This window comes from Nonomuraea composti, assembly GCF_012034275.1.
Classification (GTDB): Bacteria; Actinomycetota; Actinomycetes; order Streptosporangiales; family Streptosporangiaceae; genus Nonomuraea; species Nonomuraea composti.
In genome coordinates this window covers 1-55,889 of sequence record NZ_JAATEP010000013.1, presented here as the reverse complement: position 1 = coordinate 55,889, position 55,889 = coordinate 1, and the positions used below count along the sequence as shown (strand labels likewise).

The window sequence follows — 55,889 nt, the reverse complement described above, 5'->3', positions numbered from 1 at the left end:
GGGCCACGAGACCACCTCCAACATGCTCGGCCTCGGCACGCTGGCCCTGCTGCGCCATCCCGACCAGCTCGCGCTGCTGCGCAAGGAGCCCGAGCGCATCGGCGCGGCGGTGGAGGAGCTGCTGCGCTGGCTGAGCATCGTGCACTCCGGCGTCTTCAAGGTCACCACGGCCGAGGTAGAGGTGTCGGGGGTGCGCATCCCGGAGGGCGCGGTGGTGGCGTGCGCCCTGCCGGCCGCCAACCGGGACCCCGCGCTGGTGCCCGACCCCGACCGGCTCGACCTGTCCCGCGGCGACCTGGGGCACGTGGCCTTCGGCCACGGCGTGCACCACTGCCTGGGCGCGCCGCTGGCCAGGATGGAGATGCAGATCGCCTTCCCCGCCCTGTTCGAGCGCTTCCCCGGGCTGCGCGAGGCGGGGCCGCGGCCCGGGTTCCGGTCCATGAACGTCGTGTACGGGCTGACGTCCTTCCAGGTCACCTGGTGAAGGCATCGGGAGATGACATGAGCGATTCCGCGACCTTACCCCTCTACATGCGCCGCTCCCTGTTCGACCCGGCCCCCGAGCTCGTCGCGGTGCGCGAGCGGGAGGGCGTGCGCCGGGTCGCCACCCCGTTCGGCCTGGACGTGTGGGTGGTGACCCGCTTCGCCGACGTCCGTGAGGTGCTGGGCGACCCCGAACGCTTCAGCTACGGGCGGCAGCCGCGCCCGCCGGGCGCGCCCGACATGCCGCCGGAGCAGGTGGAGGCGCAGCGGGCGGGCCACCTGCTGCTGTTCGATTCGCCGGAGCACACGCGGTTGCGCCGGATGCTGACGGCCGAGTTCACGATGCGCCGCATGCGGCGCATGGAGCCGCGCGTCCACGAGATCGTCCGGCAGCGCCTGGACGCGATGGAGGCGGCGGGCACGCCGGCGGACCTGGTGGCGTCGTTCGCGCTGCCGATCCCGTCGCTGGTGATCTGCGAGCTGCTCGGCGTGCCGTACGCGGACCGGGAGGAGTTCCAGCGGCGCACGTCGAGGCTGCTCGACCTGTCGCTGTCGCTGGAGGAGCGGGCGCCGATCCGCGAGGCCGCGCGCGCGTACATGGGCGAGCTGGTCGCCCGCTCGCGCGTGGAGCCGGGCGACGACCTGCTCGGCATGCTGGTGCGGGAGCACGGCGACGACCTGTCCACCGGCGAGCTGATCGGCATCGGCAGCCTGCTGCTGGTGGCCGGCCACGAGACGACGTCCAACATGCTCGGCCTCGGCACGCTGGCCCTGCTGCGCCATCCCGACCAGCTCGCGCTGCTGCGCAAGGAGCCCGAGCGCATCGGCGCGGCGGTGGAGGAGCTGCTGCGCTGGCTGAGCATCGTGCACTCGGGCATGTTCAAGGTCACCACGGCCGAGGTCGAGCTGTCCGGGGTGCGCATCCCCGAGGGCGCGGTGGTGGCGGTCTCGCTGGCCGCGGCCAACCGGGACCCGGCGCTGGTGCCCGACCCCGACCGGCTCGACCTGTCCCGGGGCGACCTGGGGCATGTCGCCTTCGGTCACGGCGTGCACCACTGTCTCGGGGCGCCGCTGGCCAGGATGGAGATGCAGATCGCCTTCCCCGCCCTGTTCGAGCGCTTCCCGGGGCTGCGGGAGGCGGGGCCGCAGCCGGAGTTCCGGTCCATGAACGTCGTGTACGGGCTGACCTCTCTGCCGGTCGTCTGGTGAGGACCGGTCGCCTGGTGAGGCTCACCCCTTCAGGCCGCTGAACGTCATCGTGGCCACGAACTGCCGCTGCGCCAGCACGAAGGCGATGATCAGCGGCAGCGTGGCCACCACGTTCCCGGCCATGAGCAGCGACCACTGCGTGTGCCGGGTGCCCTGGAAGTTGGCCAGCCCGAGCTGGATCGTGTAGAGGCTCTCGTCGCTGATCGCGACCAGCGGCCAGATCAGGTCGTTCCACGAGCCGAGCAGCGTGAACACGGTCAGCGTCGCCAGCGCCGGCCTGGCCAGCGGCAGCACCACCCGCCAGAACACGCCGAACGTGGAGCAGCCGTCGATGCGGGCCGCGTCCTCCAGCTCGGCCGGCAGCGACAGGAAGAACTGCCGCATCAGGAAGATCCCGAACGCCGACGCCAGCCACGGCACGAACGCCGCCGCCAAGGTGTCGATCAGGCCGAGCCGGCTGAACATCACGTACGTCGGGATCATCAGGAGCTGCGTCGGGATCATGATGGTGGCCAGGATCATCAGGAAGCCGGCGGTCCTGCCGAAGAACTTCAGGCGGGCGAAGCCGTAGCCGGCCATCGAGCAGAGCACGAGCTGCGCGAGCACCGCGATCGCGGCCACGATGACGGTGTTGGCGAGCCAGCGCAGCGCCTGCGACTGGGTGAACAGGCCGATGAAGCCGTCGAGCTGCAGCCGGGTCGGGATGAAGCGGGGCGGGAAGCGGTTGATGTCGCCGTCGGGCATGAACGCGGTCAGCACCATCTGCACCAGCGGCAGCGCGAACAGCAGGGCCAGCGGCATCAGCAGCAGGTGCCAGGGGCTGAACGGCAGGCGTCTCATCAGAAGGCCTCGATCCTGCTGCGCCGGGAGTAGATGATCATCCCGACGGTGATGAGCATGGTCGCGGCGAACAGCCCGTAGGCGACGGCCGAGCCGTAGCCGAACTTCGTGAGCTTGAACGCCTGGGTGTAGACGTAGTAGACGATCGTCTGCGTCGCCCCCAGCGGGCCGCCCCGCGTCGTGGTGAAGACCAGGTCGAACAGCTGCAACGCGGTGATCGTCTGCCAGATGGAGGTGAAGACCGTGACCGGCCCGAGCGCGGGCAGCGTGACGTGCCGGAAGACCTGCCAGCGGTTGGCGCCGTCCATCCTGGCCGCCTCGACCACGTCCTTCGGGATGTCCTGGAGCGCGGCCAGGTACACGACCACGGTGAAGCCGACCTGGCCCCACAGCGCGATCAGGCAGATCACCGGCAGCGCCTGCCACTGGCTCTCCAGGAACTGCTGCTGCGGCAGGCCGAGGGTGCGCAGCACGCTGTTGGCGGCGCCGTACTGGGGGTTGAAGACGAAGCTGGCCAGGATGCCGGTGGCCGCCGCCGACGCCACGAACGGGATGAAGATGCACGTACGGTAGAAGCCGACCAGCTTGATCGGCCGGTTCAGGGCGACGGCGACGAGCATCCCGAGGAAGATCGAGGCGGGCACGAACAGCACCGTGAACACCAGCGTGTGCCGCACCGCCGCGAGCAGGTCCGGGTCCTCGGCCATGAGCTGGTAGTTCAGCCAGCCGATCGGCTTGGCGGGGGCGATGCCGTTCCACTTCTGCAGTGAGATGAGGAACGCCCACACCGCGGGGAAGATCGACAGGCCCACGACGAGCGCGGTGGCGGGCCCCGCGAATCCCCAGCCGACCAGGCTGCGGCGCAGCCACCGCAGCCGGCCGGACGGGATGGCCGCGTGGGCGGGGGCGGCCTGGCGCCGCCCGGCGAACAGCACCGACATGCTCAGCCCCCGGCCAGCGCTTGGCGCGACTTGGCGGCCGCCTCGTCCAGCGCCGCCTTCGGCGTGGCCGCGCCCTGCAACGCCTTGGCGATGGCCTCGCCGACGTGGCGCGACATCTCGACGTACCCGCTGACGGTGGGGCGGGCCTGCTTGGCGTTGGCCAGGTTGGCCACCAGCTTCTCCGCGCCCGGGTACTCCTTGACGTAGGTCCGGTACTCCGGCAGCGACGTCTCCGAGGCGCGCAGCGGCAGGTTGCCCTGCGCCAGGTTCCACTGGGCGTCGCCCTCGGCCGAGGTGAGCCACTTCATCAGCTCGAACGACCAGTACGCCCGGTTGGCGTCGCCGTTGTCGAACAGCGTCCACAGGTCCGGCCCGGAGACCGTCTGGTGGTCGCCGTTGGTGCCGGGCAGGAAGGCCACGCCGTAGTCGGTCTTCTTCGTCTTCAGTTCGAGCAGCGACCACGGCCCGTTGATGATCATGGCGATCCGGCCGTCCCCGAACAGCGGCGCGTAGCGCTCGTCGGTCTGGTCGAGGTAGACGCTCTTGTCGTCCACCGCCATCGCCCGCAGGAACTCCAGCGCGTCCACCCCCGCCTGCGAGTTGAACGCGGCCTGCTTGCCGTCGGGCGACAGGATGCTGCCGCCGCGCTGCCACAGCAGCGGCCAGAAGTGCCAGGTGGTGTCCTCCGACGCGCTCACCGAGTACGCGGTGCCGTAGATCTTCTCCGCGGGGTCGGTGAGCTTCTTCGCCGCCGCCCTGAAGTCGTCCCAGGTCCACTCGTCGGTCGGGTACGGCACCTTCTTGGCGTCGAACAGCGTCTTGTTGTAGAGCAGGGCGAGGTTGTCCACGAGCGCGGGGAAGCCGATGACCTGGCCGTTGGGGGTCGCGGTGGTGCGGGCCGCCTCGGGGAACTCCGCCCACTTGACCGCCGGGTCCCGTACCTTCTCGGTCAGGTCGAGGGTCTTGCCCGACTCCTGCAGCTGGGAGGCCCAGCTGCCGAAGGCGTAGGAGATGTCCGGATAGACGCCGCTGGCGAAGCCGGCGGACAGCTTCTGCAGCAGCTCATCGGTGGTGGAGGCGCCCGAGGTGACCTCGATGGTGACGTTCGGGTGCTGCTGGGTGAACTTGGCGGCCAGCCCTTCGAGGATCTTCTGCGCGTCGGAGGTCTGCCCCGACCACCACGTGAGCTTCACCTTCGCCTGCGGATCCACGGTCTTGGCGCCCTCCTGGGACGGCCCTCCGCAGCCTGCGGCGGCCAGGACGACCGCCGCGACCAGGGCCGCCACGGATCTTCTTCGCACTGTGGATGCTCCCTCCGGAATGTTGGAGCCCATCATGGCTACTTTCGAAGTCTTGTCAATACCTTCGAAAATCCGCAAGGGTTGACAAGCTTTCACAACTCCTGCGACTGTGCCGTGGTGTCCAGAACGACCTTCGACCTTCTTGTCGTCGGCGACGCCAACCCGGACGTGATCGTGTCCGGTTCGCCTCGCCATCCCGCGTTCGGCCAGCGCGAGCAGCTCGTCCCCGCCGCCGGCCTCGTGCTCGGCGGCTCCGGCGCCATCACCGCGTACGGCGCCGCCCGGCTCGGCCTGCGCACCGCGTTCGCCGGGCGGGTGGGGGACGACCCCGCGGGCGCCTTCGTCCTGGACGCGCTGCGCGGCGGCGGCGTGGACGTCTCGGCCTGCGTCGTCGACCCCGCCGTGCCCACCGCCATGACCGTCGTCCTCGTGGACGGCGACGACCGGGCCATCCTCACCGCGCCCGGCTGCCTCGACCGGCTCGCCGCCACCGACGTGCCGCCCGCCCTCCTGGAACGCGCCGCGCACGTGCACGTCTCCTCGTACTTCCTGCAGCCGCTGCTGGCCGCGGGGCTGGCCGGGCTGTTCGCGCTGGCCAGGGCGGCGGGCGCGTCCACCTCCCTCGACACCAACGACGACCCGGCCGGGCGGTGGGCGGGCCTGGCCGACGTCCTGCCGGTCACCGACGTGCTGCTCCCCAACGAGAACGAGGCCGTGGCGATCGCCGGCGCCGTCGCCGGCCCCGTCAGTGACGTCGAGCACGCGGTCAAGGAGCTGGCCGCCCGCGGCACCCTGCCCGTCGTCAAACGCGGCGAGCGCGGCGCCCTCGCCCTCACCGACGGCGAGCTGATCGAGGTCCCGGCCCGTCCCGCCACCGTCGTGGACGCCGTCGGCGCCGGCGACAGCTTCAACGCGGGCCTGCTGGCCGCCCTCCTGCGCGGCCTGCCCCTCAGCCAGAGCATGTCGGTCGCCGTGACCTGCGGCACCCTGTCCACCCGCGCCGCCGGGGGCACCGCGGCGCAGCCCACCTGGGAGGAAGCAACCCAATGAAGAAGATCGTGTTCGTCGGGGCGGGAAGCGTCGTCTTCACCCAGGGGCTGCTCGCCGACCTCGTCGCCTTCCCCGAGCTGGCCGGCATGCGCATCGCGCTGCACGACATCGACCCCGAACGGCTCCAGGTGGCCGAGGCCGTCGCCCACCGCATCACCGGCGAGAGCGCCACCGTCACCGCCCACCTCGACCGCCGGGAGGCGCTGGACGGCGCCGACTTCGTGATCAACATGGTGCAGGTCGGCGGCTACGACGCCACCGTCACCGACTTCGAGATCCCCGCCAGGTACGGCCTGCGCCAGACGATCGCCGACACCATCGGCGCCGGCGGCGTGTTCCGCGCGCTGCGCACCTTCCCGCTGCTCGACGCCCTCGCCGCGGACATGAACGCGGTCTGCCCCGACGCCCTGCTGCTCAACTACACCAACCCGATGGCCATGAACGTCTGGTACCTGTCGGGCAAGGTCAGGAACGTCATCGGCCTGTGCCACTCCGTCTACTGGACGATGCGCGGCCTCGCGGAGCTGGTGTCGGTGCCGTACGAGGAGATCTCCTACGTCGCGGCCGGCGTCAACCACCAGGCGTGGGTGCTGCGCTTCGAACGCGACGGCGAGGACCTGTACCCCCGCCTGGACGTGGCGGACCCGCAGCTGCGGCGGCGCGTGCGCATCGACATGTACCGGCGGCTCGGCTACTACCCGACCGAGACCAGCGAGCACTCCGCCGAGTACGTGCCGTGGCTGATGCACCACGACTCCGAGCTCGACCGCCTGCGCATCCCCGTGGGGGAGTACCTGCGGGTCAGCGAGGAGAACCTGGCCGAGTACAAGCGCACCCGCGACCTCGTCCGGCACGGCGGCGAGCTCGACATCGCCGGCACCGACGAGTACGCCCCCCAGATCATCCACAGCGTCGTCACCGGCACGCCCCGCGTCGTCTACGGCAACGTCGTCAACGACGGCCTCATCTCCAACCTGCCGCAGGGCTGCGTGGTGGAGGTGCCGTGCGTCGCCGACGCCACCGGCGTGCGGCCCACCGCGATCGGCGCGCTGCCCCCGCAGTGCGCGGCCCTGAACCGGACGTACGTCAGCGTCAACGAGCTGACGGTACGGGCCGCGCTGGAAGGCGACCCCCGCCACGTGCGGCACGCCCTGATGATCGACCCGAACACGGCGGCCACGCTCACGCCGGACGCCATCTGGAGCCTGGCCGACGACCTCACCCGCGCCCACGGCGACCTCCTCCCGGAGCCCCTGCGCGCCCGCTGAGAGCAGGCGGCCCGCGGGCGTGTCAGCGGGCGATCTCGACCTCCAGCCCCTTGTCGCGCAGCGCCGCCACGCACTCGGGGTCGGCCGACTCGCCCGTGATCAGCAGGTCGATCTCGCCGACCGCGCAGATCGGCGCCATCTCCACCACGCCCAGCTTCGACGCGTCGGCGACCAGGATCTTCCTGGTCGCCGCGCGCAACATGCGCTGCTTCATCTCCGCGTCGGGCAGGCTCACGTTCGTCACCCCGCCGGCCGCGTCGACCCCGCCGCAGCCCAGGATGACGGTGTGGGCGCGGATGCCCTCCAGCAGCTTGCCGCCCAGCGGATCGACCAGCGAGTGCTGCTGCCGCCGCAGGCTGCCGCCGGTCACCACGACCGAGATGCGGGGCAGCGCGGGCTCCAGCTCCAGCGCCGTGCGCAGCCCGTTGGTGAACACCGTCACCTCGGTCAGGTCGGGCCGCGCCACGAGCTCCCTGGCGACGTACGTGGTGGTGGTGCCCGCCCCCATCAGCACGCTCTCGCCCGAGGCGACCAGCCGCGCGGCCACCTTCGCGATCGACGACTTCTCCACCGCCGCCGTGCCCAGCGACAGCTCGAACGACGGCTCGACGTGCGGCGCCGGCCCGGCCGACACGGCGCCGCCGCGCACCCGGCGCACCTTGCCCTGCTCCTCCAGCGCGTCGAGGTCGGCGCGGACGGTCACGCTGGAGACCCCGAACGCCTCGGCCAGCTCCGCGACCCGCGCGAACTCCTGCTCGGTCAGCATCGCCAGCATGCGCTCGCGCCGCACCTCGGTCGGCATCGACTCGCTCATGTGCGCGTCTCCATCGGCAGGGGCCCGCTCATCCGCGCACCGCCGCCGGCAGCAGGTCGCCGTGCGCCTCGATCAGGTCGTCGCACAGCGCCTGGATGGCGGGCAGCGGCAGCGTGGCCGCCGTGTTGGGGTCGAGCATGGCCGCCCGGTAGACGTGGGCGCGCTCCCCGTCGAGCACGGCCCGCACGGTCAGCTCGACGACGTTGAGGAACGTGCGGTTGAGCGCGGCGAGCTGCACGGGCAGGTCGCCGACGGCCCGCGGCCGCACCCCGGCCGCGCCCACCAGGGCCGGCACCTCGACGCACGCCTGCGCGGGCAGGTTGCCGATCAGGCCGCGGTTGGCCACGTTGACGTAGATCTCCTTCTCCTCGCCGGTCAGCAGGGCCAGGATCATCGCGGCGGCGGGCTCTTGGTGCTGCCACCGGATGAGCAGCTTGTGGCCGGCCGACAGGGCGCGCCGGGTCTCCTCGTACAGGTGCAGGCTCTGGCCGACGCGGCGCAGGTACTCCTCGATCGGCACGCCGAGCCGCGCGGTCTCGTCGGGGTGGCGCATGATCCACGGCACGTACTCGGCGGCGTGCTCGCTCGACTGGGTGGGGTAGTAGCCGAAGGTGCGGTAGAGCTCGGCGCGCACGTGCCGGCGCAACTGCGGGTCGGCGGCCAGGACGGCGTCGAGCTCGGGGTAGAGCGAGCGGCCGCCGGCCTCGAAGCGCAGCACGAACGACTGGTGGTTGAGCCCGGCGCTGAGGAAGGTGATCTCGTCCTCGTCGCGGCCGACCAGGTCGGCGAGGTAGGCGTGCGTGTCGCACACCGCGTGGCACAGCCCCGCGAACCGCTCGAACCCGGTGGCCTCGTGCACCGCCCACCCGGTCATCGCCATCGGGTCGGTGCAGCTCAGCAGCCACGCCCGCGGGCACACCTCGGCCATCTGCCGGGCCAGCTCCACCAGCACCGGGATCGTGCGCAGGCCGCGGAAGACGCCGCCGATGCCGATGGTGTCGCCGATGGTCTGGCGCAGGCCGTAGCGGTGGGGGATCTCGAAGTCGCGCAGCGTGGCCTCGAACCCGCCGACGTCGAGGTCGGCGAGCACGAAGTCGGCCCCTTCGAGCGCCTGGCGCCGGTCGAACACGCTGCGGATCTTCGCGTCGGCGCCCGCCTCGGCGTCGAGCGCCCGCACCAGCGTCTCGGCCGTGGCCAGCCGGCCGGGGTCGTCGTCGTGCAGCACGACCTCCAGCTCGCCGCGCAGCGTGGGGGCGAGCATCAGGGCGGACAGGACGCGGCGTGTCAGCTCCACGTCACCGGCCCCGATGAAGACGATCCGCGCCATCCCCGAAGTATCCCACGCCCCGGCGCCCCGCCCCGCCGCCCGCGCCAGGGGCGGGCTCACCGGCGCACCAGCGCGAAGGGCGGGCTCACCGGCTCGCCCGCGCGAAGGACGCGCTCACCGGCTCGCCGGCGCCTCCACGGGCGGGGCCGCGCTCGCGCCGGACGGGACGGCCGCGGCGCCGGCCGAGACCCGCAGCAGCGACGCCCACGTGAGGGGCCCCACGAGCCCGTCGTCGTCGAGGCCCTGGGCCCGCTGGAAGCCGCGCACCAGCTCCACCAGCCCGTCGTCGCACCGGCTGGCGTTCAGCCACCCCGCCAGCCCGTCCGGCGCGCCGGCGTAGGCGGCGGCGGGCACGTGCCCCCGCGCGAACAGGCAGCCTCTGACGGTCTTGACGTCGTGGTTGTCGTCTCCGAGCCGGATCAGCGGCAGTTCCCGCACGATCTTCTCCGTCCAGGTCGGGCCGGGCGTCCCGGCGATGAGGGCGGCGACGGCCGCCCGGAACCCGTTCATGTCGATGGAGTGGGGGTCGGGCTTGGCGGTGTTGACCTCCCGGTGCGCCTTGACGCGCGAGGCGGGCAGCCCGAACTCGCGGCACAGCTCCGCGCACAGCCGCCGGTAGGCGTCGAGCTGGGCTGCGGGCCACGGCTGGGTGCCGTTGTTCTCGGCCTCGATGCCGATCGAGCTGGAGTTGTCGTGCCGCGGCGAGGTGGAGGGGGCGTTGTGCCAGCAGCGTCCGGCGGCGATGACGTAGATGCGGCCCGAGCGGCCGAGCCCGAACTGCGACAGCGGCCCCGACAGGCCGGGCCGGCCGTCGCGGACCACGGCGAGCGAGGGGTAGTCGCCGCCGCCGGCGGGGCCGGCGGTGTGGTGGCAGACGATGCCCTGCACCTCCGGTTGCGGCCCGTGGCCGCGGCTGCGCCAGCCGGCCACCTCGGTCACCGGGTATCCGGTGCGGCGGGCGACATCGGCGAGCTGGGTCAGGTACGGCATCGAGCACCTCCGTCTTGCGTCTGGATGAGTCTCACACCCTTCGGTCGACGACGGGTGGCCGTCGCGTCGCTGTGCGTGGTCACCGCCGGGCGGGCGGATGAGCGCGGCCCCTGCCCCGGTCGGCAGGCGCTTACAGATCACTACCATGCCGTACCCGTACGCCACCGGGAGATTCGGAGAATCCGGGTGATCCGGGTCGTAACGGGGGAGGGTCCCTGAGGTCTATCCCCGCAGGGCATCGCCGGGACGCCCGAACGGCAGCAAGGTTCTTGTACTCGGGGGCCCACCATCTTTGACGACGCCAGGAGGCGGACACGATGAGCTACCTCGACTTCCCGCGGCTGACGTTCGCGGGCAGGTTCCTCAGCGACGTCCCGACGGGGAACAACGATCCGGGCTCCTTCGGCAGCCCCGATCCGCCGCAGCCGAGCTGGAACGCCTACGGCTGCGGCACGTTCGACCTGCTCGGCTGCAAGGTCACCGGCGGCGAGTCGGGGCCGGGGCAGCCGCTGGCGGCGGGCCACCCGGCTCTCGGCCTCGACGTGCTGACCAGCCCCGACCAGGCCAGCGCCAAGCTCGTCGACCTCGACCCCGACTGGCAGGTCTCCACCGAGATCTGGGGGCTGACGGTCCGGCTGACGGGGCCGCGCGGGGAGAGCCTGCTGTCGGGCCGCTTCCGGCCCGCCGCCTTCCGCGACCTGTGGGGGCGCGGCGGCGACGACGGCGGCTTCGACATGATGAGCGCCACGTTCGTCTCCGTCCTGGAGGAGGTCGCATACGGCCCCGCCGCCGCGGCCGTCCCCCTGCTGGCCGAGCTGCGCGACTGCTCGCCGGAGCGGCTCTCGATCCGGTTCACCATGTACGGGATCACCGCGCAGCGCTGCACGGCCGCGTTCGCCACCGGCAGGCTGACCGGCTGCATCGGCCCGTGGTCGCCGGGCGAGCCGCTGTCGTTCGTGGCCGGGCGGCGCCTGGACATGGGCAGCCTGACCTCCGAGACGTCGTTCGGCCGCTCGGTCGCCGTCGTCCGCGGCGACCGCCTGGTGCTGGACCTCGGCAACGCCTACCCGTTCGCCGCGAGCCCCGGCCCCGCCCACCCGCGGGCCGCCAGGATCGACGTGGCCGTCCTGCCGGGCGAGCAGGTGCAGGCCGGCGACGTGCTGCCGCCCGGCGCGGACGTGATCGACATCGGCACCGCCGTGCTGCTGCCGTCCCCGCCGCCGTCGGGGGTGGTCTCCCTCCCGCTCCCGCCGCAGGCCGCGCAAGCCCTGGAGAGCCGCCCGCTGGCGCTGCTCGTCGCCGACGCCGGCGGCGGCCGGCGCGTCCTGTCCAGGGAGACCAGGGACGGCCTGTACGTGCGGGCCGACGGCTTCGTGCACCGCGTCGAGGCCGGCGCCCGCGCCACCGTCACCCTGCACGCCCGCGAGCGCGGCGCGCCCGCCGCCGGCGTCACCGTCCACCTCGCCCGCGTCCTCGGCGACGCGTCCGTGCTGACCGTGCCGGACTCGGTCGTCACCGGCCCCGACGGCACCGCCACCGTGACGCTGGAGGCAGGAGATCCGCACGGGCCGCGCCCCGGCCTCGACGGCGTCGTCGAGCAGGTCGCCTACAGCCCGCGCCGGAACGCCGACGGCACCCTCGACCTCGACGGCTCCGGCATCGACCCGTCCATGGACGTCATCGCCGCCCACGTGCGCGACGCCCACGAGCCCCCGGCGGAGAAGCACCTCGAGGACGCGGTGCGGCGCATCCTGGCCCCCTACGCCACGCACTACCCGATCATGGGCGAGCACCTGGTCAACCTCGGCGACCTCGACGCCGTCCGGCCGTGGCGGGCCGCGATGCTGCTGGCCCTGTCCCGCGACATCACCGACCCCAACCACATGCCCGTCACCCGCGACCTGTCCGAGCCGAAACGCGCCACGATCCTGCGCTGGCTGAACGGCCTGCCCGCCGCCCCGCGCGCCATGGCCCGCTCCGCGCCGCCGCCGGCCACCGGCGTCCTGCCGCCGGAGCCGAAGCTGGTGGCCGCCCGCGACCTGGTGGCACGCGGTCTGAGCGCCGCCCGGCACCTGTCCGGCGACCGAGGGAGTGAATGAGCGATGCTGAGAATCGACCGCGCGGCCGTCGACGAGGTGGCCAGGGCCGGCAAGCCCGACGAGCTCGTCCCGAGGGTCCAGGACGCCGTCCGCCTGGAGTTCGCCACCATCCCGCCGTACCTGACCGCGATGCTGTCGCTGAAGCCGGGCCGCAACCGCGACATCTGGTGGGCCGTCCACGACGTCGTCGTGGACGAGATGCTGCACCTGCTCATCGGCTGCAACCTGCTCAACGCGCTCGGCGCCCGCCCCGCCCTCGACGCGCCCGGCTTCCTGCCGCGCTATCCGGGGCCGCTGCCGCTCGGCATCGGCGACGACCTCGTGGTGGGGCTGGAGCCGTTCTCGCGCGGCCTCATGGAGCGGGTGTTCATGCGGATCGAGGAGCCGGAGGAGCCCCTGGTGTTCAGGAAGGAGGGCGCGGTGGGGGCGCCGCCCGAGTTCGCCACGATCGGCGAGTTCTACCGCACGCTCGTGGACGCGCTGCTCGCGCTGCCCGACCCGGTGCTGCCCGGCGACGTCACCCGCCAGGTGGTGGCGCCCTCCTGGTTCGGCGCCGACCGGCTCTTCCCCATCAGGACCACCAAGGACGCCGCCCGCGCCGTCAACCTCATCATCGAGGAGGGCGAGGGCACCTCCACCTCGCCGGTCGACCCCGACGGCGACATCGCGCACTACTACCGCTTCGCCGCCATCGCCAAGGGCCGCCGCCTGGTGCGCGACCCGTCCGCGCCCGCCGGCTTCTCCTACACCGGCGCGCCCTACCCGTTCGACCCTGACGGGGTGTGGCCGCTGACCCCGAACCAGCAGGTGGACGACCTCGACAGGAACTCCGAGGGGTGGCGGCGGGTGCACCAGTTCCGGGTCACGTTCACCCGGCTGCTGACCGCGTTGCAGCGGTGCGTGGACGGCCGGCCGGGGCGCCTCGACGCGGCGATGGGCATCATGTTCGAGCTCAAGCTCGCCGGGCAGATGCTGGCCGCCACGCCGGCGATCTCGGGCGGCACGCCGACGGGCCGCCACGCGGGGCCGGTCTTCACCCGCGCGGAGATCAACCAGTGACGGCGATCAACCCGCGAGGGTGATCGGCCGGTGACGGTGATCGGCCAGTGCTTTCAGGGCCGGATGGCGCCGGCGAGGCGGCCCCGCCAGTAGTCGTCGAGATCGACCACCTTGACGACGTCGCCGGTCTGCGGGGCGTGCACCATCCGGCCGCCGCCCGCGTACATGCCCATGTGCCCCAGCCCCTTGCTGAACAGCAGGTCGCCCGGCTGGAGCTGGTCCAGGGGCACGCGCCGGGCGGCCCCCCAGGCCCACTGGGTGTAGGTGGTGCGGGGCAGCCGCACCCCGGCGGCCCGCCAGGCCGCCTGGGTCAGCCCGGAGCAGTCGAAGCTGTCCGGCCCGGTCCCGCCGTACCGGTAGGGCTTGCCGACCTGCGCGAAGGCGAACTGGAGGGCTTCGCGGGCGTTGCCGGTGGCGGGGCCGGTGTAGGCGATGCCGGTGCTGCGCGGGTTCCCATTGCGGTAGGCGCCGAGCCGGCGCAGCAGCCTGGTCTGCTCCTTGACGAGGCGCTCGACCTCCTCCTGCTTGCCGCGCACGTCGTCACGGGCCCGCGCGGCCGCTTCCAGGGCGGTCCTGGCCTGGTCGCGCCGCTCGCGCAGCCCCTTGGTGGCCTCCTCGAACGCCTGGATCTTCGCCGCCCGGTCCCGGGCCATCTGGTCGAGGGCGGCCATGCCGTTGAGCATCGCCTCGGGCCGCCCGCCGACGGCGATGTGCTGCCAGCCCATCGACGGGCCGAACTGGTAGTCGTGCACCGCGATCGCGGCCAGCTCCTCGCGCAGCCCCGCCACCTGCCGCTCCTTGCCGGCCAGCTCGCCGTCCAGCGCCTGGTGCTTCTTCCTGGCCGCGCGGTAGGTCTCCGTGGCCTGGTTGTAGCGCTCGACGAGCTGGTCGGCCCGCTCGTTCAGCTTCACCAGCCGGGCCCTGGCCCGGGCGGGCGACGGGTCGGCCCAGGCGGGGCCGGGGACGGCGGCCGCCATGGTCATGGTCAGGGCCGTCACCAGCACGAGCCTCGCCGACATCGAGACCGATACCGTCACCCGTCCGCCTCCTTCGTGCCGTTCCACAAGGGGGTACGCGGCGGGCGCGAAGGGTGTTCACCTCATTCACGAGCGGCATCAGTGGGGCGTGAACGTGCAGGGCAGCCGCTTGTAACCGTTGACGAAGCTGGACAGCAGCCGGTCCGGCTCGCCCGCCCTGATGTCCGGCAGCCGCGTGAACAGCTCGCGCAGCATCACGGTGATCTCGCGGCGGGCCAGGTTCGCCCCCAGGCAGAAGTGCGGGCCGGGCCCGCCGAAGCCGACGTGCGGGTTGGGGGAGCGGGTGATGTCGAACGTGTCGGGGTCGGGAAAGACGCTCTCGTCCCGGTTGGCGGAGGCATACCAGAGCGTCACCCGGTCGCCCGCCTTGAAGCGGTGGCCGTTCAGCTCGTGGTCGCGGGTGACGTTGCGGCGCATGAAGATCACCGGCGTGCTGTGCCGGACGATCTCCTCCACGGCCCCGCCGACGCGGGCGTCGAAGTCGGCCAGCAGCAGCTCGCGCTGCCCTGGATGGTCGGTGAGCAGCTTGAGCCCGTGGGCCAGAGCCGTGCGGGTGGTCTCGTTCCCGGCCGCGACCAGCAGCAGGAAGAACGCGCCGAACTCGCGCGGGCTCAGCCGTTCGCCGTCGATGTTGGCGTTGACCAGGGCGGAGGTCAGGTCGCCCGTCGGGGCGGCGCGGCGCTGCCGGCCCAGCTCGGCGGCCAGGCGGTGCAGCCGCCGGCCGGCCAGCGACACCGTGCCGAGCAGGCGGGCGGCGCGCAGGCGGCCGACCCGCGCGGTGCCGGCGGCGTAGTCGACGGTGCGGCCGACGTACTCGGGGTCGGTGTAGCCGACGACGATGTTGGTCAGGCGGACGACCCGCTCGTGCTCGCGCGGCGGGATGCCGAGCATGTCGCAGATCACCTCGACCGGCAGCCGCGTCGCCACCCGCGCGACGAAGTCGCCGGGCCCGCCGGCGATCAGGTCGTCCACGATGCGCCGGGCGCGGCTCGCGATGTCGTGCTCGGCCTTGGCGAGGGTCTTGGGGGTGAACGCGCGGGAGACGATGCGGCGGATCTTGGCGTGCCGCGGGTCGTCCATGTCGATCATCGAGGTGAACCAGCCGTCCATCCAGCGCGGCAGGTCGGTCGGGCTGGTGGCGCTGGGCTCGCTGCTGAACACCTCGGGCAGGCGGCTGGCCGCCACCACGTCGGCGTGCCGTACCAGCGCCCAGGCGCCCGGGTCCTGCCGCAGGAACGGCACCTTCGGCAGGGCGAACCGGCGCGGGCCCGGCTCGGCCCGCAGCATGGCGAACGCCTGGGCCCGCTCGTGCTCGGGCCGTTCCCAGAAGCGCAGGTCGCTCAGATCGATGTCGGCCGGGGTGAGGGCCGCGGGGTTGTCCATGACCACGGGGGCACCGCCTTCCCTAATCTGGTGTTCACCATCACCAGATTCGCCGCGCCCGTCAAGGGCTGCGGCAGAATCGGGGGCATGACGCCCCACCGCACCTCCCTGCGTCCCTACGGCGGCGTGCCCGCCGAGCAGCGCCGCGCCGCCCGGCGGGCCGCGCTGATGGAGGCGGGCCTCGACGTGCTGGGCACGCGCGGGTGGGCCGCCGCCACCGTACGGAGCGTGTGCGCCCGGGCCAGGCTCAACGACCGCTACTTCTACGAGAGCTTCCCCGACCTCGACGCGCTGCTGCTGGCCGTGGTCGACGACCAGGCCGCGCAGGCCACCGCCCTGATCACGGCCGTCGCCCGCCGGGCGCCGCGCCGCCCGCGGCCCCGCGCCACGGCCGTGGTCAGCGCCATCGTCGACTTCCTGACCGCCGACCCGCGCCGCGCCCGCGTGCTGGCCGGCGAGTTCCCCGCCAGCCCGCTGCTCCAGGAACGCCGCAGGAAGATCATCGAGGTGCTGGCCGGCATCTACGCCGACCAGGCCCGCGAGCTGCTCGACGAGGTGCCCCTGGGCGAGACCGACCTCGCGATGACCGCGCTGACCGTGGTCAGCGGCCTGTGGGAGCTGCTGTCGGCCTGGCTGCGCGGCGACGTGGACACCGATCGCGACCACCTCGTGGAGTACGTCGTCGCGCTGCTCCTGACCACCACGGAGCTGGCCCCGGCCCTCGACCGCCGCCTGCGCTGAAACGCCTTATCACCGGCGGGCCGGCGCTGCCGCTACCCGCCTGACCAGCCGATCTCCTGCCGCCCGGCCAGGAACTCCGCGGCCGCCTCCCACTCCAGCGGCAGCGGCATCGGGTACGTCGTCCTGATCCTGGCCAGCTCCCGGTGCCCGCGGATCAGCGCGGCGAAGTCGCGCGGGTAGGCGCGGGTGTCCACGCCGGTGAACACGCCGACCTTGCGCGCCCGCGCCAGCAGCCGCCGCCAGTCGCCGATCCCGGCCAGCCCCACCGACTCCACCCCGTGCGAGAACAGCATCAGCCGGATCTCGTCGAACGGATCCGCCCCGTCCAGGTAGGCCATGGCGCGGGCGTGCGACTGCTCGGCGTTGAACACCATCCAGTACGGCACCGACCCGCTGCGCAGCGCCCACCACGGCTCCAGCAGCAGGAAGCACTCGACGAGCAGCCGGTCGGCGGGCAGCCCCCGCCGCCGGTACCAGTCGCGGTACAGCTCGGCCACGACCGGGCTGAGGTCCTCCGGCTCGGCGTGGCGCAGCCGGGCCAGCCGCCACCCGTTGCGCGCCGCCAGCTCCTCCAGGTCGCCCAGCAGCTCCGGCTCGAACCCCCACTCCGCCTCCGGGGCGTCGCCGTCGGCGGGCGGGTAGTCCCAGCGGTCCCGGCCGGCGCCGTAGCGGGCCAGGTAGGCGGCCACCCGCGGCCCGCCGCTCTCGTACTCCCGCGGGGTGGCGCCGCCCAGCGCGCCGTGCTGGAACACGTACCGGGGCCCCACCCGCGTGACCGGCCGGCGCAGCCCGCACTCGGAGACGACCAGCGTCGCCCCGGCCGGCAGCGACTCCTCCAGGAAGCGCCGGTACGCCTCGGGCAGCCGCCGCCACTTGACCCGGAAGTACGTCATGCCGGCGATCATCAGCCGGTCCTGGTTGGCGTCGTGCATGTGGTGCAGCACCAGGTCGGGGTTGGCGGCCAGCAGCGCCTGCCCGGCCGCGCGGGCCGCCCGCAGGTCGCCGCGCGGGTCGTCGGGGCCGACGCCGTGCCGCCGGACCGGCAGCAGCAGCGTCTGCGGCAGCCACGGCGCCCGCAGCGCCGCCGCCAGGTGCACCAGCGCGCCGTTGGAGGAGCCGACGAACGCCACCGGGTACGGGCCGCGCGGGTAGTGGCCGCTCACCCAGCGGGCCAGCTCCTCGGAGCGGATGCCGGGGACGCGGCGCGGCGGCACCGCCTCGGCCCACCCGCCGGCCGCGTACAGCTTCTCCTTGGCCGGGCGCGGCAGCCGCGCCGCCGCTCCGGCCACGGCGGCGGCCACCGGCTCCAGCACGCGCGGGCCCTGCCCGAGCATGGGCACGTCCCGGTCGCGCAGGAACCGCGACAGCGCCCGCAGCATCCCGGTGGCCGAGTCGAACGACGCCACCGCCTTCTGCGGCCTCACCACGTCTCCAGGAACGCGGCGACCTCGCGCGCCAGCCCCGCGGGATCCTTGTACGGCACCATGTGCGGCAGCCCGTCCATGACCACGAGCCTTCCCCGGGGCAGCAGCCGGGTCACCTCCTCGGCCCACGCCTGGCTCACCATCCGGTCCGCGCCGCCCCGCACCACCAGGGCGGGCACGCCGACGTGCGGCAGCTTGTCCTCGATCCGGTCGCGCATCGAGGTGCCGAAGGCGGCCAGCACCTGGCGCGGCCCGGCGTCGGCGTAGTCGGCGACGTTCAGCGGCAGCATGCGCGGGCTCTCCCGCACGGAGTTGCGCAGCCACTGGCCGACCAGGCGGGCCGGCGTCCGCGAGCGCGCGTCCACGGTCGGCCCGACCAGCACCAGCGCGCCGGCCATGCCCGGGTGCCGGGCGGCCAGGTCCACGGCCACCTGGCAGCCGAACGACCCGCCGAGCAGGCACGGCCGCTCTAGCCCGCTGCCGCGCAGCCACCCGGCGACGGTGTCGGCGAGCGCGGTCAGCGTGAGCGGCGCCGGCGGCTTCTCGCTGCGCCCGAACCCGGGCAGGTCGAGGCTCCAGGCGTCGTGCGTGACGCCCATGGCGCGGACGAACGGCAGCAGCTCCCGGCTCGACACCCCGGCCCCGTGCACGCACACCACGGCGGGCCCCGGCCCCCGGCTGCGCCACGCCGCCACCCGCATGCCCAGGGCGGTGCTCATCAGCGCTTCGAGCGGCACGCCTGTCCTCCCCTCAGGAACCAGCGCCCCTACCCGCAGGCTGATCGCTCAGTCCACCGGGGACGGCGGCGGCGCGCCCAGCGCGTCCAGCTCCTCCCAGAACGCGTCCGGGATCACCGCGTCCACCAGGGCGTCCAGCGCCTTGAGCCGCTCGACGGAGGTGATGCCGACCACCGTGGAGTGCACGCGCGGCTCGCGCAGCGAGAAGTGCAGGGCCGCCGCCGGCAGCGCCACCCGCCACCGCTCGCACAGCTCCCGCACCTTCTCCACGTGCCGCCCGAACTCGGGTGAGATCGGCCGGTAGCCGTAGCGGGAGGCGTGCCGGGGCGAGCCGGACAGGATGCCGCCGCCGAACGGCGCGGCGTTGAAGACCAGCATGCGCCGCTCGGTGGCCAGCCGCAGGATGTCCTCGGCGCTCCGGTCGACGAGGGTGTAGCGGTTGTGGGTGAGCACCGCGTCGAAGGCGTCGGTGCGGATGTAGTCCTCCACCAGGGTGCCGCCGGCCGCGGCGATGCCGATGGCGCCGACCAGGCCCTGCTCGCGCAGCGCCACCAGCGCCGGCACGGCGCCGCCCGGCGCCATCGCCTCCCGCACCGTGATCGTGAACGGGTCGTGCAGGTGGTAGACCGGCAGCGTGGAGACGCCGAGCCGGGAGATCGTCTCCTCGAACGAGCGCATCACCCGGTCACCGTCGAAGACGCCTGTGCCGGGGTCGCGGTCGGCCTTGGAGAACACCGTCACCCCGTCGCCGGGCACCTGGCCGATCACCTGGCCGATCAGGGTCTCGCTGCGGCCGCCGGCGTACTCGTTGGAGGTGTCGAGCTGCCGGAACCGGCCGGACACCAGCTCCCGCGCCAGCCGCTGCCCGCCGGGCTCGCGGCCCAGCGCCGAGGTGCCGAGGGTGATCGCCTCCAGCGGGGTGTCCGTCCCGGGCACGCGGCGCGCCTGCTGCTCTGGCACCCTGTCCGCCTCTCTCGTGATCTGTACGATATGCGGGCGATCATCCCATGTGCCGGGATCAGAGGACGAGCTGGAAGCGGCGCCGCGTCTGCCACTCCACCGTCACCACGGTCGCATCGTCCTGCAACCGCCCCCGCTGGTGGGCGAGGATGGCCTGGATGAGGCGGCGCAGCGTCTCCGGCGCCGACATCCCGTCGGCCTCCCGCCGCACCACGAAGTCGATGAACCGCTCCAGCCCGAACAGCTCCCCGTCCGGGCTCTGCGCCTCGATGACGCCGTCGGTGTAGAACAGCAGCCGGTCGCCCGGCTCCAGCTGGTAGTGCAGCGGGCCGGTGGAGACGTTCAGGCCGAAGCCCATCGGCGGGTCGGGCACGCTGCCCAGCGAGGCCACCAGGTGGCCGTCGCGCAGCACCAGCGGCGGGTGGTGGCCGCGGTTGACCCAGGTGAGGTGCCCGGAGCCGAGGTCGAGCTCCGCGAGGATGCCGGTGGCGAAGCGGCCGCTGAACTGCTCCCTGATGGCCGCGTCGATCGCGTCGCCGAGGCCGGCCAGCTCCATGCCGTGCCGGCGGTTGTTGCGGCAGGCGGCCATAGCGATGGTGGCGGTCAGCCCGGCCGAGGCGTCGTGCCCCATCGCGTCGAAGATCGACAGGTGCAGGGTCTCGCCGTCGAGCGCGTAGTCGAAGGCGTCGCCGCCCATCTCGTAGGCGGGCTCCAGCGCGGCGCTGATCACGACGTCGTCGTTGGCGAACGTGCCGGGCGGCAGCAGGTTCCACAGCACCTCGGCCGACAGGGTCAGCGGGCGGGCGCGTACGAGCCGGGCGAAGGAGTCGCTGTGCGGCCGCTTGCTGATCACCATCAGCGCCACCAGCGACGCCAGGTCCTTGGCTCGCGTCTCGGTGAGCTTCCCGTCGTGCGGCACGCCCAGCCCGAGCACGCCGATCCGTTCGGTGCCGTCCAGCAGCGGCAGCCACAACATCGGCGTCCGCTCGTCGTGCGGCGAGCGGGCGCGCACGATCGTCACCGCGCGGAAGGCGCGGCCCGGCATGGTGCCGTCGATGCGCAGGCTCTCCAACGGGCGCCCGGCGGCGTCGTGCTGGCCCGGCAGCGGCACGAGGAGCTGCTGCTGCAGGTCGGTGGCGTAGATGACGGCGTGGGAGAAGCCGGCCATGCGGGCGTGCTCGTTCGCCTGGGGCGGCAGGTCCTCCATGCCGGCCAGGTGCATGGCCTCCAGCAGGCCGCCAAGGGCGCGCTCACCGTCACTCTGCGCGTCACTCTGCGCGTCGCTGTGCCCGTCGCTGTGCCCGTCGCTGTGCCCGTCGCTGTGCATGTCGCTGTGCATGTCCCCACCCCCTCGCCCGGTCACCTCCACCATCGGCCTCCTACCCATCTGGCGGCGGTAGGTGCCCAGGCGAGGGGCCGGGTCAGGTGGTGCGGTCCACGGCGTAGGAGGACTGCACGACGCCCGCCCCGAACACCCTGGTCGCCAGGTGCACGAGCGGCACGTCCCCGCCGGTCGCCCCGAACAGCGGCAGGCCGGTGCCGATCAGCACCGGCACCGTGGTGATGGTCAGCTCGTCGATCAGCCCCTCGCGCAGGAACGTCCGGATGACCTGCCCGCCGTCCACGTACACGCTCTTGGTGCCGCGTTCCTCCAGCTCGCGCAGCAGCGTGCCGAGGTCGCGGTGGACGGTGACGCGCGGGTCGGCGTCCAGCGGCAGGGTGCTGCTCAGGACGGCGCAGTGGCGGCCCTCGTGCGGCCACGGGTCGTAGGAGCGGCCCGGCTCGTACGTGCCGCGCCCCATGACGACGGTGTCGATGCCGGCGATGAACTCCTCGTAGCCGAGGTCGCTCCCGGCGGCCTCGCCTCTGCTGGTGAGCCAGTGCAGATCGCCGTCGCGGCGGGCGATGAACCCGTCGAGGCTGACCCCGATGAACACCGAGCACCTGAACGAACGGTTGATGGGCATGCGTCCCCCCATTAGTAAATGACTCTTCGTTTACAAACCTAGCGAGCCGGGCCCGCGTTTGTAAACGCCGATTCAGGAAGGGGCCGATTCTGTCGGCCGCGCCCGGCATGATGGGCGCCATGGCTTCATGGCAGGAGTTCGAGAGCCAGGCGCCGGAGCTGGCGAAGGCCGCCCGGCGGCTGATGGACACCTACACGCACAAGGTGCTGGCGACCTTGCGCAAGGACGGCTCGCCGAGGGTGAGCGGCATCGAGACGAAGCTGCACGACGGCGAGCTCTGGACGGGCTCGATGCCCGGCGCGGTCAAGGCCGCCGACCTGCGGCGCGATCCGCGCATGGCGATCCACGTCACCTCGCGCGACCCCGACCGCGGCGACCCGTCCTCCTGGGAGGGTGATCTGAAGCTGTCGGGCCGGGCGGTGGAGACCGCCGACGAGCGGGAGCGGGCCGCCTACGGCGTCTCCGGCTCCGACTCGCACCTGTTCCGCGTCGAGCTGACCGAGGTGGCGTGGACCAGGGTGCAGGGCGACGAGCTCGTCATCACCGCGTGGCGCGAGGGGGTGGGGGAGCGGGAGTTCCGCCGTAAGTAATCTACAGCGTAAAGGCGCCCGCCGCCGTCCGGCAGTGCTATCGTCGGAGATCGTACCGATCGGTTCGATCTCTGGAGTCGTCATGGCCACCTACGTCCTGATCCCCGGCATGTGTCACGGCGGCTGGTGCTACGAGGAGCTGACCGGGCGGCTGCGGGCCCGCGGGCACCAGGTCCACCCGCTGACCCTGACCGGCGTCGCCGAGCGGGCCCACCTGCTGCACGGCACGGTCAACCTCGACACCCACCTCCACGACGTCACCGCCGTCCTGGAGGCCGAGCGCCTGACCGACGTCGTGCTCGTGGGGCACAGCTACGGCGGCATGGTGATCACCGGCGTCGCCGACCGGGTGCCGGAGCGCGTCTCCGCCCTGGTGTACCTCGACGCCATGGTGCCGGGGGACGGCGACTCGTGCTGGAAGCTCGTCTCCGAGCGGGAGCGGCAGTGGTACGCCGACGTCGACGACACCGGCTGCGCCGTGCGGCCGCTGCCGTTCTTCGACCCGCGCGCCACCGCGCACCCGCTCGCCTCCCTGATGCAGCCGCTGCGCCTGACCGGCGGCCTGGAGCGGATCCGCCGCCGCGTCTACGCCTACGCCACGGGCTGGGACGGCCCGTCCCCGTTCACCCCCACCTATGAGCGGCTGCGCGCGGACCCGTCGTGGTCCACGCACGCCCTCGACGGCGGGCACAACCTCATGCGCGACGCGCCCCAGGCCCTCCTCGACCTCCTGACCGCCGTCGCCTGACCGGGGGGTCAGTGAACGGAGAAGCCGCCGTCCACGAAGAGCATCTGGCCGGTGACGAACGAGGAGGAGTTCCCTGCCAGGAACACCGCGGCGCCCGCGAAGTCCTCCGGCACCCCGTTGCGCCCGGCCATGTGCCGCGCGGCCATCGCCGCCACCCGGCCGGGCACCGCCTGGGCGGGCTCGGTGAGCGGGGTCAGCACGAAGCCGGGGATGATCGTGTTCACGCACACCCCGGCCGCTGACCACGCCTCGGCCTGGGAGCGGGTCAGGCCGGCCAGCCCCGCCTTGGCGGCGCCGTAGATGCCGCTGTCGCCGAAGGCGCTGATCGACTGCTGGGAGCCGACGTTGATGATGCGGCCCCACCCGCGCGCGGCCATCAGCGGCCCGAAGTGCTGGCCGAGCAGGTAGGGGGCGGTGAAGTTGACGGCGAGCGTGCGCTCGAAGTCGCCGGCCGTCAGGTCGGCCATGGGCTTGCGGATGTTGTTGCCGGCGTCGTTGACGAGGATGTCGATGGCGCCGGCGCTCTCGCACACCCGCCGCACGTCGTCGCGCTCGCCGAGGTCGGCGCTGATCCAGGAGGCGGTGACGCCGTGCCCGCGCAGCCGGGCCACGGCCTCCTCCAGCTTGTCGCGCCCGCGGGCCACCACCACGACCTCGGCCCCGGCCCGGCCGATCGCCTCGGCGACGGCGTACCCGATCCCGGAGCTGCCGCCGGTCACCAGCGCGCGCCGGCCGTGAAGGGAGAACAGCTCCCGCAGATAGTCCGACATGCTGGAGAAAGCTAGCACCCGCCGTCTCCCCGGAACGCCCCGCCCTCAGTGTGACCAACGGCACAGCCGGCCGCGCCCGGAACGGGTGCCGGCGCCGCGCTGGAAGGCCCGTCCCCGCCTCCGGACGCGCGGACGGCGGGCGCGCACCCCCTCCGCGAAGCACGGGTCCGGGCCACGCGGGACGGGCGGTCCACGGCGCCTTCCCGGCCTGCCGGAAGGGCGCGTTGACCAGGGAGAACAAGGGCCGATGGCCGTAGGATCGCGAGGGTCGGGCCGCGCGGGGCGGCCCCCTTCTACCTTCCGGAGATCCCGAGTGAAGCGCACCATCCGTACGATCGACGACGTCCTGGCCCTGATGGACACGATGTTCGCCGCCGGCGCCGACCGGTGGACGGGCAACGCCTCCACCTGGTGGGACGGCTTCTACGCCGACCGGTCCAAGCCGGTGCCGTTCTTCGTGGCGGGCCCTGACGAGAGCCTGGCCTCCTACGTGGAGCGGGGGCTGCTGGCTCCCGGCCGGGCGCTGGACCTGGGCTGCGGGCCGGGCAGGAACGCGGTGTTCCTGGCCTCGCGCGGGTTCGAGGTGGACGCGGTGGACCTGTCGCCCGCCGCCGTGACGTGGGGGCGGGAGCGCGCGGCGGAGGCGGGGGTACAGGTGCGGTTCGTGTGCGGCGACGCGTTCACCGCGCCGGAGCTGGCCGGGCCGTACGACCTGGTGTACGACTCGGGCTGCCTGCACCACCTGCCGCCGCACCGCCGGGTCAGCTACCGGGCGCTGCTGGAGCGGGTGCTGGCGCCGGGCGGGCACCTGGGGGTGACGTGTTTCGCGGCCGGCCGGATGGGGTCGGACCAGAGCGACGAGGAGCTGTACCGCGACGGCGAGCTGCACGGGGGGCTGGCGTACACGCCGGAGGAGCTGCGGTGGTTGTTCGCCGACTACGCCGAGGTGGAGCTGCGCCCGATGACGCCGCAGCCGCCCGGCGGGCCGCTCTTCGGCGCGGATTTCCTGCTGTCGGCGCTGTTCAGCAGGCCGACGGCGGCCTGAGCCGCACAGGGGGGTTTGCGTGACGGCGGCAGGCGGGTCTAAGCTCGAGGATTACCATTCTCCACTACGAGCTCCCACAGACCTCCTGTTAGGAGTATACCACCGAATGACTAATCGTCAAGATGGTCTCGCGCAAGCCCTTGACACCGAACAGCGCACCGTGTCGTGGCTCTACGAGCGGCTCGACGCGGCCCGGCACAACGCCCAGCGCACGCTGCGCGAGGTGTACGCGAGCGGCTCGATCGCCGTCACCCGCCAGGCGCGGGTCGAGCGCGAGGCGCTGGCCTCGGAGCAGGCGCGCCGCCTGGCGCAGCTCAACGCGGTCGAGCGGGGCCTGTGCTTCGGCCGCATCGACGACGCCGCGGGCGCCAGCACGTACATCGGCAGGATCGGCCTGCGCGACGAGGCGCACGAGTCGGTCCTGATCGACTGGCGGGCGCCGGCGGCGCGGCCGTTCTACGTGGCCACCGCCACCGACCCGGGCGGGCTGGTGCGGCGCCGGCACCTGCACCTGAAGGACCGCGTGGTCGTCGGCATCGACGACGAGGTGTTCGACCTGGAGCGGATGAGCGAGGGCGACCGGCGCACGCTGGTCGGCGAGGCGGCCCTGCTGGCGGCGCTGCGCCGGGGCCGCACCGGCCGGATGGGCGACGTGGTGGCCACCATCCAGACCGAGCAGGACCGCGTGATCCGCGCCTCGCTGCAGGGCGCCCTGGTCGTGCAGGGCGGCCCGGGCACCGGCAAGACGGTCGCGGCGCTGCACCGCGCCGCCTACCTCCTCTACACCCACCGCGACACGCTGGAGCGGCGCGGCGTGCTGGTGGTCGGCCCCAACCCGATGTTCCTGCGCTACATCGGCCAGGTGCTGCCCGCGCTGGGGGAGACGCAGGTGGTGATGACCACGGTGGGGGAGATGTTCCCCGGCGTGCGGGCCTCGGCGGCCGACGAGCCGCGGACCGCCGTCGTCAAGGGCGACCCGCGGATGGCGGAGGTGGTGGCCGCGGCGCTGGAGCTGCGCCGGCCCGTCCCCGAGGACGACCTGGTGGTGGAGCTCGACGGGCTGCGGCTGCGGGTGCCGCGCGAGACGTGCGCGCGCCTGCGCGAGCGGGCGCGCGCGGTGCGTCTGCCGCACAACATGGCACGCAAGCTGTACGTCACCGAGCTGCTCAAGGAGCTGGCCAAGGCCGAGGCGCGAGCCCTGGAGGAGTCGCTGCACATCGAGGACCTGGTCATCGAGGGCGAGCCGGAGCTGAGCGAGCCGCTCGACCTGGAGGGCGACCTCGACGAGCTGGACCTGGAGCTGGCCTCGCAGCGGCTGTGGGGCGAGCCCGCGGTGCGGCGGGCGGTCGACGGGCTGTGGCCGGAGCTGACGCCGCAAGAGTTCGTGGCCGACCTGCTGGCCTCGCCGGACCTGCTGCGCCGGGCGGCGCCGCCCGGCCTGGACTGGCAGGCGCTGCTGCGCCCCCGCCAGACGCCGTGGACGGTGGAGGACGTGCCGCTGCTGGACGAGGCGGCCGAGCTGCTGGGCGAGGACGACTCGGCCCGGCGGGCGGCGGCCCGTCTGGAGGGCGAGGAGGTCGCCGAGCAGGAGCTGTACGCGCGTGAGGTGCTGACCGTGACAGGCGTGGCCGAGTCGGGCCTGTTCGAGCGGGCCGACGTGCTGGCCGGCCGGCACGCCGACGACGGCCTGGAGCTGACCACCGCCGACCGGGCGGCGGCCGACCGCGGCTGGGCCTACGGGCACGTGATCGTGGACGAGGCGCAGGAGCTGTCGCCGATGGCCTGGCGGATGATCATGCGGCGGGTGCCGGCCAAGTCGCTCACCGTGGTGGGCGACGTGGCGCAGACCGGCTCGGCGGCCGGGGCCCGCTCGTGGGCGGAGGTGCTGGACCCGTACCTGGAGGGGCGCTGGCGGGAGGAGCGGCTGCTGGTCAACTACCGCACGCCGGTGGAGATCATGCGGGTGGCCGCCGACGTGCTGCGCGCGTTCGCGCCCGGCCAGGAGCCGCCGGAGTCGGTCCGCGAGGGCGAGGCGGAGCCGCGCGCCGTCCGCATGCCGGTCTCCGGGCTGCCGGAGCTGGTGGCCGGGGAGCTGGCCGAGATCGGCGCCGGGGCGGAGCAGGGCCGCCTGGCCGTCCTGACGCCGGACGCCCGGCACGCGGAGGTGGCGCGGCTCTTCCCGGCGGGGGACCTGGACGCGCCGGTGGTGGTGCTGACGGTGGGGCAGGCCAAGGGGCTGGAGTTCGACGCGGTCGTGGTGGTCGATCCGGCGGGCATCATCGGGCAGTCGCCGATGGGCGGGCAGGACCTGTACGTGGCGGTGACGCGGGCCACGCGGCGGCTGACGGTGGTGTACGAGGGCGAGCTGCCGCCGGTGCTGTCACGCCTGGCATAGAAATCTACTTTGTAAAGGCGCCGGGTCGAAGCTTGCCCCATAAACCCTGAGAACAAACCCCGCAGCGGCCGGAACCGGCGCGGCGCCTCACGCGTTGTCAGGGGCGAGCTCGCCTGGGACGGCCGGCCCGTCCGGGTCGGTCTTCTCTGGGCCTGTCTTGTCCGGGTCTGTCTTGTCCGGGTCTGTCTTGTCCGGGTCTGTCTTGTCCGGGTCTGTCTTGCCCAGGTCTGTCTTGTCCGAGGCGAGCTTGTCGGCGACGTCGCGGATGGTGCGGGTGACGTGGTCGAGGGTGCGCAGGGTCTCGGTGTCGAGGTGCTCCATGATGCGCCGGTACTGCTGGATGCCGGCGTTGTTGATCTCCTCGATGACGCTCGCGCCCGCGGGGGTGAGCTCGACGCGGCGCACGCGGCGGTCGTGCGGGTCCTCGTGCCGGCTGACGAGCCCCTGGGCGACGAGCCGGTCGACGATGCCGGTGACGGTGCCGAGGCCGACGCCGAGGTTGTGGGCCAGGTCCTGGCCGGAGGCGGAGCCGTTCATGGACAGGATCATGATGACCTTGAGCTGCCTCATGGTGAGGTTGGAGCTGAACAGGGGGGATCGGTGCTGGGCGAACAGCCGTGCCAGGCCTCGCTGTGTCTCGGTGATCCGGCGGATCAGGTCTTCGCGTTCGTTGCTCACGCTCACCTCTCGCTTCCTGAGAAGGTTATCAGGAACGCTTGAGTGATCTAAATATTCGTACAAGGCAAAGTGTTAGTCTGGGGCGAACTCTTGGGAGGGGACCCTATGACCGCATTTGCTCGGTTGAGCCTGGTCAACCGGAGCCTGGTGATTTTGGTGGCGGTCGTGATCACCGCGTTCGGCGCGTTCACGATCCCGCAGTTGAAACAGCAGTTGCTGCCGTCGTTGTCGTTCCCGGGCGCGTTCGTGGTCGCGTCGTATCCGGGCGCGTCGCCCGAGATCGTCGAGGACCAGGTGACCGCCCCGATCGAGGACTCCTTCCAGGGGCTCACCGGGATGGAGCAGATGACCTCGACCTCGAAGGAGGGCCTGGCGCAGATCCAGGTCGCCTTCGAGTACGGCACCGACATCGAGTCGTCGCTGAACAAGATGCAGCAGGCCATCAGCAGGGTGACCCTGCCCGATGGCGTGGACCCGCAGGTCGTGGCGGGCAACACCGACGACATCCCGGTGCTGGTGCTGGCCGTGGGCGACGGCGGCGACGAGCGGGCGATGGCCGACAAGCTGCGCCGCATCGTGGTGCCGGAGCTGCAGGGCGTCGAAGGCGTACGTGAGGCCACGATCACCGGCACCCGCGACGAGGTCGTCACGATCGAGCCGGACACCAAGAAGATGGCGCAGAAGGGCGTCTCGGCGGCGCAGATCCCCGACGTGCTCAAGGCGAACGGGACGCCGATCCCGGCCGGCACGCTCACCGCCGACGACAAGTCGCTGTCGGTGCAGGTCGGCTCGCGGGTCGACTCGGTGGAGAAGCTGAAGAACCTCTACCTGACCCCCGCCCAGCCCTCGGCCGCCCAGCCCTCGGCCGCCCAGCAGCAGGCCCAAGCTCAGGCTCAGGCCCAGGCCGGCCGGGCGCAGGCGCAGGGGCGCGGGCAGGTGCCGCAGCAGGCCGTCGCGCCGCCGAAGCCGCCCAAGCCGGTCAAGCTGGGGGACGTCGCCACGATCACGCGCGGGCTGGCGGACGCCACGACGATCACCCGTACCGACGGCAAGTCCAGCCTGGGCGTGTCGGTGACGATGGTGCCCGACGGCAACGCGGTCGCGATCTCGCACGCCGTCACCGAGAAGCTGCCGGAGCTGACCAAGGCGCTCGGCGACGGCTCCGACACGGCCGTGTCGGTCGTGTTCGACCAGGCCCCGTACGTGGAGCAGTCGATCGAGAGCCTGACCACCGAGGGCCTGCTGGGCCTGGCGTTCGCGGTGCTGGTCATCCTGGTGTTCCTGCTGTCGGTGCGCTCGACGCTGGTCACCGCGGTGTCGATCCCGCTGTCGGTCGTGATCGCGCTGATCGTGCTGTGGGCGGGCGACTACTCGCTGAACATGCTGACGCTGGGCGCGCTGACGATCGCCGTCGGCCGGGTCGTGGACGACTCGATCGTGGTGCTGGAGAACATCAAACGGCATCTCGCCTACGGCGAGGCGAAGCTGCAGGCGATCCTGGCCGCGGTACGCGAGGTGTCCGGCGCGGTGACCGCCTCGACGCTGACGACGGTGGCGGTGTTCGCGCCGATCGCCATGGTCGGCGGCATGGTCGGCGAGCTGTTCAGCCCGTTCGCGATCACGGTGACGGTGGCGCTGCTGGCCTCGCTGCTGGTGTCGCTGACCGTGGTGCCGGTGCTGGCGTTCTGGTTCCTCAAGGCGCCCGACCTGACGCCGGAGGAGGCGCGCAAGCAGCGCGAGGAGGCCGAGGCCAAGGAGCTGCGCTCGCCGCTGCAGCGGGCCTACCTGCCGGTGCTGCGCTTCGCCACCCGCTTCAAGCTGGTGACGATCCTGATCGGCGTGGCGGTGTTCGTGGGCACGATGGGCCTGGCCGGCGGGCTGCAGACGAACTTCCTGGACTCCTCCGGCCAGAACACGCTGTCGATCTCGCAGCGCATGCCGGTGGGCACCGACCTGGCGACCACCGACAAGGCGGCCAAGAAGGTCGAGGACGTGCTGGCCGGGCAGGACGGCGTAGACACGTACCAGGTGAACGTGGGCGGCGGCAACGCCATGATGGGCGGCACCGGCGGCGGCGCGGACCGCGCGTCGTACTCGGTCACCCTGAAGGAGGACGCCGACACGGCGACGGTCGAGCAGGCGCTGCGCGACAAGATCGCGGGCCTGTCGGGCGTCGGCGAGGTCACCGTCGGCGGGTCCGGCGGCGGCGGGTTCGCCTCCGACACGATCGAGGTGATCGTGCAGGCGCCCGACACCGAGACGCTGCGCACCGCCACCGACGCCGTCAAGACCGCGATGGGCGAGGTGTCCGGGCTGCGCGACCTGACCTCCAACCTGGAGACCAGCGCGCCGCGCGTCGAGGTCGTCGTCGACCGGGAGGAGGCCGCCGAGCGCGGCCTGTCGGAGGCGCAGGTCGGGCAGGCGGTGGCGCAGGCCTTCCGCGGCGCCCCGCTGGGCCAGATCACCCTGGACGGCCGCGCCAGCGACCTGGTGCTGCGCGGCGCGGACGCGCCGGACGACATCAAGGCGATCGAGGACCTGAAGCTGGCCACGGCCGGCGGCACGGTCAAGCTGTCGACGGTGGCCGACGTGCGCGAGGTGGCCGGCCCGACGCAGGTGACCAGGATCGACGGTGAACGCTCGGCCACGGTCTCGGCCAAGGCGGCCGACTCCGGCAACCTCGGCGCCGTGACGCAGGACCTGACGGCGAAGCTCGACGGGCTGCGGCTGTCGGCGGGCGCCTCGTACAAGATCGGGGGCGTGTCGGCGGACCAGGCCGACGCCTTCTCCGACCTCGGCGTGGCGATGCTGGCCGCGATCGCGATCGTGTTCCTCATCATGGTGGCGACGTTCCGCAGCTTCATCCAGCCGGTGATCCTGCTGGTGTCGATCCCGTTCGCGGCCACTGGCGCGATCGGCCTGCTGGTCGCGACCGACACGGCGCTCGGCGTGCCGGCGCTGATCGGCATGCTGATGCTGATCGGCATCGTCGTGACGAACGCGATCGTGCTGATCGACCTCATCAACCAGTACCGCGACCAGGGCATGGGCGTCGTCGAGGCGGTCATCGAGGGCGGCCGGCGCCGCCTGCGCCCGATCCTGATGACCGCGGTCGCCACGATCTGCGCGCTGACGCCGATGGCGCTGGGCGTGACCGGCTCGGGCGGCTTCATCTCGCAGCCGCTGGCCATCGTGGTGATCGGCGGCCTGATCTCCTCGACCCTGCTCACCCTGATTCTGGTGCCCACCCTGTACGTGGTGGTGACCAGGAAGCGCGACCGCGGCCCGCGGCACGCGTCGGGCGCGCAGGGCGGCGAGCGCAGTGCGGACGAGGCGGGAAAGGAGAACCTGGCGGGCCAGCCGGCCTGACTCCTTGGGAAGGTGCCGGACGCCCGGCGGGATCGCCGCATCCCGCCGGGCGTCCGGCTGCACGGCGGCAGGAGCGCCCGGTGCCTCAGCCGGCGAGGCCCGTCCGGGCGAGCTTGAACAGCAGCTCCCAGCTCTTGGCCTCGGTGTTGGTGTGGAAGGCGATCGCGCGCTCGCCGTCGGGCGTGGCCAGGGCGCCGAACATGTGCCCCCAGTAGCTGCCCGCCACCCCGCGCGCAGGGATGCCGCCGGTCACCGCCGGGTCGAGCTCGAAGGCGCCGAGCCCGTAGCGGGTGTGCGGCAGCCAGTTGGCGCCCTCGGTGGAGACCGTGGTCCACATCTTGCGGTGCTGCGCGGGCGGCAGCAGGGACCCGCCGGCCAGCGCGGTGATGAGCCGGAGCATGTCACCGGTGGTCGAGACGATGTTGCCGGGCTCCCAGGAGGTGTCGAACTCGGTGACGTCCAGGGGCGCGAGCCCGGGTTCCTCGACCATCGACTCCCAGTTGCCGGGGGTGACGCCGGCCGGGTCCACGCCGTCCTTGTAGAACTGGGTGGAGTAGGCGCGCGGGTGCGGGCCGGGGAAGGTGGTCTCCCCTTCGGGCCGCACGTAGCTGGAGGTCAGGCCGAGCGGCTGGAAGAGCGTGCGCTCGACCTCCTGGGCGTAGGTGGTGCCGGTGACCTGCTCGATGAGCGCCACGCACACGGCGAAGCCGCCGTTGGAGTAGACGAAGCGCTCACCGGGCCGGCCGACCGGCGGCTGGGAGACCGCCAGGCGCAGCAGGTCCTGCCGGCTCCAGGCGTCGAAGCGGTGCCGGGCGAACGCGGACCGGCTGGTGTAGCGGGCCACCAGCTCCGGCGCCAGACCGGTGGAGAACAGGCCGCCGGTGTTGCTGAGCAGATGCCTGATGGTGATCTTGGTGCCGTCGTAGCCGCCGGTGTCCAGCACGCCGGGCAACCACGTGCTGACCGGGTCCTCGATGTCCAGCCGGCCTTCCGCCTCCAGGGTGAGGATCACGCCGGCGATGAAGGCCTTGTCGCCGCTGCCGATCGGCACCAGCTCCCCTGGCACCCGCTGGGCGCCGGTCGTCAGATCGGCCACGCCGGCGGTGCCGAACCAGGTGGTGCCGTCGGGATTGCTGACCTCGGTGACGATCCCCGGGACGCCGACCTCGGAGACGGCCCACTCGAGCACCTGCTGCGTCTTGTCGTGCATGTCCTGCCTTTCACATATCCGTCGTTGGACGGTCTCCACGATGCGGGCCGCCGGTGACAGCGCTCTCACAGCGCTCTCACAGCGCTACGACAGGCGGCGTGATCGCTGTGAGCGGACCCTCATAGCCTGGTGGCCATGCGGATCGAGGTGCTGGGGCCGGTGCGGGCCTACGGCGACGGCGGGGCGCCGATCGACGTCGGCGGGGTCAGGGTGCGTGCGCTGCTGGCCAGGCTGACGCTGGCGGGCGGCGAGGTGGTGCCCGCCGATGCGCTCATCGACGCGCTGTGGGGTGAGCGCCCGCCACGGGAGAGCGTCAGAGCGCTGCACGCGCTGGTGTACCGGTTGCGGCGGGCGCTGGGCGACGGCGAGGTCGTCGAGCTGGCCTCCGGCGGCTACCGGCTGCACGTGCGCGCCGAGGACGTCGACGCCTGCCGCTTCGAGAAGCTGGCCGGGCAGGGCCGCGGTGAGCTGGCCGCCGGCGCCGGCCGGAAGGCGGCCGCGCTGCTGGGCGAGGCGCTGGCGCTGTGGCGGGGGGAGGCGCTGGCCGACGTGCTCGACGTTCCCTTCGCCGCTTCGGCCGCCACCCGGCTGCAGCAGCTGCGGACCGCGGCCACCGAGGACTGGTTCGAGGCGAAGTTGCTGCTGGGCGAGCACACGGAGATCCTGGCCGATCTGCAGGCGGCGGCCGCGGCACATCCGCTGCGCGAGCGGCTGGCCGTCCTGACGATGCGGGCGCTGCACGCGGCCGGCCGTCAGGCCGAGGCGCTGGCCCTGTACGAGCAGGTGCGCCGCACGCTCGCCGAGGACCTGGGCGTCGACCCCTCCGAGGAGCTGCGTAAGACGCACCTGGCGGTGCTGCGCGGCCGGAGCGAGCCGCCCGAGCACCGGAGGGCGGCACCGGGCCGGCTGCCGGCCCCGCTGACCGGCCTCGTCGGCCGGCAGGAGGAGCTGAGCCTGCTCGCCGGCCTGCTGGAGAACGCGCGGCTGGTCACGGTCGTCGGTCCCGGGGGAGTGGGCAAGACCCGCCTGGCCGTGGAGGCGGCGCGCCGGCATCGGGCCCATCGGCGCGGCCGCGTCTGGTTCGTCCCCCTGGCCGGGGTGGACACGCCGGATGGACTGCCCGAGGCGGTGCTGGGCACCATCGCCACGACGGAGGCCCTGCCGCCGGGGACTCCGCTCGATCGGTCGGTCACCCTGCTGGCCGGCGGCGAGGGCGTGCTCGTCCTGGACAACTGCGAGCAGATCGCCGCAGCCGTGGCCGAGTTCGCCTGCCACCTGCTCGAACGTCTGTCGTCCCTGACCGTCCTGGCCACCAGCAGGGAGCCGCTGGACGTCATGGGCGAGGCGCTGTGCCGGCTGGCGCCGCTCGCCCTGCCCCCGGCACACGCCGACCCCGTTCGCGCCGCCCAGGCCAGCGCGGTGCGGCTGTTCCTCGACCGGGCGGCCGCCGTACGGCCCGGCTTCACGCTGGACGCGTCGACGGCGGGCCCGGTGGTGACCATCGTGCGCCGCCTGGACGGCCTGCCCCTCGCCCTGGAGCTGGCCGCGGCGCGGCTGCGCACCATGAACGCCGACGAGCTCTCCGGGCGGCTGGACGATCGCTTCCGGTTGCTCGCCACCGGCAACCGCACGGCCCAGCCGCGGCAGCAGACGCTCCGGGCGGTCATCACCTGGAGCTGGGACCTCCTCACCGACCAGGAGCGGACGCTCGCCCGCCGGATGTCGATCTTCCCGGCGCGAACGGGCCTCGGCCCGATCGCGGCCGTGTGCTCGGACGACCCCGCGGAAGATGTCGCCTTTGTGCTGGATTGCCTGGTGGACAAGTCCATCGTGGAGCGGGCCGGTGACGGCTACCGGATGCTGGAGACCATCCGGGCGTACGCCGCCGAGCAGCTCCGCGCCGCCGGGGAGCACGAAGCCGTACGACACAAGCTCACGCGCCACTACGCCGGCCTGGCCGGGCGGCACGAGCCGCTGCTGCGCTCGCACCGGCAGGCGGAGTCGCTGCGGGTGTTCGACCTCGAGTACGACAACCTCCTGCACGCCCTGCAGACGGCCGTCGACGACGGCGACGCCGAGGCGGCGGCCCGGATCCTCGGCCCGCTGTACTGGTACTGGGACACGCTGCGCTATGACGGCCGGGCCGACGGCTACGTGGCCAGGGTGCTGGAGTTCGGTGACGCGCTGCCCCCGGCGGCCAGAGCCGCGTTCACCGTGATCCACCTGCTGGCCGGTGAAGCGGACGCCGGGCGGTTGCGGGCGGCGGTCGAGGACTGCGCGCGGACGGGCGCGCTGCTGCGCTATCCGATGCTGCTGACCATGACGCTGACGGCCGCCTTCATGGCCGGCCTGGACGACCTGGCCGACCGGGAGATCGCCCGGGTCCGGTCCGGCTCGGACCGCTGGGCCGTCGCGCACACCCACCTGGTCGAGGCGCTGCGCAGCCGCACCCGTGGGGACTGGAAAGGCGGCGCGAGCGCGGCGGTGCGGGCGTTGCGCGCGTTCGAGGAGGCGGGCGACCGGTGGTGGACCGCGATGATGCTGAACGGCACGGCGCAGATCCACGCCGTCGAGGGCCGCCACGACGAAGCGGTCGCCGACTACGAGCGCAGCATCGCGATCAGCGCCGGCCTCGCCTGGCAGGAGGAGATCTCGTCCCGGCTCGGGCTCGCCACGCAGCGCATGCGCGCCGGCGACATGAAGGGCGCCGCGCACGACCTCGAAACCGCGCGACAGGCGGCATGGGAGCGCGGCCTGCCCCTGCTGGAGACCCAGGTCCATGCCTGCGCGGCGGAGCTGTACCGCCGCCGCGGCGAGATCGACCGGGCCGATCGCGAACTCGACCGGCTGGAGAGCGCCGCCCGCACGTCGTCCCTCCCCCCGGAGACGAGCCGCAGCCTGCTGCTGCCCGCCAGGACGGCGAACCTCCTGACCGCCGGCGACGCCACCCGCGCGCGCCAGAGCCTGCCGGCCGCCATCCAGGCGGCACACCAGAACATGGACCTCCCGCTGGCCGCCCAGCTCCTGGCCCGGCTCCTGCTGCTGGAGGGCGATCCGGCGGGCGCGGCCACCGCGCTCGGCATGAGCGAGGCCATCCGCGGCACCTTCGACCGCGGCGACCTGGAACTGAGCGCCCTCGTATCCACCCTCGTGGACCGGCTCGGCCACACCGGCTACACCACGGCCTATCAGCGGGGCGCCGGCCTGCCCCGGGATGAAGCGATCGACCGCCTGATCAACAATCGGATGGAGGCAAATTGATCTACATTGTTAAGGCGGTTACTCGTTTCACCATCGACCATGCAAATCCTGAGGAATGGCTCAAGCTCCTGGCCAGCCTAGCGGCCCTCCGGACATAGTCCGCGAACCGGGTCCGTGGCCGCCGATCGCCTGAGGACCGTGGCCGGGACGGTTCACCGGGTCTTTCCTGCTCATGAGGGAGCTCACTTCCGGATCGAGTAGCTGGGACAATCGCCTGTCGTGATGGGTATCTCCGGCTTCGAGCCGACTTTTCTCGTCGGGCTCCAAGCCATCCGCGATGAACACGGGCAGGGTCTGGCCGCGCTCGGCGGCCGGCGTCTGACAGGCTTCGCGCTCGTACGTTTCATCGAGAACGGGGACTGGTATGCCGACTGTCCCGTCGTCCTGGACTTCGACGGCGTCCAGGTGGAGATCAGCCACTGGAAGTTCGATGAGCTGTCGATCAGCTGGAACACCATCGACACAGCGGCTGCGATCACCGGCTGGGAGGAGGATGACGACCCCACCCCGGTCTGGTCCGGCACCGACGAACGGCTTGAGCCGTTCGTCGGCCAGGAACTCCGCGAGGTCGCTCTGCTCGTGTGGCATCCATCGTCGCGTGACGACATGGCGGGTGGCACCGTCGCCGTGGAGTTCGTCTTCGACAGGGGCCGCTTCTGTATCGCCAACGGCCTGGATGAGAACAGCATCGAGGTCGGTGAGGCCCTTCCAGAATGGGTGCGGCACCCCCTGGGTGGTGGCATACAGCCTGATTAGGATCGCCATGCGGGGGCGGGGCGGGTTACTGCTGGGGTGTCTGGCTGCGGGCGATGAGGTCGAGGACGGCGTTCCTGGTGGCGTGGAAGACGGCGGTGGTGTCGGCGGCGGCTGCGGCGATGGACTGCTCGGCGGGCGCGTCCGCGGGTTCGAGGAGCTGGGCGACGGTGTCGGCGAGGACGGTGGCGGGGTCGGCGGTGCTGGGTGGGGCGGAGCCGGGCTCGGCCATGGCGGTGCCGAAGCCGACGAGCATGGCGTGCATGGCGTACGCCTGGTCGGCCAGTGGCCGGTCCTGGCGGAGCAGGCCGTGGCGGCGCAGTACCGGCATGACGGCCTGGCACATGCCGCTGGGGCGGGTGCGTTCGAACAGGGCGCGGTCGTCGTCGCGTCCGGTGAGCAGCCGCAGCAGTTCGGCGTCGCGGGCGGGCAGGCGGGGTGCCAGGGGGGAGCGCAGGCCGGTGCGGATCAGCAGCGGGGCCAGGCGGTGCGGCAGGACGGCGGCGGGGTCGGCGGTGAGGTGGGCGATGACCTCGTCGAGGAAGGTGAGCAGCTCGCGGGCGAACAGGCCGAGGATGAGGTCCTCCTTGGTGGCCCAGTACAGGTAGACGGTGCCCTTGCCGACCCCGGCCGCGGCGGCGATCTCGCTGACGGTGACCTTGCGGACGCCGTGGTCGGCCACCAGGTCGCGCGCACTGTCGAGGATGCGGGCGGCCTTGCGCGAGTGGAGCTCGATCAGCTGGGTGGTCACCGGTGGTCCTCTTCCTCGGAAGCTCGGGGGCTCGGGTGCTCGGATGGTGGCGGCGAACCGGGTCGCGCGTGCGGTCAGGCCGCGGCGACGTCCGTGTTCTTGGCCTGCATGTCCTTGGCCATTATCTTGCTCATCGCCCGGCCGATGCCCGGGGCGCGCATCAGGCGCAGCATGCCGGTGCGCAGGAGCTGCTCCCTGCGGTCGTTGGGGGTGAACAGGCGCCGCATGGACAGGATGGTGTCCTGCTGGTGGGCGATGAACGGCCGCATCCGGGCCTCCCAGGCGTCGAGGGCGGCGGGCAGGTCGTCGCCGTGGCGTTGCAGCATGGTGCCGAGCAGTTCGCCGCCGGCGATGCCGCTGGAGGCGCCCATGCCGGAGTACAGGGTCAGGCACCAGGCGGCGTCCCCCATGAGAACGACCCGGCCGCGGTGCCAGCGCGGCATCCTGACCTGGTGGACGGAGTCGAACAGGAACTCCGGCGCCTGCTCGAAACGGCTGAGCAGGCTCTCCAGGAGGGGACCGGCGGGCTCGGGGCCGAAGGCGGCACGCACGGACGCGATGGGCGGGCGGGTGAACTCGGCGTCGATGTCCGCGGTGCGGTAGGAGAACAGCAGGCCGGGGGCGTGGTCGGCGAACGGGAACGTCCACACCGAGCGGCCCGGCTCGGCCAGCACCAGCCCCTCGTGGCGGGCGAACCCCTCGACGGGTTCGTCCAGGACGGTGGCGGCGATCATGTAGTTGAGGGGGTGCAGGTACTCCTGCGGCCCGAAGGTCAGCGCGCGCACGGTGGAGCGCATGCCGTCGGCGCCCACGACGAGGTCGAACCGCTCGGTGACGGCACTGCCGGTCGCGGTGTCGCGCAGGGTGACGTCCACTCCGGCGTCGTCCTGGACGATCGTGCCGGGCACCGTGCGGTAGCGGATCTCCACGTCGTCCGGCAGGGCCGCGAACAGGCCCTGCTCGATGTCGCCGCGCAGCAGCTGGCGGGGGCGCCCGGGCAGCGCGGCCGGGCTCATGCCGGGGCGGCGCCGCCCGGCCCGGTCGACCTCGTGCATGGTGAGGTTCGCGTCACCGCGGTCGCCGATGGCGTCCAGGACGCCCAGCCGCCGCGCCGAGGCGACGCCGGTGCCGAACAGCATGATGAAGTACCCGCCGGAGCGGCGCCCGGCCGCCCGCTCCACCAGCACGGGCTCCCAGCCGACCTGCCGTAGCCGCAGGGTGGTGGCGATGCCGGCGATGCCCAGCCCGACCACCAGGGCGCGGCGGCCGGTCCTGCCGTTGTGCGTCATGACGACTCCTCTCACAGCCTCGTGACCGCGATGCTACCCGACGGACTGACCAGATCGGTTCTTTTGGTCAGTTTCTGGTGGGAGGAACATTCGTTCAAGCCGCCGGCGGGCATCCCGGGCGACAGTGGAGGAGACCGATCCATGACGACAAGGCAGGCTCATGCGGATCCTCATCTCCGGCGCCAGCGTCGCCGGCCCCGTGCTCGCGTACTGGCTGATCAGGCACGGCTTCTCCGTCACCGTCGTCGAGCGCGCGCCCACCCTGCGCAAGACCGGCGGCCACGCGGTGGACCTGTTCAAGCCCGCCCTGCACATCACCGAGAAGATGGGCGTGCTGGCGCGCGTGGAGGAGCGGGCCACCGGCACGCGCCGGATGACCGCCTACGCGGAAGGGGCGCGCCGGCCCGTCCGGGCGGACTTGTCCAAGGTGTTCGGCGCCGCCTCCGACCGGCACGTCGAGATCATGCGGGACGACCTGAGCGAGATCTATTACGACGCCGCCCGCGACGACACCGAATACCTCTTCGGCGACTCGATCACCGCGATCTCACCCGACGGCGAGGTGCGGTTCGAGCGTGCCGCGCCGCGCCGGTTCGACCTCGTGGTGGGCGCCGACGGGCTGCACTCCAACGTGCGCCGCCTCGTCTTCGGCGAGGAGTCCCGCTTCAGCACCGCCACCGGCGCCTACCTCGGGGTGCTGACCCTGCCGGACGTGCGCGGCCTCGACGGCGAGCTGGTCATGCACGTCGGCGCCGGCCGCACCACCGGCATGTACGGGGCGCGCCACCTGGACGAGGCGCGGGCGCTGTTCCTGTTCCGCAGCGAACGCGAGCTCGACTACGACCACCGCGACGTGCCCCGGCAGAAGGAGCTGCTGCGTGCCGCGTTCACCGGCATGCACCCCGAGGTGGACCGCTGGCTGGCCGAGCTGGACCGCACCCCGGCCTTCTACTTCGACTCGATCACCCAGCTGCGCATGGACACCTGGTCGCGGGGGAGGGTGACGCTGGTGGGCGACGCCGGTTACTGCCCGGGCCCGGCCGTCGGCGGCAGCACCACTCTGGCGATCGTGGGCGCGTACGTGCTGGCGGGGGAGCTGGCCCGGGCGGGCGGCGACCACGAGCGGGCCTTTGCCTCCTACGAGCGGGCGATGGCGGGGCCTGTGCGCGGCAGCCGCGAGGTCGCGCTGGGGGCGGCCAGGACGGTCATCCCGTCGAGCCGGCTGGGGGTGCAGGGGCTGGTGCGGGGGGCCCGCCTGGTCTCCGCCCTGCCGCCGGCGCTCGGCCGTGCCTTCCTGCGCCTGACGACCGGCAGCGCGCGCCTGTACAACGCGATGACGGTGGAAGACTATTGATCTACTTTGTAAAGGCGATGGGTTCGGACAAGATCCGATCACCGCCATAAAACACCTAACACCCCGACGACAGGGGAAGGCGTCGGCTCGCCGGACGCCTATGCCTACACTTGTCGAACGTGACTTCCAAGCCGCGTATCCCCAATGTCCTGGCCGGCCGCTACGCCTCGGCGGAGCTGGCGCGCCTGTGGTCGCCCGAATACAAGATCATCGCTGAGCGCCGGTTGTGGCTGGCGGTGCTGCGGGCGCAGGCCGAGCTGGGGATCGCGGTGCCCGAAGGGGCGATCGCCGACTACGAGAAGGTGGTCGAGCAGGTCGATCTGGAGTCGATCGCGGCGCGCGAGCGGGTCACCCGGCACGACGTGAAGGCCCGCATCGAGGAGTTCAACGCGCTGGCCGGGCACGAGCAGGTGCACAAGGGCATGACCTCGCGCGACCTGACCGAGAACGTCGAGCAGCTCCAGGTGCGCGACAGCCTGCTGCTGGTCCGCGATCGGGTGGTGGCCCTGCTGGGCCGCCTGGCGGCGCTGGCGCAGGAGCACGAGGCGACCGTGATGGCCGGCCGCTCGCACAACGTCGCCGCGCAGGCCACCACGCTGGGCAAGCGGTTCGCGACGGCGGCCGACGAGCTGCTGGTGGCCTACCGGCGGCTGGAGGAGCTGATCGGCCGGTATCCGCTGCGCGGGATCAAGGGCCCGGTGGGCACCGCCCAGGACATGCTCGACCTGCTGGGCGGCGACCGGGGCAAGCTGGCCGAGCTGGAGGGGCGGGTGGCGGCGCACCTGGGGTTCGAGCGCCGCTTCACCAGCGTCGGGCAGGTGTATCCGCGCTCGCTGGACTTCGAGGTGGTCAGCGCGCTGGTGCAGCTGGCGGCGGCGCCGTCGTCGCTGGCCAAGACGATCCGGCTGATGGCCGGGCACGAGCTGGTCACCGAGGGGTTCAAGGAGGGGCAGGTCGGCTCCTCGGCGATGCCGCACAAGATGAACACCCGCTCCTGCGAGCGGGTCAACGGCTTGGCCGTGGTGCTGCGCGGTTACGCGTCCATGGTGGGCGAGCTGGCGGGCGACCAGTGGAACGAGGGTGACGTGTCCTGCTCGGTGGTGCGGCGGGTGGCGCTGCCGGACGCGTTCTTCGCCTTCGACGGGCTCGTGGAGACGATGCTGACGGTCCTGGACGAGTTCGGCGCGTTCCCCGCGGTGATCGCCGCCGAGCTGGGCCGTTACCTGCCGTTCCTGGCGACGACCAAGATGCTGATGGCGGCGGTGCGGGCCGGGGTGGGCCGCGAGCAGGCGCACGAGCTGATCAAGGAGCACGCGGTGGCGGCGGCGCTGGCGATGCGCTCGCGCGGCGCGGGCAACGAGCTGCTGGAGCGGCTGGCGGCCGACGAGCGGTTCCCGCTGGACCGGGCGCGGCTGGAGGCGCTGCTGGAGGACCGGGTGTCGTTCACCGGGGCGGCGGCCGACCAGGTGGAGGCCGTCGCCGCGCAGGTGGGCGAGATCGTGGCGGCGCATCCGGAGGCGGCCGCGTACCGTCCCGGCGCGATCCTGTGATCAGAGCGTTACGGTCGCTGAACGACCTGCGGGCCGCGTGCGCGGACGACGACCTGGTGATGTGGACGGCGCAGCGGCTGTCCGGCGGGTCGCGGGCGTGGGCGCTGGGCGAGGCCGTGGTGGCGGGCAGCCCCGCGGTGTCGCGGCACGACCGGCTGGCCGTGTGGGGCGACGCGTCGAGCGCGGTCGCGCTGGTGCGGCACGCGCTGGGCGAGCTGGGGCCGACGTACCGGCCGCTGGGTGAGGTGGAGCTGGTGCGGCAGGTCGCCGGGAAGCTGGAGGGGGTGCGGGAGGCCGCGGAGTTCTCCTGGATGAGCCTGTCCGGCGACCACCTGCCCACCGTCGTGGCCGGTGACGTCGGGTGGCTGGACGACCGTGCGGCGGACGAGGTGGCGCGGCTGCTGGCGGCCGACGCGCCGCACTCGTACGCGGTGCCCGGCGCGCCGGGGGTGCGGCGGTGGGCGGGCGTGCGGGTGGACGGCGTGCTGGCCGCCGTGGCGGCGGACGCGTGGCCGGCTCCCACCGTGGGGTTGCTGGCCGGGGTGGCCACGCGGGCGTCGTTACGCGGGCGCGGCCTGGCCGGGCTGGTGTGCGGGTGGGTCTCGCGCGAGCTCGTGGCGTCCTACGGGCGGGCGGCGCTGATGGTCGACGACGCGAACGTGGCGGCGATCGGCGTGTACGAACGCCTCGGGTACCGCCGCCGGCGGCTGCTGGCCGCGTACGTGACCTGAGCGACGCCTGCCCGCGGGTCGTTAATTGGGATGAGGTTCCGGCACCGCTCGTGCAGAGTTGACGGAGTGATGTCCAACTTTGTACCGGGTATTGAGCTGTCGCGCGCCTTCTATGGCGAGGTGGTGGCGCCGCTGGTGTCCGGGGTTCCGCACAGTGCCGCGTTGATCGGGCCGGGGTCGGAGGTGCTGGAGTTCGACACGGCGCGTTCGGCTGATCATGATTGGGGGCCGCGGGTGCTGCTGTTCGTGCCGGCGGAGCTGGTGGCCGAGGTGGAGGCGAAGGTGGTGGCGGGCCTGCCGGACGAATTCGGCGGGTTCCCGACGGTGTTCGCCTATCACGAGCGGGTGCGGCCCGGGGTGACGGTGGCGGATCTGGGGGAGTGGCTGGTGGAGCGGCTCGGCTTCGACCCCCGGGAGGGGGTGTCGCTGCTGGACTGGCTGGCGGCGCCGTGGCAGCGCCTGGCGGAGGTGACCGGGGGCGCGGTGTTCCGCGACGGGCTGGGGGAGCGGGGGCTGGAGGCGGCCAGGGCGGCGGTGCGCTGGTATCCGCAGGACGTGTGGCGGTACGTGCTGGCGTGCCAGTGGCAGCGGATCTGCCAGGAGGAGCCGTTCGTGGGCCGGTGCGGCGAGGTGGGCGACGAGCTGGGGTCGGCCGTGGTGGGGGCGCGGCTGGCGCGGGAGGTGATGCGTCTGGCGCTGCTGCTGCGGCGGCGCTATCCGCCGTACGCGAAATGGCTGGGCAGCGCGCTGGCGCGGCTGCCGGGGTCGGCGGAACTGGGGGAGTCGCTGGGCGCGGCGATGGCGGCGCGGTCGTGGCGGGAACGGGAGGAGGGCCTGTCGGCCGCGTACGGGCGGGTGGCGGCGCTGCAGAACCGGATGGCGCTGGCGGAGCGGCTGGACGAGGGGGTGCGGGCGTTCTTCGACCGGCCGTTCCGGGTGATCGGGGCGGAGCGGTTCGCGCGGGCGTTGCTGGCGTCGGTGTCGGACCCGGTGATCAGGGGGTTGCCGGTGACGGGGTGCGTGGATCAGCTGTCGGATTCGACGGATCTGCTGGTGGTGCCGGGACGGGCGCGGGCGGTGACGGCGGCCGCGCTGGGCTTGATCGCTTAGAGAATCTACAACGTAAAGGGCGAGGGTATGATGAAGATCCCTCGCCCTTTTTTCGTGATCAAAACCCCTCAAGCGATGAGGGAGGCGGCGAGTTCTTCGGCGCGGATGCGCCAGGCGTCGGCGGTGCCGGGGGCGCCGGTGCAGGTGATGATGAGGCGCGGGCCCTGGCCGGTGCCTGCTGTCAGCTCCCAGCGGACGCTGCCGGTGGCGGTGTCGTACTCCAGGAGCTTGGCGCTCTCGGCGCGGGTGACAGGACCCGGCCGCAGGCCGGGGATCGTGAACGGTGCGGGTGGCAGGGCGCCGGGGGTGGCGTCGGGGCCGCCGAGGAGGTGCCAGACGTGTTCGGCGGGGCGGGTGAGCTGGCGTTCGGTGCGGACGGTGGTGCCGTCGGCGGTGGTGGAGTGCAGGCCGAGGATGGCGTGGTAGTCCTCGTGGAGGCGGGCGCTGTGGGCGGGGCCGGGGTCGGCTGGGACGGGGCTGGGGCGCTGGTCGAGGTGGGCGAGCAGGGCGATGAGGCAGGTGTGCCAGCCGGCGGCGAAGCTGGCGGCGCCGTGGTGGTCGGTGAAGGTGTGGGTGAGGGTGAGCAGGGTGCCGGTGCCGTCGGGGGTGAGGTGCCAGCGGAGTTCGTCCTCGCCCCAGGTGTGGGCGAAGGTGTGGGGTGGGTCGTTGTGGGTGATGTGGCCGTGGGGGCCGAAGCCGTAGGTGATGTGGTCGCCGTTGATGGTGACGTCGGCGGGGAACCAGGCGGCGAGGTGCTGGGGCTGGGTGATGGCGCGCCAGACTTTTTCGGGTGGGTGGGGGAGGCGGCGCTGGAGGGTGAGGGTGGTGCGGCCGTCGGGGTGGAGGGTGAGGGTCTCGTTCATGGGGTGGGGCCGTCCTGCGCGGGGTGGTCGTCCATGGTGTCGAGGTGGTGTTCGAGGTGGTCGAGGGCGGTGTTCCAGAGTTTGCGGTAGGGGGTGAGCCAGGCGTCGATCTCGGCGAGGGGTTGGGGGCGGAGTTCGTACCAGCGGCGTTGGGCGTCTTTGCGGACGGTGACGAGGCCGGCTTGGCGCAGGATGCGCAGGTGTTTGCTGGTGCCGGGTTGGGTGAGGCCGAGGTGGTGGGTGAGTTCGCTGACTTGGTGGGGGCGTTGGAGGAGGAGGTCGAGGATGTGGCGTCGTGCGGGTTCGGCGAGGACGTCGAAGGGCATGTCCGCGAATATACCGGGCTGGTTATATGCCTGCAAGGGTATGTAGTGGGGTCAGGGGGTATGGCGGCGGGCGTTGGCGTGGATGGCGTGCTGGAAGTAGGCGGCCAGGCCGGGCATCAGGGCCTCGAAGGTGGCGGTGAAGCGAGGGTCGTCGACGTAGCGGTCGGCCAGGCAGCGGTGCAGGTCGGGCGGGCAGTCGTAGAACCAGCGGGTGATGAGGCCGCGGTGGCGCTCGGCGATGTCCATGACGGCGGGGCTGTCGGCGGGCAGGCCGGCTTTGAGGGCGGCGATGAGGTCGTCGGTGATGGTGGTGGCTTCGGCTTTGTGCTGGAGCCAGTCGGCGGCGGTGTAGGCGGCGACGCGGCGGCGGGTCTGCGCGAGCTCCTGGCTGTGGCCCCAGCGGCGTTCGACTTCGGCGTCGTGGTCTTCGGGCCGGAAGTCGCCGAAGATGTCGAAGCGTTCTTCGGGGGTGAGGGTGATGCCGCCGGCGCGGGCGGCGATGGTGCGTTCGACGGCGGCGATGACCTCTTGCAGGCGGGTGGCTTTGCGGGTGAGGAGCTCGTGCTGGCGGCGCAGGTGGGTGAGCTCGTCGGTGTGGGGTTCGTCGAGGATGACGGCGATCTCGTCGAGGGGGAAGCCGAGCTCGCGGTAGAGGAGGATCTGCTGCAGGCGGGCGAGGTCGTCGTCGGTGTAGCGGCGGTAGCCGGAGTGGGTGCGCTCGCCGGGGGTGAGCAGGCCGATCTCGTCGTAGTGGTGCAGGGTGCGGACGGTGATGCCGGCCAGGCGGGCGACTTGTCCGACGGAGAAGCTCATGGTGTCCACTGTGCGGGGTGACGTGGGGTGAGGGTCAAGCCGGGTGGACTCTCCGCTTGTGGGAGGGGTCATGCTGGTGGGCGTGGATGAGGAGTTGCTGCCGATCGGGCAGTTCGCCCGGCTGGGGCGGTTGAGTGTGAAGCAGTTGCGGCATTACGACGAGCTGGGGTTGCTGCGGCCGGCGTTCGTGGACGCGGAGACGGGTTACCGGTATTACCGGGCGTCGCAGGCGCGGGCGGCGTTGACGATCGGGTTGTTGCGGTCGCTGGATGTGCCGCTGGCGGTGGTGGGTGAGGTGCTGGGGCGTCCGCCGCAGGAGGCGGCGGGGGCGTTGTCGGGGGTGCGGGACGCGTTGGAGGCGGAGCTGGCGCGGCGGCGGCGGACGCTGGCGGCGTTGGAGCGGGTGATGGCCGGGGGGTTGCCGGCGGCGGAGGTGCGGCTGGTGCGGGAGCCCGCGTCGCGGGTGGCGGTGGTGCGGGAGCGGGCCTCGGGGGTGGCGGACATCGGGCGGGCGACGTCGCTGGCGGTGGCGCGGGTGCTGGAGGCGGCGTATCCGGGGGATGGGCCGGTGCGGCTGGTGGGGCTGTTCCCGGTGGATCTGGGGGAGGTGGTGGAGGTGTCGGCGGCTTTGGTGCTTCAGGAGGGGTGGCGGGTGTCGGGGGCGCGGGTGGAGGTGCTGCCGGGCGGGGTGTTCGCTTGTGCGACGCATGTGGGGCCGTACGACCAGATCTCGTTGACGGCGCATGCGGTGCTGGCGTGGTGCGCGGAGCGGCGGCATGTGGTGCGGGGGTCGTTGCGTGAGGTGTACGTGTCGGATCCGGCGGTGACGGCGCCGGAGGAGCTGGTGACGCGGTTGATGGTGTGCGTGGAGGAGGACGGCTGAGAGGAGCGGGCCGGGCCCCCGCGTTCAGCTGCCGAGGGTGCGCTTTTGGGGATGGGGGGTCTCGCCGCGGGCGAGCATGTCGACGAACTGGGTGAGGCGGCGGGCCCGGGTGTCGGCGCGTTTGGCGTTGGCGAGCCGGTAGAGGATGGCGTAGCGGTTCTGGGCGGTGAGGATGTCGAACATGGCTTGTGCCTGGGGGTTGGCGGCCAGTGCGGCGGCCAGGTCGGCGGGTACCTCGATGGCGGCCTGTCCGGCGTAGGCGCGTTCCCAGCGGCCGTCGGCCTTGGCGCGTTCGACCTCGGCCAGGCCGGCCGGGTGCATGCGGCCCTCGCTGATGAGGCGGGTGACGATGGCGACGTTCCGTGCCGACCAGGCGCTCTGCTTTCCGCGCGGGGTGAAGCGGCGGCAGTAGGTGGTGTCGTCCCGCCGTCGTAGCCGGCCGTCGATCCAGCCGTGGCACAGGGCTTCGTCGAGTGCCTGGTCGTAGGTGAGGCTGGTGGGCCGGGTGGTGCTCTGCTTGGCGAGGACCAGCCATACCCCTGGCGAGGTGTCGTGGTGGGTGGTGAGCCAGTCGTGCCAGGCTTGGGCGTCGGGGACGGTCAGTTCGTCGCTCATCGTCAGGTGCCCCTGGTGATCGTCGAAGGGATGGGTTACGACCAGGCCCTGCCGGCCTGCTCCCGGATCGTGTGGTTGATCCGGTTGAAGAAGCCGGTGAGGGCGATGTTCAGAATGATCGCCGACAGTTGCTTCTCGTCGAAGGAGGTGGCGGCGGCGTCCCAGATGTCGTCGGTCACGCCTGGCGCGCCGTCCTGGATGCGGGTGGCGGCCTCGGTCAGCGCGAGCGCCGCCCGCTCCTGCTCGGTGTAGAACGGGGTCTCGCGCCAGGCGGCCACGCTGTGCAGCCGCTCGTCGGTCTCTCCGAGCTTCTTGGCCGACTGGACGCCGGCGAACACGCACGGGCCGCAGCCGTTGATCTGGCTGGCCCGCAGGTGGACGAGTTCGAGCACGAGCGGGTCGACGCCGGCGGCGTGGATCGCCTTGTGGAGGTGCTGGATCGCGGTGATCACGTCCGGGTTCGCCAGGCTCTTCATCCGTGCTTGCATGGGTGCTGCCCTTCGATCGTCATGGGCTTTGCGCCGAGGGGTTCTCGGTCTCGCCGGCGAGATTACGGGATGACCCGGTCAGAAACGGTCCTGGTCATCGGGGAGACTGTCAGCCATGGTCAACACCTCGGCGCGGCTGCTGCAGCTGCTGGCTCTGCTGTCGGCGCGGCAGTCCTGGACGTGCGCCGAGCTGGCCGCCCAGCTGCGGATCACCGAGCGGACGGTCCGGCGGGACATCGCGCGGCTGCGGGAGCTCGGCTACGGCATCGAGTCGGAGATGGGCCCGTGGGGCGGTTACCGTCTCGGGCCCGGCACCGGCATTCCGCCGCTGATCCTGGATGAGGGGGAGGCGCTGGCGGTCGCCGTGGGGCTGCGCGCGGCCGCGTTCAGCGGGGTGTCGGGCAGCGATCAGGCGGCTCTGTCGGCGCTGCTGAAGCTGCGCCAGGTGCTGCCGGCCAGGATCGCCGACCGGCTCGGGGAGCTGGACGCCGCGTTCACCCACACCGCCTTCCCCGACGACGGTCGGATCTCGCCGGCGCTGCTGCTCGGCCTGGCGACGGCGTGCCGGCGGGGCGAACGCGCGCGGCTGACCTACCGTGACGGGGGCGGGACGACGTCCACGCGGCGGGTGGATCCCTACCGGCTCATCTACACCGGCCGCCGCTGGTATCTGCTGGCCTATGACGTGACGCGGCAGGACTGGCGCACCTTCCGTACGGACCGCATCGTCGACGCCGACGCGACCGGGCAGGCCGGCGCGCTGCCCGACCCGCCGGATCCGGCGCGGATGGTGGGCACGGGCATCGCGTCGCGGCCCTACCCGATGCGGGTGAGCATCCGGCTGGCGGTGCCGGCCGATGAGGCGCGCCGGCTGGTGCCGCCGACGGTCGGGGTGCACCGCCCGGACGGTGCGGACGCGACGATCGTCGACATCGGCGGGCCGGACGCCGACGGGCTGGCCCGCTACCTGCTCAGCCTCGGCCGGCCGCTGCGGATCCTGCATCCGGAGGAGGTCCGGCAGGCGTTCCTCGCCCGTGCCCGGCAGCTCCTGGAGGACAACCAGGCGCCGTGACGGCTGGTCAAGGGCGGGCAGGGGGCGTGCCATGCCAAGGTCAAAAGTTGCTGTGGCTTCGTGATCGGGGCGGACCTGCGGCGTGAGCGGGACATAACCTGGGGGCGACGACCCGGGAGCGTGGCCCACGCCGGCCACGGCCCCCGCGTCGCCAGTATGCACAGCGCGTCCATGACAGCGCGTGCCGTCCCGGCTCTGCGGGGTGGCGCGGGTGCTGATCGACTGGAGTTACGCCTCATGTTAGGAAGTGGAACGGCTGCTGCTTTCCGGCGGCGTGCCGGTGCGGCCCGCCGGCCGGCGGGCCGCCGCGCGCCGTGCGGGCCGGGGCGTGGTCCCGTGCGGGATCTCGCGCGGCGTCAGGTGAGGCGGCGGCGGATTCGTCCCTTGTGCGGGTTATCAGCGAAAGCGCGTGCCGTGGTGGCGCCGGTCGTCACGGTACGGCGCAGTGGGCCCCGCGCCCGGGTTGCCGTGGTGGAGCGGCGGGCGATGGGCCGGCAGTGGTTGCGCCACGGGCGGGTGGCGGAGCTGGAGCACGGCTTATTACCCGGCTTATTAGCCGGTGCCGGGCATGCCGGGCGCCCGGTCAGCCGAGTGCGGCTTTGAGGTGGGCGCCGGTGATCGAGCCCGGCGCTGAGACGAGGTCCTGGGGCGGCCCTTGGAACAGGACGCGGCCGCCGTGCTTGCCGCCGCCGGGGCCGAGGTCGATCACCCAGTCGGCGCGTTTGACGACGTCGAGGTGGTGCTCGATGACGATGACGGTGTTGCCGCCGTCCACGAGCCGGTCCAGCAGGGCGATGAGCGTCTGGACGTCGGACAGGTGCAGGCCGGTGGTGGGCTCGTCCAGGACGTGGATGGCGCCGGTGCGGTGCAGCTCGGCGGCGAGTTTCATGCGTTGCAGCTCGCCGCCGGACAGGGTGGAGGTGGGCTGTCCGAGGGTGAGGTAGCCGAGGCCGACGTCGAGCAGGGCGTGGACGCGTGCGGTGACGGCGGGCTCGGTGAAGAAGGCGGCGGCCTGCTCGGCGGTCAGGGCGAGGACGTCGGCGATGGAGTGGCCGCGCAGCCGGTGGGTGAGCGCGTCGGGACGGTAGCGGGTGCCGTCGCACATTTCGCACACGGTGGTGATGGGGTCCATGAAGGCCAGGTCGGTGTGGATGAGGCCGCGGCCTTCGCAGCGGGGGCAGGCGCCGTCGGAGTTGTGGCTGAACAGGGCGGGTGGTGCGCCGGTGGCGCGGGCGAACAGGCGGCGGATCGGGTCGAGGATGCCGAGGTAGGAGGCGGGGCTGGAGCGGGCGGAGGTGCCGGGGGCGCTCTGGTCGACGATGGTGACGGCGGGGTGCTGGGCGGGCAGGATGCGGGTGGCGAGGGTGGATTTGCCGCTGCCGGCGACGCCGGTGATGCAGGTGAGCACGCCGGTGGGCAGGTCGAGGGCGACCTGGTGCAGGTTGTGCAGGGTGGCGGGGGACACAGGGAGCCGGCCGGTGGGGTGGCGCGGGCTGGTCTTGAGCGGGACGCGGTGGCGCAGGGCGCGTCCGGTGGGGGTGTCGGCGCGGGTGAGGGCGGCGCCGTCGCCTTGGAAGACGACCTGGCCGCCGTGGGTGCCGGCGCCGGGGCCGAGGTCGATGACGTGGTCGGCGATGGCGATGACGTCGGGGTCGTGCTCGACGACCAGGACGGTGTTGCCTTTGTCGCGCAGGGCTCGCAGGAGGGTGTTGAGCCGTCCGACGTCGCTGGGGTGCAGGCCGGCGCTGGGCTCGTCGAAGACGTAGGTCATGCCGGTGAGGGCGGAGCCGAGGTGGCGGACGGTTTTGAGGCGCTGGGCCTCGCCGCCGGAGACGGTGGAGGTTTCGCGGTCGAGGGTGAGGTAGCCGAGGCCGATGTCGTTGAGGCGGCGCAGGGCGCGGGCGGCGGCGTCGGCGACGGGGTTGTGCAGGCCGTCCAGGACGGTGATGAGGTCGGTGATCTCCATGGCGGCGTGGTCGGCGATGGTGTGGGGGCCGATGCGGGTGGCCAGGGCGGCTTGGTTGAGGCGGGCGCCGTGGCATTGCGGGCAGAGGCCTTCGGTGATGAGGCCGGCGACGGCGCGGCGGGTGCGTTCGGACAGGGTGGAGGTGTCGCGCCGCAGGTAGAGGCGGGTGAAGCGGTCGGCGACGCCTTCGTAGTCGACCTTGTTGAGGGTGCCGTTCTTGCCGTGGACGTCGACGGTGAAGCCGCTGCCGTGCAGGAGGAGGTCGCGTTCGGCGGGGGTGTAGTCGCGGACGGGTTTGGCGGGGTCGAAGGTGCCGGAGCGGGCGTAGATCTGCCATTGCCAGGTGCCGACGCCGAACAGGGGGAAGCGGATGGCGCCGTCGTCGAGGGAGCGTTCGTCGTCGATGAGGGCGTCGATGTCGAGGCGGACGGCGCGGCCGAGGCCGTCGCAGCCGGGGCACATGCCGGCGGGGTCGTTGAAGGAGTAGGCGAAGGAGTAGCCGGCGCTGGGGGTGCCGTAGCGGGAGAACAGGACGCGCAGGATCGGCATGATGTCGGTCATGGTGCCGACGGTGGAGCGGGCGTTGCCGCCGACGGGTTTCTGGTCGACGACGATGGTGGCGCTGAGGTGGTCGATGGATTCGACGTCGGGTTTGTCGTAGGAGGGCAGGCGGTTGCGGATGAAGGCGGTGTAGGTCTCGTTCAGCTGGCGCTGGGCTTCGGCGGCGATGGTGTCGAAGACGAGGGAGGACTTGCCGGAGCCGGACACGCCGGTGAAGACGACCAGGCGGTTCTTGGGGATGCGCAGGCTGACGTTCTTGAGGTTGTTGACGCGCGCGCCGGTGATCTCGATGCTGTCGTCCATCCCCCCACGTTACCGTATGGTGTACGGGACGCTGTACGGTCCATGGCGCGGTGCGAGCCCCCTCCCGCGGCCGGTATACAGTGGGGCCATGGTGCGACCACCGCTGACCCCCGAGGAGCGGCTGCGCGGCGAGCAGCTCGGCCAGGTGCTGCGCCAGGCACGCGGCGATCGCAGCATCGTCGAGGTCGCCGCCGCGGCCGGCATGTCCGCCGAAACCCTCCGCAAGATCGAGACCGGCCGCATCGCGACGCCGGCGTTCTTCACCATCGCGGCGCTGGCCGACGTGCTCGGCATCTCCCTCGACCGCCTCGCCGTCCGCTCCACCCCGGCCGCCACCGGCTAACCCCACCGGCCTTCCTGACGCGCACGCCCGCCCGTTCCGGGGATACTGTGCGGGTGGAGTACGTGTCCAGAGTGCCGCGACCGCCGCTGGACGGGCTGATCGACGACCTCTACTACCTGGAGGGCGCGTCCCCGTACGCGCGGCTGACGCTGCCGCCGAGCCCGTCGGCCCTGCTGATCGTCAACCTCGGGGCGCCGTTCCGCATCCGCGCCGGCACCGACACCGAAGCGGGCGCCTACGCCGACGGCTGCGTGCTCACCATGCCCACCCGCGCCGTCGAGTTCGGCTACCCGCCCCGCACCCGGTCCGTCGGGGTGCACTTCAAACCGTGGGGGCCGGCGCCGTTCCTGCCGATGCCCGCGGCCGAGCTGCGCGACCGGCCGGTCACACTGGAGCAGGTGTGGGGCCGGGCCGCCGTCGCCGAGCTGCGCGAGCGGCTGGCCGCGGCGAGCGGGCCGCACGCGATGCTGACGCTGCTGGAGCGGGAGCTGATGCGGCGGCTGCGCGAGACCCCCGGCCTCGCGCTGGTCCGCCACACCAGCGACGTCATCGCGGCCAGCGGCGGGACGGTCACGATCGGCGACCTGAGCGTGGCCGCCGGGGTCAGCAGCACCCATCTGGCGCGGCGGTTCAAGGAGCTCATCGGCGTCACCCCCAAACGCCTCGCCCGTACCCACCGCTTCACCGCCACCGTGTTCGCGATCGACCCCGCCGGGCCCATCGACTGGGGCGGCCTCGCCGGCGGCGCGGGCTACTTCGACCAGGCCCACTTCGGCCACGAGTTCCGCGCCTTCACCGGGCTCACGCCCACCCGGTACATCGAGGTCCGGCGGCGGTTCCTGCGCGACCACCCCGGCCACGTGCTGAACGGCTGGCCGCTGCCGGCCGACTGACCTCTCACCAGACAGGCCAGGGGACGACCGGGGCTGTCAGACGAGACGGGGGCTGTCAGACGAGCGCGAGCTGCGCCGCCTTCGGCTCGCCCTGTGCCGGTTCGGGGGCGCCGTACTCCATCCCGTACATGTGGCACAGCTGCGCGATCTGCCCCGTGATCCGGCCCTCGTAGGCCGGTGACGGCAGGCCCGCGCGGTCGTACAGCTCCTCGTAGCGGGCCACGAGCTGCGGATGCGCCTGCTCCAGCCACTCCACGTACCAGGCGCGCGTGCCCGGCGGCAGCCGCAGCACCACCGGCTCCACCCGCCGCACCCCGGCCGCGGCGATGCGGCGTACGGTGGCGGCGAGCTGGTCGGCGGCGTCGCTCAGCAGCGGCAGCACCGGCGCCATCAGCACCCGGCAGTCGACGCCCGCCTCCACCAGCGCCGAGACCAGCTCCAGCCGCGCCTGCGCGGGCGGCCCGCCGGGCTCGACGGCGCGCCGGATCCGCTCGTCCACGAACGCGATCGACACCGCCACCCGCGCCCCGGCCCGCGCCAGCAACTCGGCGTCGCGCAGCACCAGCGGCCCCTTGGTGTAGACGGTGAACGGGGTGCCCGCGCCGGCCAGCGCCGCGATCACGCGCGGCATCAGCCGGTAGGTCTCCTCGGCCGCCTGGTAGCAGTCGCCGCCCAGCCCGACCGCGATCTCGCCGCCACCCCAGCGTTGCAGCTCGGCACGCAGCCGCTCGGCGACGTTCGGGCGCACGACGATGCGGGTGTCGAAGTCGCGGCCCATGTCGAGGCCGAGCTTGCGGTGCGCGGTGCGGGCGCCGCAGCCGCGGCAGGCATGGGCGCAGCCGCGGTAGGGGGAGACGGCCCACTGCTGGGCGATGCCCGCGGCCGGCGGCACCCGCTCGATCACGGTGCGGGCCTGCAGCTCGTAGAAGCCGTCACGCAGCACGGCCCGCCGCTCGATCAGCGGGCGATCGTCGGCGGCGTCGACCAGCGAAAGCGCGTCCCAAGCCACACCCTCCAGTGGAACACGTATTCGACTCGGTTTTCAAGCGATTCCCCTCAACCCGCGCCGCCGGTGGGGGAGCGGCACCGTAAAATCAGGACACCCGTACCACTTTTCGCCGCACCCCAGGAGAACCCATGGCCTGGATCCTGCTCGCCCTCGCCATCACCAGCGAAGTCCTCGCCACCACCGCCCTCAAGCTCAGCAACGGCTTCACCCACCTCGGCTGGAGCATCGCCGTCGCCGCCGGCTACATCACCTCCTTCGCCCTGCTGGCCCGCGTCCTGAAACTCCAGCTCGACATGGGCACCGCCTACGCCGTCTGGTCCGGCGCCGGCACCGCCGCCATCGCCCTCATCGGCGCCGCGTTCATGGGGGAGAGCCTCACCCCACTCAAGATCAGCGGTATCCTGCTCATCATCGGCGGCGTCGTCCTCCTCAACCTCGCAGGTGGCCATTGAACGCACTGAACCCACCCGGCTCCCCAGACGGGCACCCAGACGGGCACACCGACGGCACCACCCCGCGCACCCCGAGCCAGGAACGCGGCCGCCGCCGCCGCGCCACCCTCCTCAACGCCGCCGTCGCCCTGCTCACCGAGGGCGGCTTCAACGCCGTCACCCACCGCGCCGTCGCCCAGCGCGCCCACCTGCCGCTGGCCGCCACCACCTACTACTTCGCCTCCCGCGACCAGCTCCTGGCCGAAGCGTTCGCCCAGCTGGTCGAGACCGAGCTGGCCACCACCCGCGCCTGGATCACCCGCCACGGCCTGCCCGCCCTCACCGACCAGGTCGCCACCGCCGACCGCACCCGCCAGCTCGGCCTGTGGGAGCTGTACGTCCACGCCGGCCGCGACCCCGTCCTGCAGCACATCGCCCGCCGCTGGACCGACGGCTGCGTCCGCCTCATCGCCGAAACACTCGGCCGGCCCGAGAACGACCCCCGCGTCCGCCTCCTCTACACGACCGTCTCCACCCTGTGGCTCGAACACGTCGTGGAACAACGCCCTCTTGACGAGGCCCGCGCCCTGCTCGGCCTCGCCCTGACCCAGGCCACCGCCGGAAGGACCCCATGACCATCCACCACCTCGCCCTGGCCACGGACTGGGACAACGCACGGACGGCGGGGGAGTACCGCATCTCCACCCTCGGCCGCACCCTGGAAGAGGAGGGCTTCATCCACTGCAGCCGCGACCTGGACCAGCTGCGCGGCGTCCACACCGCCTTCTACGGGCACGTCACCGAGCCGCTGCTCATTCTCGACATCGACCCGGCCGGCCTCGACGTGCGCCTCGAGAACGGCTTCCCGCACCTGTACGGGCCACTGCCCCTGGCCGCGGTCACCGCCGTACGCCCCTACACCCCCTGAACCCACCCGTAAGGCAGCCCATGGACATCTGGCAGGCCGCCCAGCGTTTCGCCGACACCTGGCAGCGCGGCTGGACCCACCACGACGTCGCCGCCATCACCGCCCTCTACCGCGACGACGCCGTCCACACCAGCATGCCGTTCCGCCCGCCGCACCACGGCAGGCAGGCCATCGCCGACTACATCACGTGGTCCTTCACCGACGAGCGCGACCCCGAGGTGACCTTCTCCGCACCCCTGGTCGACGGCGACCGGGCCGCCATCGAGTTCCGCGTCCGCGCCTACGACAACGGACGCCCCATCACCCTGGCAGGCTGCGTCTTCGCCCAGTTCGACCCCGACGGCCTGGCCGTGCGTACCCGCGACTACTGGCACACCACCGACGGCCACCACTGAGGACGAGGCGCTCTAACGCACCACCCGCAGGCCCGCACGAGCCGCGGGCTGCACCTGGGCACGATTCTGGGCAGGCATCGGGTTCGGGGCAGGGGAGGGGACGACCGGCTGCGGACGCGTCATCTGCTGCGTCTGCGCCTGCTCCGTCAAGGTGTGCTGCGTCAACGTCTGCTCGGTCACCTCGGCGCAGCCGCCCGCGCAGTACCCGTTCGTCACGATGAGCCGCCCCCGCAGCGGCGTGTACGACTCCTTACCGGTGGCCGGCAGAACCCTCTGACACACCGGACATAACACCGACTCGTTCCTCACCGTGCTGCTCCTCTCGCGGCGCGAATAGCAGGAGCTCCACCCTACGGCCACATCCGCCACCAAGAACAGGAATCAACCCAAAGTCAAAGCGGCCGTCAACGCCCGCGCAGGCCGTGCGACCAGAGCCGATGACACCGCGTCACCCCCGCTCAGCCGCCTTCCAGCCCCCTGCGCACACCCCCGCTCACAACGATCGAGCGGCCGTAAAAATCTTCCCAGAAAACCCGCGCGCCCCACCCGCACAGGGGAGCGCCTGACTCCCCGCCACCCCCTCTACTTGACATAATGTTCATTATCGAGCAACCACGGAGAGGGGCCGCATAAACCACCCACACCCGGGAAGACGCCCCACCATGCGCCCACTGGAGATCGCCACCCCCAGCATCATCGCCCTGACCGCCGTCATCACCGCCGCCGCCATCTGGCTCATCATCCTGGCCGCCCGCCTCACCAGAAG

Annotated in this window: 51 protein-coding genes and 2 pseudogenes (1 of these 53 running past the window's edge); 27 read left to right on the top strand and 26 right to left on the bottom strand. The window is 72.6% G+C overall.

Features of this window, described 5'->3' with window-relative positions; translation table 11 throughout:
- Positions 1 to 484, top strand: partial view of a cytochrome P450 gene (locus tag HCN51_RS19815; RefSeq protein ID WP_168011016.1) — the 3' portion only. The gene continues 707 nt to the left of window position 1, outside the view; only the last 484 of its 1,191 coding nucleotides appear in the window; its start codon lies off the left edge, out of view; the stop codon is at positions 482 to 484.
- Between the two features lie 17 nt (positions 485 to 501).
- Positions 502 to 1,692 (top strand): cytochrome P450, encoded by a 1,191-nt coding sequence (locus HCN51_RS19810; RefSeq protein ID WP_168011015.1) that lies wholly within the window; start codon positions 502 to 504, stop codon positions 1,690 to 1,692.
- A 21-nt stretch (positions 1,693 to 1,713) separates the two neighbouring features.
- Here HCN51_RS19810 and HCN51_RS19805 read toward each other — a convergent pair whose 3' ends face one another.
- Genes HCN51_RS19805 through HCN51_RS19795 form a run of 3 tightly spaced genes read right to left on the bottom strand, consistent with a single transcriptional unit; the run spans position 1,714 to position 4,774 of the window.
- On the bottom strand, positions 1,714 to 2,532 hold the full coding sequence (locus tag HCN51_RS19805) for a carbohydrate ABC transporter permease (protein WP_168011014.1): 819 nt from the start codon (positions 2,530 to 2,532) through the stop codon (positions 1,714 to 1,716).
- On the bottom strand, positions 2,532 to 3,473 hold the full coding sequence (locus HCN51_RS19800) for a carbohydrate ABC transporter permease (protein ID WP_168011013.1): 942 nt from the start codon (positions 3,471 to 3,473) through the stop codon (positions 2,532 to 2,534). Before HCN51_RS19800 ends, HCN51_RS19805 begins: the two co-directional genes overlap by 1 nt.
- 2 nt (positions 3,474 to 3,475) lie before the next feature.
- Positions 3,476 to 4,774 carry an extracellular solute-binding protein gene (locus tag HCN51_RS19795; protein WP_206067273.1) on the bottom strand — a complete coding sequence of 433 codons (1,299 nt, stop codon included), beginning with the start codon at positions 4,772 to 4,774 and terminating at the stop codon, positions 3,476 to 3,478.
- A gap of 117 nt (positions 4,775 to 4,891) precedes the next feature.
- Here HCN51_RS19795 and HCN51_RS19790 point away from each other — a divergent pair, with 117 nt between their 5' ends.
- Both HCN51_RS19790 and melA read left to right on the top strand, forming a co-directional pair.
- On the top strand, positions 4,892 to 5,824 hold the full coding sequence (locus tag HCN51_RS19790; protein WP_168011011.1) for a PfkB family carbohydrate kinase: 933 nt from the start codon (positions 4,892 to 4,894) through the stop codon (positions 5,822 to 5,824).
- Positions 5,821 to 7,092 (top strand): alpha-glucosidase/alpha-galactosidase, encoded by a 1,272-nt coding sequence (gene melA, locus HCN51_RS19785; RefSeq protein ID WP_168011010.1) that lies wholly within the window; start codon positions 5,821 to 5,823, stop codon positions 7,090 to 7,092. The genes HCN51_RS19790 and melA overlap by 4 nt, the downstream gene beginning before the upstream one ends.
- 22 nt (positions 7,093 to 7,114) lie before the next feature.
- Here melA and HCN51_RS19780 read toward each other — a convergent pair whose 3' ends face one another.
- From HCN51_RS19780 to HCN51_RS19770, 3 genes are all read right to left on the bottom strand, one after another.
- A complete protein-coding gene (locus tag HCN51_RS19780) occupies positions 7,115 to 7,906 on the bottom strand; it encodes a DeoR/GlpR family DNA-binding transcription regulator (RefSeq protein ID WP_080038999.1) in 792 nt (263 codons plus the stop codon).
- Positions 7,907 to 7,934: 28 nt separating this feature from the next.
- Positions 7,935 to 9,233 (bottom strand): family 4 glycosyl hydrolase, encoded by a 1,299-nt coding sequence (locus HCN51_RS19775; protein WP_168011009.1) that lies wholly within the window; start codon positions 9,231 to 9,233, stop codon positions 7,935 to 7,937.
- Between the two features lie 114 nt (positions 9,234 to 9,347).
- A complete protein-coding gene (locus tag HCN51_RS19770) occupies positions 9,348 to 10,223 on the bottom strand; it encodes a peptidoglycan recognition protein family protein (RefSeq protein ID WP_168011008.1) in 876 nt (291 codons plus the stop codon).
- 317 nt (positions 10,224 to 10,540) lie between these two features.
- Here HCN51_RS19770 and HCN51_RS19765 point away from each other — a divergent pair, with 317 nt between their 5' ends.
- Both HCN51_RS19765 and HCN51_RS19760 read left to right on the top strand, forming a co-directional pair.
- Positions 10,541 to 12,322 (top strand): hypothetical protein, encoded by a 1,782-nt coding sequence (locus tag HCN51_RS19765; RefSeq protein ID WP_168011007.1) that lies wholly within the window; start codon positions 10,541 to 10,543, stop codon positions 12,320 to 12,322.
- 3 nt (positions 12,323 to 12,325) lie between these two features.
- On the top strand, positions 12,326 to 13,381 hold the full coding sequence (locus HCN51_RS19760; RefSeq protein ID WP_168011006.1) for a ferritin-like domain-containing protein: 1,056 nt from the start codon (positions 12,326 to 12,328) through the stop codon (positions 13,379 to 13,381).
- A gap of 53 nt (positions 13,382 to 13,434) precedes the next feature.
- On the opposite strand, the gene HCN51_RS19755 is transcribed toward HCN51_RS19760, so the two are convergent.
- Both HCN51_RS19755 and HCN51_RS19750 read right to left on the bottom strand, forming a co-directional pair.
- A complete protein-coding gene (locus HCN51_RS19755; protein ID WP_346433713.1) occupies positions 13,435 to 14,418 on the bottom strand; it encodes a C40 family peptidase in 984 nt (327 codons plus the stop codon).
- 78 nt (positions 14,419 to 14,496) lie between these two features.
- Positions 14,497 to 15,801 carry a cytochrome P450 gene (locus HCN51_RS19750; protein ID WP_168011005.1) on the bottom strand — a complete coding sequence of 435 codons (1,305 nt, stop codon included), beginning with the start codon at positions 15,799 to 15,801 and terminating at the stop codon, positions 14,497 to 14,499.
- A gap of 87 nt (positions 15,802 to 15,888) precedes the next feature.
- On the opposite strand from HCN51_RS19750, the gene HCN51_RS19745 reads away from it, so the two are divergent.
- Entirely contained in the window at positions 15,889 to 16,542 is a 654-nt protein-coding gene (locus tag HCN51_RS19745) for a TetR/AcrR family transcriptional regulator (protein WP_168011004.1), read from the top strand.
- A gap of 32 nt (positions 16,543 to 16,574) precedes the next feature.
- On the opposite strand, the gene HCN51_RS19740 is transcribed toward HCN51_RS19745, so the two are convergent.
- The 5 genes from HCN51_RS19740 to HCN51_RS19720 form a co-directional block, all read right to left on the bottom strand.
- Positions 16,575 to 17,966: a hypothetical protein gene (locus tag HCN51_RS19740; RefSeq protein WP_168011003.1), complete on the bottom strand. Its 1,392-nt coding sequence runs from the start codon at positions 17,964 to 17,966 to the stop codon at positions 16,575 to 16,577.
- Complete coding sequence (locus HCN51_RS19735; protein WP_168011002.1) at positions 17,963 to 18,703, bottom strand: alpha/beta fold hydrolase; 741 nt, start codon at positions 18,701 to 18,703, stop codon at positions 17,963 to 17,965. Before HCN51_RS19735 ends, HCN51_RS19740 begins: the two co-directional genes overlap by 4 nt.
- A gap of 48 nt (positions 18,704 to 18,751) precedes the next feature.
- A complete protein-coding gene (locus HCN51_RS19730) occupies positions 18,752 to 19,663 on the bottom strand; it encodes an aldo/keto reductase (protein ID WP_206067271.1) in 912 nt (303 codons plus the stop codon).
- Positions 19,664 to 19,721: 58 nt separating this feature from the next.
- On the bottom strand, positions 19,722 to 21,002 hold the full coding sequence (locus HCN51_RS19725; RefSeq protein WP_240973032.1) for a PP2C family protein-serine/threonine phosphatase: 1,281 nt from the start codon (positions 21,000 to 21,002) through the stop codon (positions 19,722 to 19,724).
- Between the two features lie 82 nt (positions 21,003 to 21,084).
- Positions 21,085 to 21,630: a dihydrofolate reductase family protein gene (locus tag HCN51_RS19720; protein ID WP_168011001.1), complete on the bottom strand. Its 546-nt coding sequence runs from the start codon at positions 21,628 to 21,630 to the stop codon at positions 21,085 to 21,087.
- Positions 21,631 to 21,749: 119 nt separating this feature from the next.
- On the opposite strand from HCN51_RS19720, the gene HCN51_RS19715 reads away from it, so the two are divergent.
- On the top strand, positions 21,750 to 22,220 hold the full coding sequence (locus HCN51_RS19715) for a pyridoxamine 5'-phosphate oxidase family protein (protein WP_168011000.1): 471 nt from the start codon (positions 21,750 to 21,752) through the stop codon (positions 22,218 to 22,220).
- Between the two features lie 82 nt (positions 22,221 to 22,302).
- Positions 22,303 to 22,968 (top strand): alpha/beta fold hydrolase, encoded by a 666-nt coding sequence (locus HCN51_RS19710; protein ID WP_168010999.1) that lies wholly within the window; start codon positions 22,303 to 22,305, stop codon positions 22,966 to 22,968.
- Between the two features lie 8 nt (positions 22,969 to 22,976).
- Here the strand turns inward: HCN51_RS19710 and HCN51_RS19705 are convergent, their stop codons facing one another.
- Positions 22,977 to 23,738, bottom strand: a complete 762-nt coding sequence (locus tag HCN51_RS19705) for an SDR family NAD(P)-dependent oxidoreductase (RefSeq protein WP_168010998.1) — start codon at positions 23,736 to 23,738, stop codon at positions 22,977 to 22,979.
- Positions 23,739 to 24,051: 313 nt separating this feature from the next.
- On the opposite strand from HCN51_RS19705, the gene HCN51_RS19700 reads away from it, so the two are divergent.
- The 3 genes and pseudogenes from HCN51_RS19700 to HCN51_RS63000 all read left to right on the top strand — a co-directional run.
- Positions 24,052 to 24,783 carry a methyltransferase domain-containing protein gene (locus tag HCN51_RS19700; RefSeq protein WP_168010997.1) on the top strand — a complete coding sequence of 244 codons (732 nt, stop codon included), beginning with the start codon at positions 24,052 to 24,054 and terminating at the stop codon, positions 24,781 to 24,783.
- A 106-nt stretch (positions 24,784 to 24,889) separates the two neighbouring features.
- On the top strand, positions 24,890 to 27,178 hold the full coding sequence (locus tag HCN51_RS19695; RefSeq protein ID WP_168010996.1) for a HelD family protein: 2,289 nt from the start codon (positions 24,890 to 24,892) through the stop codon (positions 27,176 to 27,178).
- 94 nt (positions 27,179 to 27,272) lie between these two features.
- Positions 27,273 to 27,386: pseudogene (locus tag HCN51_RS63000) on the top strand (hypothetical protein); the annotation flags it as partial.
- Between the two features lie 179 nt (positions 27,387 to 27,565).
- Here HCN51_RS63000 and HCN51_RS62995 read toward each other — a convergent pair.
- Positions 27,566 to 27,748: pseudogene (locus tag HCN51_RS62995) on the bottom strand (MarR family winged helix-turn-helix transcriptional regulator); the annotation flags it as partial.
- A gap of 213 nt (positions 27,749 to 27,961) precedes the next feature.
- Between HCN51_RS62995 and HCN51_RS19685 the strand changes: the two are divergent.
- Positions 27,962 to 31,225, top strand: a complete 3,264-nt coding sequence (locus HCN51_RS19685) for an efflux RND transporter permease subunit (RefSeq protein ID WP_168010995.1) — start codon at positions 27,962 to 27,964, stop codon at positions 31,223 to 31,225.
- Between the two features lie 85 nt (positions 31,226 to 31,310).
- On the opposite strand, the gene HCN51_RS19680 is transcribed toward HCN51_RS19685, so the two are convergent.
- Complete coding sequence (locus tag HCN51_RS19680) at positions 31,311 to 32,435, bottom strand: serine hydrolase domain-containing protein (protein ID WP_168010994.1); 1,125 nt, start codon at positions 32,433 to 32,435, stop codon at positions 31,311 to 31,313.
- 135 nt (positions 32,436 to 32,570) lie between these two features.
- On the opposite strand from HCN51_RS19680, the gene HCN51_RS19675 reads away from it, so the two are divergent.
- Together HCN51_RS19675 and HCN51_RS19670 are read left to right on the top strand one after the other, a co-directional pair.
- Complete coding sequence (locus HCN51_RS19675; RefSeq protein ID WP_168010993.1) at positions 32,571 to 35,696, top strand: AfsR/SARP family transcriptional regulator; 3,126 nt, start codon at positions 32,571 to 32,573, stop codon at positions 35,694 to 35,696.
- A gap of 219 nt (positions 35,697 to 35,915) precedes the next feature.
- The gene (locus tag HCN51_RS19670; protein WP_206067267.1) at positions 35,916 to 36,452 is read left to right on the top strand and encodes a hypothetical protein; all 537 of its coding nucleotides are present in this window, start codon (positions 35,916 to 35,918) and stop codon (positions 36,450 to 36,452) included.
- Between the two features lie 25 nt (positions 36,453 to 36,477).
- Here the strand turns inward: HCN51_RS19670 and HCN51_RS19665 are convergent, their stop codons facing one another.
- Together HCN51_RS19665 and HCN51_RS19660 are read right to left on the bottom strand one after the other, a co-directional pair.
- The gene (locus tag HCN51_RS19665) at positions 36,478 to 37,200 is read right to left on the bottom strand and encodes a TetR family transcriptional regulator (RefSeq protein ID WP_168010992.1); all 723 of its coding nucleotides are present in this window, start codon (positions 37,198 to 37,200) and stop codon (positions 36,478 to 36,480) included.
- A 74-nt stretch (positions 37,201 to 37,274) separates the two neighbouring features.
- Positions 37,275 to 38,489: an FAD-dependent monooxygenase gene (locus tag HCN51_RS19660; RefSeq protein ID WP_168010991.1), complete on the bottom strand. Its 1,215-nt coding sequence runs from the start codon at positions 38,487 to 38,489 to the stop codon at positions 37,275 to 37,277.
- A 160-nt stretch (positions 38,490 to 38,649) separates the two neighbouring features.
- Here HCN51_RS19660 and HCN51_RS19655 point away from each other — a divergent pair, with 160 nt between their 5' ends.
- The 4 genes from HCN51_RS19655 to HCN51_RS19640 all read left to right on the top strand — a co-directional run bounded on the left by HCN51_RS19655 (position 38,650) and on the right by HCN51_RS19640 (position 43,234).
- Positions 38,650 to 39,843 (top strand): FAD-dependent monooxygenase, encoded by a 1,194-nt coding sequence (locus HCN51_RS19655; protein WP_168010990.1) that lies wholly within the window; start codon positions 38,650 to 38,652, stop codon positions 39,841 to 39,843.
- 119 nt (positions 39,844 to 39,962) lie between these two features.
- The gene (purB, locus tag HCN51_RS19650; RefSeq protein WP_168010989.1) at positions 39,963 to 41,393 is read left to right on the top strand and encodes an adenylosuccinate lyase; all 1,431 of its coding nucleotides are present in this window, start codon (positions 39,963 to 39,965) and stop codon (positions 41,391 to 41,393) included.
- Entirely contained in the window at positions 41,390 to 42,124 is a 735-nt protein-coding gene (locus HCN51_RS62310) for a GNAT family N-acetyltransferase (RefSeq protein ID WP_168010988.1), read from the top strand. Before purB ends, HCN51_RS62310 begins: the two co-directional genes overlap by 4 nt.
- Before the next feature lie 69 nt (positions 42,125 to 42,193).
- Positions 42,194 to 43,234 (top strand): DUF4037 domain-containing protein, encoded by a 1,041-nt coding sequence (locus tag HCN51_RS19640; protein WP_168010987.1) that lies wholly within the window; start codon positions 42,194 to 42,196, stop codon positions 43,232 to 43,234.
- A 68-nt stretch (positions 43,235 to 43,302) separates the two neighbouring features.
- On the opposite strand, the gene HCN51_RS19635 is transcribed toward HCN51_RS19640, so the two are convergent.
- Genes HCN51_RS19635 through HCN51_RS19625 form a run of 3 tightly spaced genes read right to left on the bottom strand, consistent with a single transcriptional unit; the run spans position 43,303 to position 45,236 of the window.
- Positions 43,303 to 44,097, bottom strand: coding sequence for an SRPBCC domain-containing protein (locus tag HCN51_RS19635; protein ID WP_168010986.1), 795 nt, complete (start codon positions 44,095 to 44,097; stop codon positions 43,303 to 43,305).
- Positions 44,094 to 44,423 carry an ArsR/SmtB family transcription factor gene (locus tag HCN51_RS19630; protein ID WP_168010985.1) on the bottom strand — a complete coding sequence of 110 codons (330 nt, stop codon included), beginning with the start codon at positions 44,421 to 44,423 and terminating at the stop codon, positions 44,094 to 44,096. The genes HCN51_RS19635 and HCN51_RS19630 overlap by 4 nt, the downstream gene beginning before the upstream one ends.
- A gap of 51 nt (positions 44,424 to 44,474) precedes the next feature.
- Positions 44,475 to 45,236, bottom strand: coding sequence for a MerR family transcriptional regulator (locus tag HCN51_RS19625; RefSeq protein ID WP_168010984.1), 762 nt, complete (start codon positions 45,234 to 45,236; stop codon positions 44,475 to 44,477).
- Between the two features lie 82 nt (positions 45,237 to 45,318).
- On the opposite strand from HCN51_RS19625, the gene HCN51_RS61405 reads away from it, so the two are divergent.
- Positions 45,319 to 46,119 (top strand): MerR family transcriptional regulator, encoded by an 801-nt coding sequence (locus HCN51_RS61405; protein WP_346433711.1) that lies wholly within the window; start codon positions 45,319 to 45,321, stop codon positions 46,117 to 46,119.
- 24 nt (positions 46,120 to 46,143) lie between these two features.
- Here HCN51_RS61405 and HCN51_RS19615 read toward each other — a convergent pair whose 3' ends face one another.
- On the bottom strand, positions 46,144 to 46,734 hold the full coding sequence (locus tag HCN51_RS19615) for a YdeI/OmpD-associated family protein (RefSeq protein WP_168010982.1): 591 nt from the start codon (positions 46,732 to 46,734) through the stop codon (positions 46,144 to 46,146).
- Positions 46,735 to 46,769: 35 nt separating this feature from the next.
- A complete protein-coding gene (locus tag HCN51_RS19610; RefSeq protein WP_168010981.1) occupies positions 46,770 to 47,222 on the bottom strand; it encodes a carboxymuconolactone decarboxylase family protein in 453 nt (150 codons plus the stop codon).
- A gap of 115 nt (positions 47,223 to 47,337) precedes the next feature.
- Here HCN51_RS19610 and HCN51_RS19605 point away from each other — a divergent pair, with 115 nt between their 5' ends.
- Entirely contained in the window at positions 47,338 to 48,294 is a 957-nt protein-coding gene (locus tag HCN51_RS19605) for a helix-turn-helix transcriptional regulator (protein WP_168010980.1), read from the top strand.
- 583 nt (positions 48,295 to 48,877) lie between these two features.
- Here HCN51_RS19605 and HCN51_RS19600 read toward each other — a convergent pair.
- Entirely contained in the window at positions 48,878 to 51,124 is a 2,247-nt protein-coding gene (locus HCN51_RS19600) for an ATP-binding cassette domain-containing protein (protein WP_168010979.1), read from the bottom strand.
- Between the two features lie 88 nt (positions 51,125 to 51,212).
- Between HCN51_RS19600 and HCN51_RS19595 the strand changes: the two genes are divergently transcribed.
- Entirely contained in the window at positions 51,213 to 51,467 is a 255-nt protein-coding gene (locus HCN51_RS19595) for a helix-turn-helix domain-containing protein (protein ID WP_168010978.1), read from the top strand.
- A gap of 62 nt (positions 51,468 to 51,529) precedes the next feature.
- Entirely contained in the window at positions 51,530 to 52,360 is an 831-nt protein-coding gene (locus tag HCN51_RS62305; protein WP_206067263.1) for an AraC family transcriptional regulator, read from the top strand.
- Between the two features lie 55 nt (positions 52,361 to 52,415).
- On the opposite strand, the gene HCN51_RS19585 is transcribed toward HCN51_RS62305, so the two are convergent.
- Positions 52,416 to 53,369 (bottom strand): radical SAM protein, encoded by a 954-nt coding sequence (locus tag HCN51_RS19585; RefSeq protein WP_346433710.1) that lies wholly within the window; start codon positions 53,367 to 53,369, stop codon positions 52,416 to 52,418.
- Positions 53,370 to 53,497: 128 nt separating this feature from the next.
- On the opposite strand from HCN51_RS19585, the gene HCN51_RS19580 reads away from it, so the two are divergent.
- Genes HCN51_RS19580 through HCN51_RS19565 form a run of 4 tightly spaced genes read left to right on the top strand, consistent with a single transcriptional unit; the run spans position 53,498 to position 55,123 of the window.
- Positions 53,498 to 53,821, top strand: a complete 324-nt coding sequence (locus HCN51_RS19580) for a DMT family transporter (RefSeq protein WP_168010977.1) — start codon at positions 53,498 to 53,500, stop codon at positions 53,819 to 53,821.
- Positions 53,818 to 54,435 carry a TetR/AcrR family transcriptional regulator gene (locus HCN51_RS58130; RefSeq protein ID WP_206067262.1) on the top strand — a complete coding sequence of 206 codons (618 nt, stop codon included), beginning with the start codon at positions 53,818 to 53,820 and terminating at the stop codon, positions 54,433 to 54,435. Before HCN51_RS19580 ends, HCN51_RS58130 begins: the two co-directional genes overlap by 4 nt.
- Entirely contained in the window at positions 54,432 to 54,728 is a 297-nt protein-coding gene (locus HCN51_RS19570; RefSeq protein ID WP_168010976.1) for a DUF952 domain-containing protein, read from the top strand. Before HCN51_RS58130 ends, HCN51_RS19570 begins: the two co-directional genes overlap by 4 nt.
- 20 nt (positions 54,729 to 54,748) lie before the next feature.
- Positions 54,749 to 55,123 carry a nuclear transport factor 2 family protein gene (locus tag HCN51_RS19565; protein WP_168010975.1) on the top strand — a complete coding sequence of 125 codons (375 nt, stop codon included), beginning with the start codon at positions 54,749 to 54,751 and terminating at the stop codon, positions 55,121 to 55,123.
- A gap of 12 nt (positions 55,124 to 55,135) precedes the next feature.
- Here the strand turns inward: HCN51_RS19565 and HCN51_RS19560 are convergent, their stop codons facing one another.
- Complete coding sequence (locus tag HCN51_RS19560) at positions 55,136 to 55,405, bottom strand: hypothetical protein (protein ID WP_168010974.1); 270 nt, start codon at positions 55,403 to 55,405, stop codon at positions 55,136 to 55,138.
- Positions 55,406 to 55,889 lie beyond the last annotated feature (484 nt).

Coding starts and splice junctions, on each gene's coding strand:
- HCN51_RS19810 (WP_168011015.1), top strand. CDS start 502: ATGAGCGATTCCGCGACCTTACCCCTCTACATGCGCCGCTCCCTGTTC.
- HCN51_RS19635 (WP_168010986.1), bottom strand. CDS start 44,097: ATGAACGAGACCCTCACCCTCCACCCCGACGGCCGCACCACCCTCACC.
- HCN51_RS19655 (WP_168010990.1), top strand. CDS start 38,650: ATGCGGATCCTCATCTCCGGCGCCAGCGTCGCCGGCCCCGTGCTCGCG.
- melA (WP_168011010.1), top strand. CDS start 5,821: ATGAAGAAGATCGTGTTCGTCGGGGCGGGAAGCGTCGTCTTCACCCAG.
- HCN51_RS19715 (WP_168011000.1), top strand. CDS start 21,750: ATGGCTTCATGGCAGGAGTTCGAGAGCCAGGCGCCGGAGCTGGCGAAG.
- HCN51_RS19605 (WP_168010980.1), top strand. CDS start 47,338: ATGGTCAACACCTCGGCGCGGCTGCTGCAGCTGCTGGCTCTGCTGTCG.
- HCN51_RS19780 (WP_080038999.1), bottom strand. CDS start 7,906: ATGAGCGAGTCGATGCCGACCGAGGTGCGGCGCGAGCGCATGCTGGCG.
- HCN51_RS19610 (WP_168010981.1), bottom strand. CDS start 47,222: ATGCAAGCACGGATGAAGAGCCTGGCGAACCCGGACGTGATCACCGCG.
- HCN51_RS19600 (WP_168010979.1), bottom strand. CDS start 51,124: ATGGACGACAGCATCGAGATCACCGGCGCGCGCGTCAACAACCTCAAG.
- HCN51_RS19570 (WP_168010976.1), top strand. CDS start 54,432: ATGACCATCCACCACCTCGCCCTGGCCACGGACTGGGACAACGCACGG.
- HCN51_RS19765 (WP_168011007.1), top strand. CDS start 10,541: ATGAGCTACCTCGACTTCCCGCGGCTGACGTTCGCGGGCAGGTTCCTC.
- HCN51_RS19725 (WP_240973032.1), bottom strand. CDS start 21,002: ATGCACAGCGACATGCACAGCGACGGGCACAGCGACGGGCACAGCGAC.
- HCN51_RS19685 (WP_168010995.1), top strand. CDS start 27,962: ATGACCGCATTTGCTCGGTTGAGCCTGGTCAACCGGAGCCTGGTGATT.
- HCN51_RS19770 (WP_168011008.1), bottom strand. CDS start 10,223: ATGCCGTACCTGACCCAGCTCGCCGATGTCGCCCGCCGCACCGGATAC.
- HCN51_RS19695 (WP_168010996.1), top strand. CDS start 24,890: ATGACTAATCGTCAAGATGGTCTCGCGCAAGCCCTTGACACCGAACAG.
- HCN51_RS19775 (WP_168011009.1), bottom strand. CDS start 9,233: ATGGCGCGGATCGTCTTCATCGGGGCCGGTGACGTGGAGCTGACACGC.
- HCN51_RS19745 (WP_168011004.1), top strand. CDS start 15,889: ATGACGCCCCACCGCACCTCCCTGCGTCCCTACGGCGGCGTGCCCGCC.
- HCN51_RS19710 (WP_168010999.1), top strand. CDS start 22,303: ATGGCCACCTACGTCCTGATCCCCGGCATGTGTCACGGCGGCTGGTGC.
- HCN51_RS19705 (WP_168010998.1), bottom strand. CDS start 23,738: ATGTCGGACTATCTGCGGGAGCTGTTCTCCCTTCACGGCCGGCGCGCG.
- HCN51_RS19720 (WP_168011001.1), bottom strand. CDS start 21,630: ATGCCCATCAACCGTTCGTTCAGGTGCTCGGTGTTCATCGGGGTCAGC.
- HCN51_RS19615 (WP_168010982.1), bottom strand. CDS start 46,734: ATGAGCGACGAACTGACCGTCCCCGACGCCCAAGCCTGGCACGACTGG.
- HCN51_RS19625 (WP_168010984.1), bottom strand. CDS start 45,236: ATGAGCTTCTCCGTCGGACAAGTCGCCCGCCTGGCCGGCATCACCGTC.
- HCN51_RS19630 (WP_168010985.1), bottom strand. CDS start 44,423: ATGCCCTTCGACGTCCTCGCCGAACCCGCACGACGCCACATCCTCGAC.
- HCN51_RS19595 (WP_168010978.1), top strand. CDS start 51,213: ATGGTGCGACCACCGCTGACCCCCGAGGAGCGGCTGCGCGGCGAGCAG.
- HCN51_RS19580 (WP_168010977.1), top strand. CDS start 53,498: ATGGCCTGGATCCTGCTCGCCCTCGCCATCACCAGCGAAGTCCTCGCC.
- HCN51_RS19750 (WP_168011005.1), bottom strand. CDS start 15,801: ATGGACAACCCCGCGGCCCTCACCCCGGCCGACATCGATCTGAGCGAC.
- HCN51_RS19640 (WP_168010987.1), top strand. CDS start 42,194: ATGTCCAACTTTGTACCGGGTATTGAGCTGTCGCGCGCCTTCTATGGC.
- HCN51_RS19660 (WP_168010991.1), bottom strand. CDS start 38,489: ATGACGCACAACGGCAGGACCGGCCGCCGCGCCCTGGTGGTCGGGCTG.
- HCN51_RS19760 (WP_168011006.1), top strand. CDS start 12,326: ATGCTGAGAATCGACCGCGCGGCCGTCGACGAGGTGGCCAGGGCCGGC.
- HCN51_RS19675 (WP_168010993.1), top strand. CDS start 32,571: ATGCGGATCGAGGTGCTGGGGCCGGTGCGGGCCTACGGCGACGGCGGG.
- HCN51_RS19800 (WP_168011013.1), bottom strand. CDS start 3,473: ATGTCGGTGCTGTTCGCCGGGCGGCGCCAGGCCGCCCCCGCCCACGCG.
- HCN51_RS19680 (WP_168010994.1), bottom strand. CDS start 32,435: ATGCACGACAAGACGCAGCAGGTGCTCGAGTGGGCCGTCTCCGAGGTC.
- HCN51_RS19565 (WP_168010975.1), top strand. CDS start 54,749: ATGGACATCTGGCAGGCCGCCCAGCGTTTCGCCGACACCTGGCAGCGC.
- HCN51_RS19805 (WP_168011014.1), bottom strand. CDS start 2,532: ATGAGACGCCTGCCGTTCAGCCCCTGGCACCTGCTGCTGATGCCGCTG.